At 42.2% G+C, this 57,671-nt stretch carries 50 protein-coding genes (1 of these 50 running past the window's edge); 18 read left to right on the forward strand and 32 right to left on the reverse strand.

What is annotated here, in order from left to right:
- Nucleotides 1–2,134, reverse strand: a 2,134-nt coding sequence (locus ACM0OP_RS05470) for an NACHT domain-containing protein (protein ID WP_414527382.1), incomplete at its 3' end; no start/stop codon positions are given.
- A 166-nt stretch (nucleotides 2,135–2,300) separates the two neighbouring features.
- On the opposite strand from ACM0OP_RS05470, the gene ACM0OP_RS05475 reads away from it, so the two are divergent.
- Nucleotides 2,301–2,549: a hypothetical protein gene (locus tag ACM0OP_RS05475; protein ID WP_414527383.1), complete on the forward strand. Its 249-nt coding sequence runs from the start codon at nucleotides 2,301–2,303 to the stop codon at nucleotides 2,547–2,549.
- A 111-nt stretch (nucleotides 2,550–2,660) separates the two neighbouring features.
- Here ACM0OP_RS05475 and ACM0OP_RS05480 read toward each other — a convergent pair whose 3' ends face one another.
- Together ACM0OP_RS05480 and ACM0OP_RS05485 are read right to left on the reverse strand one after the other, a co-directional pair.
- Complete coding sequence (locus ACM0OP_RS05480) at nucleotides 2,661–2,900, reverse strand: hypothetical protein (RefSeq protein WP_414527384.1); 240 nt, start codon at nucleotides 2,898–2,900, stop codon at nucleotides 2,661–2,663.
- A 274-nt stretch (nucleotides 2,901–3,174) separates the two neighbouring features.
- Nucleotides 3,175–4,038 carry a tetratricopeptide repeat protein gene (locus ACM0OP_RS05485; RefSeq protein WP_414527442.1) on the reverse strand — a complete coding sequence of 288 codons (864 nt, stop codon included), beginning with the start codon at nucleotides 4,036–4,038 and terminating at the stop codon, nucleotides 3,175–3,177.
- A gap of 310 nt (nucleotides 4,039–4,348) precedes the next feature.
- Here ACM0OP_RS05485 and ACM0OP_RS05490 point away from each other — a divergent pair, with 310 nt between their 5' ends.
- From ACM0OP_RS05490 to ACM0OP_RS05500, 3 genes are all read left to right on the forward strand, one after another.
- Entirely contained in the window at nucleotides 4,349–5,590 is a 1,242-nt protein-coding gene (locus ACM0OP_RS05490; protein WP_414527385.1) for a double zinc ribbon domain-containing protein, read from the forward strand.
- Between the two features lie 861 nt (nucleotides 5,591–6,451).
- Complete coding sequence (locus tag ACM0OP_RS05495) at nucleotides 6,452–9,919, forward strand: response regulator (protein ID WP_414527386.1); 3,468 nt, start codon at nucleotides 6,452–6,454, stop codon at nucleotides 9,917–9,919.
- A gap of 29 nt (nucleotides 9,920–9,948) precedes the next feature.
- Nucleotides 9,949–11,214, forward strand: a complete 1,266-nt coding sequence (locus ACM0OP_RS05500) for a hypothetical protein (protein ID WP_414527387.1) — start codon at nucleotides 9,949–9,951, stop codon at nucleotides 11,212–11,214.
- A 35-nt stretch (nucleotides 11,215–11,249) separates the two neighbouring features.
- Here ACM0OP_RS05500 and ACM0OP_RS05505 read toward each other — a convergent pair whose 3' ends face one another.
- From ACM0OP_RS05505 to radC, 3 genes are all read right to left on the reverse strand, one after another.
- A complete protein-coding gene (locus ACM0OP_RS05505) occupies nucleotides 11,250–11,600 on the reverse strand; it encodes a hypothetical protein (RefSeq protein WP_414527388.1) in 351 nt (116 codons plus the stop codon).
- Nucleotides 11,564–11,821 carry a hypothetical protein gene (locus ACM0OP_RS05510; RefSeq protein ID WP_414527389.1) on the reverse strand — a complete coding sequence of 86 codons (258 nt, stop codon included), beginning with the start codon at nucleotides 11,819–11,821 and terminating at the stop codon, nucleotides 11,564–11,566. The genes ACM0OP_RS05505 and ACM0OP_RS05510 overlap by 37 nt, the downstream gene beginning before the upstream one ends.
- A 340-nt stretch (nucleotides 11,822–12,161) precedes the next feature.
- The gene (gene radC / locus ACM0OP_RS05515) at nucleotides 12,162–12,893 is read right to left on the reverse strand and encodes a RadC family protein (protein WP_414527390.1); all 732 of its coding nucleotides are present in this window, start codon (nucleotides 12,891–12,893) and stop codon (nucleotides 12,162–12,164) included.
- 238 nt (nucleotides 12,894–13,131) lie between these two features.
- Here radC and ACM0OP_RS05520 point away from each other — a divergent pair, with 238 nt between their 5' ends.
- Nucleotides 13,132–13,605 carry a hypothetical protein gene (locus ACM0OP_RS05520; RefSeq protein WP_414527391.1) on the forward strand — a complete coding sequence of 158 codons (474 nt, stop codon included), beginning with the start codon at nucleotides 13,132–13,134 and terminating at the stop codon, nucleotides 13,603–13,605.
- 82 nt (nucleotides 13,606–13,687) lie between these two features.
- On the opposite strand, the gene thrC is transcribed toward ACM0OP_RS05520, so the two are convergent.
- On the reverse strand, nucleotides 13,688–14,779 hold the full coding sequence (gene thrC / locus ACM0OP_RS05525; RefSeq protein ID WP_414527392.1) for a threonine synthase: 1,092 nt from the start codon (nucleotides 14,777–14,779) through the stop codon (nucleotides 13,688–13,690).
- A gap of 409 nt (nucleotides 14,780–15,188) precedes the next feature.
- On the opposite strand from thrC, the gene ACM0OP_RS05530 reads away from it, so the two are divergent.
- Nucleotides 15,189–15,374, forward strand: a complete 186-nt coding sequence (locus tag ACM0OP_RS05530; RefSeq protein WP_414527393.1) for a hypothetical protein — start codon at nucleotides 15,189–15,191, stop codon at nucleotides 15,372–15,374.
- A 50-nt stretch (nucleotides 15,375–15,424) separates the two neighbouring features.
- Here ACM0OP_RS05530 and ACM0OP_RS05535 read toward each other — a convergent pair whose 3' ends face one another.
- From ACM0OP_RS05535 to cofH, 4 genes are all read right to left on the reverse strand, one after another.
- On the reverse strand, nucleotides 15,425–17,770 hold the full coding sequence (locus tag ACM0OP_RS05535; protein ID WP_414527394.1) for a hypothetical protein: 2,346 nt from the start codon (nucleotides 17,768–17,770) through the stop codon (nucleotides 15,425–15,427).
- Nucleotides 17,771–18,167: 397 nt separating this feature from the next.
- A complete protein-coding gene (locus ACM0OP_RS05540) occupies nucleotides 18,168–19,667 on the reverse strand; it encodes a family 10 glycosylhydrolase (RefSeq protein ID WP_414527395.1) in 1,500 nt (499 codons plus the stop codon).
- A gap of 388 nt (nucleotides 19,668–20,055) precedes the next feature.
- The gene (gene psb27, locus ACM0OP_RS05545) at nucleotides 20,056–20,451 is read right to left on the reverse strand and encodes a photosystem II protein Psb27 (protein WP_414527396.1); all 396 of its coding nucleotides are present in this window, start codon (nucleotides 20,449–20,451) and stop codon (nucleotides 20,056–20,058) included.
- Nucleotides 20,452–20,571: 120 nt separating this feature from the next.
- The gene (gene cofH / locus ACM0OP_RS05550; RefSeq protein ID WP_414527397.1) at nucleotides 20,572–21,720 is read right to left on the reverse strand and encodes a 7,8-didemethyl-8-hydroxy-5-deazariboflavin synthase subunit CofH; all 1,149 of its coding nucleotides are present in this window, start codon (nucleotides 21,718–21,720) and stop codon (nucleotides 20,572–20,574) included.
- Nucleotides 21,721–21,837: 117 nt separating this feature from the next.
- Between cofH and ACM0OP_RS05555 the strand changes: the two genes are divergently transcribed.
- Entirely contained in the window at nucleotides 21,838–23,067 is a 1,230-nt protein-coding gene (locus ACM0OP_RS05555; RefSeq protein ID WP_414527398.1) for a glycosyltransferase, read from the forward strand.
- A 70-nt stretch (nucleotides 23,068–23,137) separates the two neighbouring features.
- A complete protein-coding gene (locus ACM0OP_RS05560) occupies nucleotides 23,138–24,847 on the forward strand; it encodes a glycosyltransferase family 39 protein (protein WP_414527399.1) in 1,710 nt (569 codons plus the stop codon).
- On the opposite strand, the gene ACM0OP_RS05565 is transcribed toward ACM0OP_RS05560, so the two are convergent.
- Complete coding sequence (locus tag ACM0OP_RS05565) at nucleotides 24,835–25,443, reverse strand: DUF3318 domain-containing protein (RefSeq protein WP_414527400.1); 609 nt, start codon at nucleotides 25,441–25,443, stop codon at nucleotides 24,835–24,837. The two genes, ACM0OP_RS05560 and ACM0OP_RS05565, sit on opposite strands and share 13 nt — an antisense overlap.
- A 116-nt stretch (nucleotides 25,444–25,559) precedes the next feature.
- Between ACM0OP_RS05565 and ACM0OP_RS05570 the strand changes: the two genes are divergently transcribed.
- The gene (locus ACM0OP_RS05570) at nucleotides 25,560–25,793 is read left to right on the forward strand and encodes a hypothetical protein (protein WP_414527401.1); all 234 of its coding nucleotides are present in this window, start codon (nucleotides 25,560–25,562) and stop codon (nucleotides 25,791–25,793) included.
- Nucleotides 25,794–26,112: 319 nt separating this feature from the next.
- Here the strand turns inward: ACM0OP_RS05570 and ACM0OP_RS05575 are convergent, their stop codons facing one another.
- The 7 genes from ACM0OP_RS05575 to ACM0OP_RS05605 form a co-directional block, all read right to left on the reverse strand.
- Entirely contained in the window at nucleotides 26,113–27,684 is a 1,572-nt protein-coding gene (locus ACM0OP_RS05575; protein WP_414527402.1) for an iron uptake porin, read from the reverse strand.
- A gap of 107 nt (nucleotides 27,685–27,791) precedes the next feature.
- Nucleotides 27,792–28,430, reverse strand: a complete 639-nt coding sequence (locus tag ACM0OP_RS05580) for a Crp/Fnr family transcriptional regulator (RefSeq protein ID WP_414527403.1) — start codon at nucleotides 28,428–28,430, stop codon at nucleotides 27,792–27,794.
- A gap of 276 nt (nucleotides 28,431–28,706) precedes the next feature.
- On the reverse strand, nucleotides 28,707–29,381 hold the full coding sequence (gene phoU, locus ACM0OP_RS05585) for a phosphate signaling complex protein PhoU (RefSeq protein WP_414527404.1): 675 nt from the start codon (nucleotides 29,379–29,381) through the stop codon (nucleotides 28,707–28,709).
- A 559-nt stretch (nucleotides 29,382–29,940) separates the two neighbouring features.
- Entirely contained in the window at nucleotides 29,941–31,260 is a 1,320-nt protein-coding gene (locus ACM0OP_RS05590; RefSeq protein ID WP_414527443.1) for a sensor histidine kinase, read from the reverse strand.
- A 58-nt stretch (nucleotides 31,261–31,318) separates the two neighbouring features.
- Nucleotides 31,319–32,071 (reverse strand): response regulator transcription factor, encoded by a 753-nt coding sequence (locus ACM0OP_RS05595; RefSeq protein WP_414527405.1) that lies wholly within the window; start codon nucleotides 32,069–32,071, stop codon nucleotides 31,319–31,321.
- A 426-nt stretch (nucleotides 32,072–32,497) separates the two neighbouring features.
- Nucleotides 32,498–32,953, reverse strand: coding sequence for a DUF4079 domain-containing protein (locus ACM0OP_RS05600; RefSeq protein WP_414527406.1), 456 nt, complete (start codon nucleotides 32,951–32,953; stop codon nucleotides 32,498–32,500).
- A 234-nt stretch (nucleotides 32,954–33,187) separates the two neighbouring features.
- The gene (locus ACM0OP_RS05605; RefSeq protein ID WP_414527407.1) at nucleotides 33,188–33,565 is read right to left on the reverse strand and encodes a DUF1830 domain-containing protein; all 378 of its coding nucleotides are present in this window, start codon (nucleotides 33,563–33,565) and stop codon (nucleotides 33,188–33,190) included.
- Between the two features lie 679 nt (nucleotides 33,566–34,244).
- On the opposite strand from ACM0OP_RS05605, the gene ACM0OP_RS05610 reads away from it, so the two are divergent.
- The 3 genes from ACM0OP_RS05610 to ACM0OP_RS05620 all read left to right on the forward strand — a co-directional run bounded on the left by ACM0OP_RS05610 (nucleotide 34,245) and on the right by ACM0OP_RS05620 (nucleotide 38,094).
- On the forward strand, nucleotides 34,245–35,819 hold the full coding sequence (locus ACM0OP_RS05610) for a photosystem II high light acclimation radical SAM protein (protein ID WP_414527444.1): 1,575 nt from the start codon (nucleotides 34,245–34,247) through the stop codon (nucleotides 35,817–35,819).
- Between the two features lie 113 nt (nucleotides 35,820–35,932).
- Nucleotides 35,933–37,303, forward strand: coding sequence for a DICT sensory domain-containing protein (locus ACM0OP_RS05615; RefSeq protein ID WP_414527408.1), 1,371 nt, complete (start codon nucleotides 35,933–35,935; stop codon nucleotides 37,301–37,303).
- 155 nt (nucleotides 37,304–37,458) lie between these two features.
- On the forward strand, nucleotides 37,459–38,094 hold the full coding sequence (locus tag ACM0OP_RS05620) for a pentapeptide repeat-containing protein (RefSeq protein WP_414527409.1): 636 nt from the start codon (nucleotides 37,459–37,461) through the stop codon (nucleotides 38,092–38,094).
- Here the strand turns inward: ACM0OP_RS05620 and ACM0OP_RS05625 are convergent.
- Both ACM0OP_RS05625 and clpS read right to left on the reverse strand, forming a co-directional pair.
- Complete coding sequence (locus ACM0OP_RS05625) at nucleotides 38,091–38,918, reverse strand: CPBP family intramembrane glutamic endopeptidase (protein ID WP_414527410.1); 828 nt, start codon at nucleotides 38,916–38,918, stop codon at nucleotides 38,091–38,093. The genes ACM0OP_RS05620 and ACM0OP_RS05625 overlap by 4 nt on opposite strands.
- Nucleotides 38,919–39,004: 86 nt before the next feature.
- Nucleotides 39,005–39,286: an ATP-dependent Clp protease adapter ClpS gene (clpS, locus tag ACM0OP_RS05630; protein ID WP_414527411.1), complete on the reverse strand. Its 282-nt coding sequence runs from the start codon at nucleotides 39,284–39,286 to the stop codon at nucleotides 39,005–39,007.
- A gap of 514 nt (nucleotides 39,287–39,800) precedes the next feature.
- On the opposite strand from clpS, the gene ACM0OP_RS05635 reads away from it, so the two are divergent.
- Nucleotides 39,801–40,157, forward strand: coding sequence for a hypothetical protein (locus tag ACM0OP_RS05635; RefSeq protein ID WP_414527412.1), 357 nt, complete (start codon nucleotides 39,801–39,803; stop codon nucleotides 40,155–40,157).
- A 77-nt stretch (nucleotides 40,158–40,234) separates the two neighbouring features.
- Here the strand turns inward: ACM0OP_RS05635 and ACM0OP_RS05640 are convergent, their stop codons facing one another.
- Together ACM0OP_RS05640 and ACM0OP_RS05645 are read right to left on the reverse strand one after the other, a co-directional pair.
- The gene (locus tag ACM0OP_RS05640; RefSeq protein WP_414527413.1) at nucleotides 40,235–41,407 is read right to left on the reverse strand and encodes a pyridoxal phosphate-dependent aminotransferase; all 1,173 of its coding nucleotides are present in this window, start codon (nucleotides 41,405–41,407) and stop codon (nucleotides 40,235–40,237) included.
- A 189-nt stretch (nucleotides 41,408–41,596) separates the two neighbouring features.
- On the reverse strand, nucleotides 41,597–41,797 hold the full coding sequence (locus tag ACM0OP_RS05645; protein WP_414527414.1) for a hypothetical protein: 201 nt from the start codon (nucleotides 41,795–41,797) through the stop codon (nucleotides 41,597–41,599).
- A gap of 594 nt (nucleotides 41,798–42,391) precedes the next feature.
- On the opposite strand from ACM0OP_RS05645, the gene ACM0OP_RS05650 reads away from it, so the two are divergent.
- The 3 genes from ACM0OP_RS05650 (at nucleotide 42,392) to ACM0OP_RS05660 (ending at nucleotide 48,393) form a co-directional block, all read left to right on the forward strand.
- A complete protein-coding gene (locus tag ACM0OP_RS05650; protein WP_414527415.1) occupies nucleotides 42,392–44,962 on the forward strand; it encodes a TIGR03960 family B12-binding radical SAM protein in 2,571 nt (856 codons plus the stop codon).
- A gap of 537 nt (nucleotides 44,963–45,499) precedes the next feature.
- On the forward strand, nucleotides 45,500–47,728 hold the full coding sequence (gene rne, locus ACM0OP_RS05655; protein ID WP_414527416.1) for a ribonuclease E: 2,229 nt from the start codon (nucleotides 45,500–45,502) through the stop codon (nucleotides 47,726–47,728).
- A 41-nt stretch (nucleotides 47,729–47,769) separates the two neighbouring features.
- Nucleotides 47,770–48,393, forward strand: coding sequence for a ribonuclease HII (locus tag ACM0OP_RS05660; protein WP_414527417.1), 624 nt, complete (start codon nucleotides 47,770–47,772; stop codon nucleotides 48,391–48,393).
- A gap of 69 nt (nucleotides 48,394–48,462) precedes the next feature.
- Here ACM0OP_RS05660 and ACM0OP_RS05665 read toward each other — a convergent pair whose 3' ends face one another.
- A complete protein-coding gene (locus tag ACM0OP_RS05665; RefSeq protein ID WP_414527418.1) occupies nucleotides 48,463–49,074 on the reverse strand; it encodes a DUF1997 domain-containing protein in 612 nt (203 codons plus the stop codon).
- A gap of 522 nt (nucleotides 49,075–49,596) precedes the next feature.
- Between ACM0OP_RS05665 and pheA the strand changes: the two genes are divergently transcribed.
- A complete protein-coding gene (pheA, locus tag ACM0OP_RS05670; RefSeq protein ID WP_414527419.1) occupies nucleotides 49,597–50,502 on the forward strand; it encodes a prephenate dehydratase in 906 nt (301 codons plus the stop codon).
- A 68-nt stretch (nucleotides 50,503–50,570) separates the two neighbouring features.
- On the opposite strand, the gene ACM0OP_RS05675 is transcribed toward pheA, so the two are convergent.
- The 7 genes from ACM0OP_RS05675 to ACM0OP_RS05705 form a co-directional block, all read right to left on the reverse strand.
- Entirely contained in the window at nucleotides 50,571–51,218 is a 648-nt protein-coding gene (locus tag ACM0OP_RS05675; RefSeq protein WP_414527420.1) for an LON peptidase substrate-binding domain-containing protein, read from the reverse strand.
- A gap of 260 nt (nucleotides 51,219–51,478) precedes the next feature.
- Entirely contained in the window at nucleotides 51,479–51,796 is a 318-nt protein-coding gene (gene rpsJ / locus ACM0OP_RS05680) for a 30S ribosomal protein S10 (RefSeq protein ID WP_006196404.1), read from the reverse strand.
- Nucleotides 51,797–52,051: 255 nt separating this feature from the next.
- On the reverse strand, nucleotides 52,052–53,281 hold the full coding sequence (tuf, locus tag ACM0OP_RS05685; RefSeq protein WP_414527421.1) for an elongation factor Tu: 1,230 nt from the start codon (nucleotides 53,279–53,281) through the stop codon (nucleotides 52,052–52,054).
- 53 nt (nucleotides 53,282–53,334) lie between these two features.
- Nucleotides 53,335–55,413, reverse strand: a complete 2,079-nt coding sequence (gene fusA / locus ACM0OP_RS05690; protein WP_414527422.1) for an elongation factor G — start codon at nucleotides 55,411–55,413, stop codon at nucleotides 53,335–53,337.
- Between the two features lie 140 nt (nucleotides 55,414–55,553).
- A complete protein-coding gene (gene rpsG, locus ACM0OP_RS05695) occupies nucleotides 55,554–56,024 on the reverse strand; it encodes a 30S ribosomal protein S7 (RefSeq protein WP_414527423.1) in 471 nt (156 codons plus the stop codon).
- Between the two features lie 323 nt (nucleotides 56,025–56,347).
- Entirely contained in the window at nucleotides 56,348–56,731 is a 384-nt protein-coding gene (gene rpsL, locus ACM0OP_RS05700) for a 30S ribosomal protein S12 (RefSeq protein ID WP_414527424.1), read from the reverse strand.
- 99 nt (nucleotides 56,732–56,830) lie between these two features.
- A complete protein-coding gene (locus ACM0OP_RS05705) occupies nucleotides 56,831–57,169 on the reverse strand; it encodes a HesB/IscA family protein (protein ID WP_414527425.1) in 339 nt (112 codons plus the stop codon).
- Here ACM0OP_RS05705 and ACM0OP_RS05710 point away from each other — a divergent pair.
- Nucleotides 57,168–57,332: a hypothetical protein gene (locus ACM0OP_RS05710; protein ID WP_414527426.1), complete on the forward strand. Its 165-nt coding sequence runs from the start codon at nucleotides 57,168–57,170 to the stop codon at nucleotides 57,330–57,332. The two genes, ACM0OP_RS05705 and ACM0OP_RS05710, sit on opposite strands and share 2 nt — an antisense overlap.
- 267 nt (nucleotides 57,333–57,599) lie before the next feature.
- Here ACM0OP_RS05710 and ACM0OP_RS05715 read toward each other — a convergent pair whose 3' ends face one another.
- Nucleotides 57,600–57,671: the final stretch of a phosphomannose isomerase type II C-terminal cupin domain gene (locus ACM0OP_RS05715; protein ID WP_414527427.1), read on the reverse strand. Its footprint extends 348 nt past the window's final position; the window shows 72 of its 420 coding nt (coding positions 349–420); its start codon lies beyond the right edge, outside the window — the gene reads right to left on this strand; it ends in the stop codon at nucleotides 57,600–57,602.

The raw sequence follows: 57,671 nt of genomic DNA on the forward strand, positions 1-57,671 counted from the left end.
AACCACGAATTAGCTCCTCTAAAGCAGTGATAGTAGTGGCATTATTGGGTGCTATTTCCCTTAAAGTATATGCCGCTTGCTTACGGGTAGATTCATCTTGAGAATCACGAATTAACTCCACTAAAGCAGTAATAGCAGTGGCATTATTGGGTGCTATATTTCCTAAAATTGATGCCGCTTGCATACGGGTAGATTCATCTTGAGAATCACGAATTAAGTCCTCTAATGCAATGATTGCTTTTTTGCGATCTGTTTCTAGCAGTACAGCCCTGGCATTCCGTGCTGCAATATTGTAATTACTAAAACCCCGTGTAACAATTTGCTGCACAATTGCATCTGCCAAACCACAATCTTTAAACTCGGCAATTCCGGCTGCGGCTAGAAAATAGGCACGGTATTCATAAAAACCTTTGCAGTTAGGAATTGTACACCCATCCTCAAATTCTATCAACGCCTGAATAAATTCTTCTTTCTGCTGCTTTTTTATATCCTCTCGTCCCAACCACAGCAAAATTACCTCTTTCCACTGTGGTTCAAATATGTGATAGGTTCCTTGTTCTGGGTTCTCAGGAACGTGATTCAGAAAATCATGCCAATCCTTAACAGCTAAGGCTGCAAAATATTCCTCAAAGGTCGCATGGTAGAAGGCATAAACCTTTTCTTGGCTGGGAGATTCAGCCGCAATCCCTACATGATTCAGCCAGCCGAGTTGTAATGCTTTGAAAAACAGGGAAGTTTCATCATCTGGATATCCCAGTTCCTCACTGATAAAACTTTCCCGCAATCGGAACCGCGAACTACCTTCATTGATATCCCGCAGGGCTAAACTTCCTAAAGCTTGGTTTAACTCTCGTTGTTCTTTTTTGCTGGTGGGGAAACGGTTTTGTTTCCAAGTGTAGAACTGCTGCACACACTGAGAATACAGTCCCGCTTTTGTCTCTGGTAAATTCCCCTCCTGACTTTCCCAGATATTACATAACACCGTTAACCGCAGGGGAGTTTGCACCAAGTCTCGCAAGCGCACCCGTTCAGTTGAGTCTAATTCTGTCTTTAACCGTTCTCCTTTTTCAATATCTTCCACAAACCAGTTATCTATAAACTGATGCACTTGTTGGGGATAGTCAAAGTCCAGTAGGCGATAGGTTTCAAAGCTTTCTAGGGCATTACGATCTGCTTGCCAAACATTCAGCCGACAAGTTAACACAACCCGCGATGAACGCCCTACCCATCTAGTTAACTGATCAGAAATTTCTTCTAATGGCTGTTGAGACGCTGAACCTGCGGATATTTCATCCACCCCATCCAACAGCAGCCACACTCGCCCTTGCTGAATTTGGTTTGTCAACTCATCCCGTATTTCTAGAGTTATTTCTGTGGGCAGAATTGCTTGCTGAAGCCAACTTTGATCTATATATGTTTGAATATCCGTAAAATTGCCATTTCGCGCCAAGTCTGCTAGAGAAATCCAGATTGGTAAGCCTAAATCTTTGTCTAATATCCAAAAAGCGATGTTTTGCAGTAGAGTTGTTTTCCCTGCACCGGGTTCTCCAATTACTGCTATCTGCTTACCTTTGGTTTTACCTTCGCCAAGTTCTAGAATTTGACTGAAAAAAGCTTCATGTTCAAATCGCTGCTGGGTTTCATACTCCGGTTCATAAAGACGTGTTCCCGCATCTGCTGAAAAGTCTTCTTTGTGGCGTTTCTCTGTTTTCTTCCTTTCCACCAGTGCTAGGGGAACATAAATCTGCTTTCTTTCTTTTTTGGCAGATTCATTTTGCATCAAAAGGTTGCTGGTTATCCGGCGCTGCGGTTCCAGCATTTTGTCACATACTTCGCGCCAGTTTATGAGAGTCGCTGTAGTTTCAGGTGGCGGAGTCGTCGGTATTTCATCGATTAAGTCTGTTAATTTTAAATCTAGGGCTGTGGCGATCGCACTAGCAGATTCCCAATCAACATATTCTTTACCACCGAAAAAGCGTTTAACCGTCTTTTCACCAATGTTGGCATTTTCCGCAATTTCTAAATAGGTGAAACGCTTACCATCATAATTACGTTTCGCAGCTTTAGCCTCTTGTAGTTTCTCTTTTCCTTTTGCATTGACTCGAACACTATTGCGGTTCCGTGTTTCTCCCATAGTTCATGTATTGGCGCGGTTGAGGATATTTTTACTTTAGGAGATTGATTGATTTTATCAGGGTCAGAAAAGGTCATTTAATCTCTGTCCCTGTCCTGTCCTTAAATGTCCAGCGTAGCACTGTTCACTCAAAGTAATTTGGAGCATAACCACTTGAAACGGAGTTATGACAATGACAATGGTGAATCAGAAGCTACAACCAACCGCACCAGCGAAAATGGAATTAGAGGAACTTAATATGAAGTCTCAGCAAGCTATCTCAGTAATTGGCTCTGGTAATACACCATACCAAGTTGATATTACACCTGTATTGCGGGAACACCCTAATAGTCCTTTTGCGATCGCATTAAGTGTCGCCATTATACTGGGTGCGATCGCCGGATTACTAAAAGAATTAAAATCTAACCAATCTTAACCCGCAGCCAAACTGCAACTCTGGGCTAGATCAAAAATTATAAAAATAGGTTGGGTTAAACATAGCCCAACCCGACGCAGCATCATAAAAGTCCTACTCGTTAACGTTTGCTCACATCTTACCGTGCTGCATTACTTGTTGCAGATGGTGGCGAATTTCTTGGGCTTGCTCAATTTCCGAGTTGCGTAATTTTTGAAATAGTTCTACACAGGGCTGAGAATTGATTTCCTCTGCATCTTTAATGTAACCTTCATAAGCTTTTACAGCTTCAGCTTTATTTTGCAACACGGTGATAAAGTCATACTCTAAGTTGCTAATTGGTTGTGGCGATTGTCCGTTACCTGTAGTCATATATTTATCTTCCTTGAGGTTACTAATTCATTTCTACTCAACCTCAAACAGTTTTTCATCTTTCTTAAAGCCTAGAAAAGTATACGTCTTTGAGAGTATGTTTACGGTATTTTATATCAAGTCCATTTGAATACTTATGCAAACCTTAACTATACCAAACCTTTGATTGATCTCCCCTCCTCGCTTGCGGGGAGGGGTTGGGGGTGGGGTGACATGATTCTGATTAATGGTAACTAATTAACTGGACATGATATTACTCTAAGTTGATCGCACTTCAGCGACGTTGAGAATTTAAATTTTGCGCTTGTTGCCATAATTGTGCAGCATTATTAGCCCATTGCAGATTACCTTCAGCATTGTATAAATCTCTGGCAGATTGTAATACTTGCGTTGCTTGTCCATACTGCTGCTGCTGCATAAACACTAAACCTGCACCGTAATAAGCATGAGCATAATTAGGATTAGCTTCGGCGGATTTTCTAAAAGCAGCTAATGCTTCTGTTAATTTACCTTGATTAAACCAAATTGTCCCTAGTTTATAGTGAGCTTCGGCATAGTTGGGATTAATTTTAATTGCTTGGTTAAAAGAATCTCTAGCTTGATTGATTTTACCTTGTTGGAGGTAACAAATTCCTAAATGATAAGCAGGTTCAGGGGCATTTCTACTATATTGCATCGCTTTTCTCAAAGATGCGATCGCACGATCCCAATCTCGTTGCTGTTGTCGGACTAAACCTAAGTTATAGTGAGCCACACCCAGCCTGGGGTCAAGTTCTAAAGCTCTTTCTAAGTAATCACTGGCTTGCTGGAAATTATTTCCTTCTAACAAGGCTCCACCTAAATTAGCAAAGGCTAGGGCAAATTTTGGATCAGCTTGAGTTGCTTGATAAAAAGCATCAGCCGCCGGCTTTAATTGTCCTGTTTGGCGCAGGGCTAAACCTAAATTATAATGGGCTGGGGCTAAATTAGGATCTAATTGAATTGCTTGTTGAAAAGCGGCGATCGCATCTTCTAACCTTCCCGCCTGAATCGCTTCTAAACCTTGGTTTAACCAACTTGTAGATATTGGTAAACTATATTGTGCCACTAAAGAACTTGGGTAACTGGGTGATGGCAAAATCAGACTTTCACCAATCATTACCAAACTAAATATGGCAAACGTATTATATCTTAACACCGTTTTTACCCTCTGGATTAATTCCTCATACCAGGAAAAAAGCATTTTCCCGTATTTGTGTGAACTTTTTCTACCTAGTTACGTCATCCATGAATAATGCAAGAATTAACTGACTTCTATAGCTTGTTATTCAAGGTGCAGAGCCATACTTGCATAATTATTTTATCAGATTAGGAGATGGGTATTTTCAGCATTTAGTTTCTATTTTATGCTCAAAATATGCCATTCTGGGAATTATACACATTCATTCGTCATCTATTGAAAACCTAATATGTTCAGTAAAATTCGCCGTTTCTGGAATCAATTCTTTAGAAAATCTAGAAAAGTTAATAATGAGCCTCTAAATAAAGCTAGTTTATTCGTGATTATTGTGATTGATATTTTTATATTAATCAATGTTTTCACTGGATTAAATGATATTAGTAGATGGCATATTAGCCCACAACAGGCTTATCCATGTTATTCTGAATGGGACAATTATAGAAAAAGCACAACTGCGGATAAAGACTATGAAATTATCCATAATTCATTGTTTATAGTTGATGCTTTTCGCACTCGGCAAGAATCTTACAAAGAAGTAGAAGATAGACAATTGGGTGAAGTTTCTGAAACTTGTTTACAGTATGCCCAGTATCAAGACCAGATTAACATTCCCCAAAACAGTCAAATTTTACAAAATATTGAGCAGAAAGAAAGGGAAGTTAGTCAGTTTGAACAAAAAAATCAGAGTATTCGCTCTCAATATGATTCCACACTTTTAGACAAAATTGCTGGGCAATCTCCCGGTCAATCAATTAATACAGTTGGTGCGGAAAAAGCTAAACAAGAGTTAGACCAAAATAACCAGAAAATTTCTACCCTGAAACAGGAAATTGCTAATTTAAAAAAGAAATTAGTCGCCACACCAGAAAGTATTAATTTTTTAGATTTTCTACAAGCAGATAGTAACTTTAATCCCCTAGCTGCAAATTATCAAAAAGCATCATTTTGGTATCCTAGTATTCAATTTGCTTTCCAATCCCTGTTTCTTCTCCCCCTGATTCTAATCGCGTTATTTGTACATAACTTTGCCCAACGCCGAGAATATGGACTGGTTTCGCTGATTAGCTGGCATTTGCTGGTGATATTTTGTATACCCCTGCTGCTGAAAGTCTTTGAATTTCTACAATTTGGGGTATTATTTTCGTTTCTGGTTGATATCTTCAATACCCTTCTGGGTGGTTTGCTCTTCCTCATCAGTTACATTTATATCTTGCTGATTCCGGTGCTGGGTTTTGCTATTATTCAGCTGTTTCAAAAAGTAATTTTAAATACTAAAGCTCAAGCTGTGAGGAGAGTGCAAAATTCACGCTGCACTAACTGTGCTAAAAAAATTCGCCCACATGATACATACTGTCCCCATTGTGGTTCTTATCAATACATTGAATGTCCAAGCTGTCATACTCTGACTTATAAGTATTTATCATACTGTCATCACTGTGGTACTGCACAGGATGTGACACCGGACATATAGCAACAGCTAAGGTGGTTAGGACAAAAACGAATATATAGTAATCCGATTTGATTTCTGAATTTATTTGCGTAGGTAGGGAGTAGGGAGTGGGGAGTGGGGAGTGGGGAATAACCTTTTTGTGTTACACCGAGATTGTATGGCTACGCCACGCAAGCTATCAAAAATCAGATAGGAGTCCTATAAAACCTGTAAGGGTGTAAAGAAAGCCTGAGCTTACCTATTTTGTGATTTAATTTTGGTAAGGAATGTGAGATCATGTAAGCTAATTTACATGAAAATATAGTCAAAGCTAGATTGCTGACTATTAAAGTTTAATCATTAACGTTGTATTATTTAACAAACTACAAAATAATCATTTTTCGTAGGATGGTGAATACACAATTAGGCTTTATTGTCAAGGATGTTACTGGTGACAGGGAACTTATTCTGAGTGATCATCTGATCAGGAAACATTGGAGAATAAGAGAGGCAGGGAGGATTTTGATTTCCACACTAGGAGCGATCTCTAGCAGTCCAGCATAAATCAGGTCTGGTAAGTATCAACCCCAATCTAGTAAAAATTCCCATATACTTGTGGGAAATAATGTGTGTCATAGTCTACCTGTCTCCTAAATCTGAATTGTGGTGACATTAGTGGCTGAATCATGCCAAATATAAATAAAGTTTACCTATAAGCGTTATTGCAACTACTGGAATGGGAAAACTTAACTATATGAGTCAATATTTTATTACTCAGCACTCATGTAACCAGCTACTTACCCCTGATAGATTTAGAATCCTCTGCTGTTAACTGCAACAGAAACTCTCCCACTCGATGATATTATTCTTTATCCGACTGCCGTTGCTGCAGGAAAGCAGTGCATGAAATCTCAAATAAACAGTAAGCCTAAAATATTGGTTGTTGACGATGAACCCGACAACCTTGACTTGCTATACCGCACCTTTTACCGTGATTATCAGGTGCTGCGAGCAATATCTGGGCCTGCGGCACTGGAACTGTTAGCGCAAGAAGGAGAGGTGTCAGTGATCATCTCCGATCAACGAATGCCGATCATGAGCGGTACGGAATTTTTGAGCGTCACAGCAACTCAATATCCCGATACAATTCGGATTATTTTAACTGGTTACACTGATGTGGAAGACCTGGTGGAAGCGATTAACGCTGGTAAGGTCTTTAAATATGTCACTAAACCTTGGGAATCAGAAAAACTGAAGGCGGTAGTTCGTCAGGCTTTAGATACTCACAATGTGTTGAAAGCCCGGACTCGTGAACTGACGCGCACTCTCCGCCAGGAATCACTGCTGAACACAGTGACAAATACTATTCGCAGCGCTTTAGACTATCGGCAAATTTTACACACAATTGTTGATAGTGTGGGGCATATGTTGGAGGTGGATGTTTGTCTATTACGTCCCTTTCAAGATGGGGAGTTGATGGATGAAAGATTCATTTATGAAAAAGTTGCAGAATCATCCTCTTCATCGATTTTGGCGGAAACTGTTTGGGAAACTCGTGAAGTTCAAATAATTTATGATGTCGCCGGTGATGAGCGGATTCAGGGAGAAACACCTGAGTTACTTCAACGAGCCAAGGCGTTTACAACAGCAAATATTTATTCTAGTTTAGTTGTGCCTCTGATTTGTCAGCAGGAATTGATGGCAGTTTTGGCGCTACACCAGTGTTCTCAATCCCGGTTGTGGCAAAATGATGAAGTGCAACTAGTATCGATGGTGGTCGATCAAGCAGCTTTAGCTTTATCTCAAGCCTATGCTTATGAGCAGGTACGCGCTCTGGCTAAGAGAGAAGCTTTAATTAATACAATTACTACGGCAATTCGTTCTAGTTTAAACCCTGAAGATATCTTTGCGGCAATTACTCAACAATTGGGACAAGCTCTGCAAGTGGATGGCTGTGTGCTGTCTTTGTGGGGAGAAAACGATCAGTTGGTTCATTGTGTGGGTTTATATGATAGTTCTCAAGGTGAGGAAAATTGCTGTTCTACTTCCAATGGTGATGTGATGGTTGAGTCGGGATCAGCAGAAACAGAACCATTAATTCAAAATATTCCCATCCTGCAAGAAATTTTGCGGACACAGGAACCAGTGATTATTAGTGATATGACTGGTTATACTGCCGCTATTCAGGGGATTGATTTACCGGGGAAAATGCCCGCGCGATCGCTGATGGTGGTTCCTCTCTTAGCTGATGGTAAATGTATTGGTAGTATTACTTTGCGAGAAGGGAATAAAATCCGCCAGTGGTTACAGTCAGAGATTGAACTGGCTCAAGCAGTAGCAGTCCAAGCCGCGATCGCAGTGCAGCAGTCACGCTTGTATCATAAAACTCGTGAGCAAGCCGAGCGCTTGTTACAACTAGACAAACAAAAAACCGAATTTTTCCAAAACATCTCCCATGAATTTCGGACTCCCATCACCTTAATTCAAGGGCCTTTAGAATCTGCGGTAGCTGCTGGGGAAGGATTATCCCATAAACAAAGTGCGATCGCCCTGCGTAACTCCCGCCGCCTATTACGACTAGTCAACCAACTACTAGACTTGCAAAGGTTAGATGCTGGCAGAATGCAGCCCAGTTTCCGTCCCTGTAACTTAGTGGAATTTGTCACCCAAATTGTAGATTCCTTCCGCCCCTACTGCGAAAAGAAACGACTACAACTAGTGACTGAAATGAGTGAATGTCCTCCAGTCTACTTAGACATGGAAAAATTTGACAAAGTGGTTTACAACCTCCTATCAAATGCCATGAAATTCACTCCTGAAGATGGCACAATCAAAGTCACGTTGCAATCCGAAGAGAAGCAGTGTAAATTGCAAGTCCAAGATACGGGAATTGGTATTCTTTCCGCACAAATTCCCCTACTCTTTCAACGCTTCCGCCAAGCTGAAGGGTCAGAAAACCGTTCTCATGAAGGTAGCGGCTTGGGTCTGGCTTTAGTTAAAGAATTAGTAGAAATGCACGGCGGTAAGGTGACAGTAGACTCAGATCATGGACAAGGTACAACCTTTACCCTCTGGCTACTGAATGGCAATTCTCACTTACCCAAAGAACAAGTCATAGAAACCCCAACCGAATTGAATAGAAATCGCGCCAGTGTGGAATTGGCTGATTTAGAAATAGTCGAATTATCTACAGATAATATTGAAAATATTACAGAAAATATATCATCTGATACTGTCACAAACGATTTAGAACTTGTTGGTGCAGACAAAAATAATTATAGTCCTACTCAACACTATATTTTAGTTGTAGATGATAATCCCGATTTACGAACCTATGTATCTGATATACTGCGCCGCAATGGTTATAAAGTACAAACAGCTCGTAACGGTTATGAAGGATTCACTAAAACTCAACAAGTTGCACCGAGCTTAATTATTACTGATTTAATGATGCCGATGGTGACAGGTTTAGAAATGATTGGGATGATCCGCAATGAGGATAATGTCAAAGGCACACCGATCATTTTACTCACAGCCAAAGTAGATGAAGAAACCCGCATTGAAAGTACAGAACATGGTGCAGATGCTTATTTAGCAAAACCATTTAATGACCGGGAACTGTTAGCAGAAGTGAAAAATCTCTTAGCCTTGAAAGCAAATGAACGCCGGGTTGTAGAATTAAATACTTATCTCACAGAATCGGTACTAAAACGATTTTTACCAGCTGTGTTGGTGAAAAAAGCAGCAGCAGGAACTTTAACCTTAGATTTGCGCCCAGAACCCCGTTTGATCACAGTTTTATTTAGTGACATAGTGGGTTTTACTCAACTAGCAAATACCCTCAGATCCCGCAGAGTTGCAGAGTTGCTCAATCAATATTTAGAAAGCATGACCAAGGTTGTGTTTGAGAATGGCGGGACTGTAGATAAATTTATGGGAGATGCCATTTTAGCTTTATACGGAGCGCCGGAAGAACTCACCCCTAATGAGCAAGTACGCCGAGCTATCAGTACAGCTAGAGCAATGCAATCTTCACTAGCTAAATTAAACCAGCAATGGCAAGAGCAGGGCATATTTGAAAATCATGGTTATGGCGGCGTACAGTTTCGCTGTGGTATCCACCAAGGAACGGCGGTGGTGGGGATGTTTGGTAGCGCTGAACGTGCCGACTATACAGCTATTGGCCCCAGTGTGAATATTGCTGCTAGGTTACAGGCTGCGGCGGTTCCCGGTACTATTCTGGTTTCTGCGGCTGTGGCTGATTATTTACAGGATGATGAAATTACTAAGGGTAGTCCATTACAACTGAAGGGAATTGATGAGACAGTTCTTACCTTTGCTGTCAGACCAGAAATCATGGCTAATCGTTAAGATAGGAAGTGGATTTTGCTGCATGACCAATGAGCAAAATTGGCGAATCATCTTTGGCTTTAATTATGACATCATCGGTTACTGACAAAAAGCCCATTCCAGCCAATGAACGCAGACGACATAGTGATACACCTGGGTTATGGGTGGCGATCGCCATAGGTTCATTTTCCTTACATTTACTAGTTTTCTGGTTTATGCGTTCAACTCAGGTCTTTACACCCTGGTTTCCTCAGCAAAACGAAACATTTGTCCCCATTGAATTTATTGAACTTTCTCCCCCAGAAGAGTTAGCAGAAGAATCTAACTCAGAACCAGAAACAGTACCAAAATCTGCAATTCCTCCTCAAGAGTCTGCACCAGATCCTGCACCAGAAAGTTTTATTCCCCCCACTACACCCAGCAATCAGAATACTCAGGCGATAAATTCTCCAGCTAGTATTGTCAGTGAAAGTAGAACAGCAACAAATCAAGTTAATACTCCAGTCCTTCCTGAGAAACAAGTTTCCCCACCAACACCAACACCGACACCGCCACCACCACCCACTTCAACACCAACACCTCCAATGGGTGATCTTCCTTGGAATCGTCGGGAGGAAGTTGTACTAGGACAAGGACAGGCGCTACCCTCAGATATTCCATCTATTCCCCCAGAATTACCCACAGTTCCCGAAAGTGAACAAGGTCAAACTGCAAATTTTGAGGATGAGGAAAATATCCCTACAGGGTCAACTGCAAACACCCCAGATAATCCCATCGCACCTGCACCCACAGGGTCAACTGCAAACACTCTAGATAATCCCACCGCACCTGCACCCACAGGGTCAACTGCAAATACTCCAGATAATCCCATCGCACCTGCACCCACAGAGGAAACTGCAAACACCCCAGCCCAATCAGGTGTAATAGTGACATTTACTCCCATAAATCAACCTGAAATAGATCAACTAATTCAACAGGGGAGATTAAGAAGAGACGGTCTACCTGATGTGATAGCTACACATAAAGGAAGTAATACTAAAACCTTAGAGTTAAGCTATCTTACTGGTAATTCTGTAGTTGAACCTGCCCAGGTATTAGCTAGTTTAATTATTGATAATAATGGCAATTTTGAACAAGCTCAAGTATTAGAAATAGAACCTGCAAGACTCCAAAGTCAAAGAGATTTGTATAATCAGATTATCAATGATGTATTTATTAATGATAGGTTTTTGCCAGGACATAATCACGATGGTACAAAACCAGAGGTGAGTAGTTTGTTTATCCGCATCTCCATTCAGCCTGTGAGCAGCAATTAAAGAAAAGGCGAAGAGTTGAGGGGGCGACAAAGAAGTTAAAGAGGCTGTTGTATAAGCATCATAGCCATCACCCCCTGCTGATAAAATGCCTGCTTATTGCGAACGGCAGCCATCATTTCCAAGACCAAATCCTGACACCCATTCAGGGAAATTATCCAATTGTATCCGTATAAGCCTATCCAGAAAGCACTATGTCTTTTTCTGTTTCTTTTCAAATCACTTGGACGACAGACATAAGATTGTTGTCTAGAAAATTGAGTTTTTTGACCTTGTAACCATGCAGAGGTCATTGCTATAGCAATTAATAAAATCAGACGGACAAGCCTATCAGGAGAAGCTTGAGAACCTTCTAGATTATAGCCACCAGTTTTACAGTCTTTAAACATAGCCTCAATCCCAAAACGTTGACCATATATTTCGATTTGAGAAATCTTTGTAAGTGACGACGACGGCTATTTTGTTGTATTGGTAAAGGTAGAGTAGCAGCCAATCTTTCTATTTTTACTTGTTTCTGACTTTGTAGTAACCATACCAGCATTTTTAGAGTAATTAATTGTGTACTGCTGAGGTACTTGGATAGGATTGGTTGATAGAATGAGGGTAACATTTATTTCTGGTCTTGTTAATTTGACGAGACCATTCTTTTTTACCATCAAACTGTCCCTTTTAATTAGCTGTCTAATAACTACACAGTTCTGTCAATAAGAACCGTTTTTTTTGAGAGGGTCTGTTACTTCAATCCCTCTGGAAGTAATACTTTCACCATTTTTGTCGCCCCCTCAAGGCGAAGAGTGTGGGAGGTGTGGGAAGTGTGGGGAGTGTGGGGAGTGTGGGAAGTGTGGGAAGTGTGGGAAGAAAGATTTTTAATACCCAGTCCCCAATCCCCAGTACCCAGTCCCCAGTCCCCAATCCCCAGTACCCAGTACCCAGTCCCCAGTCCCCAATCCCTAATCCCCTTGGGGGTATTCATCCCAAAGATTTGAAATTTCACGTAAACTTTGGTGATTACCGTTACCTAGAATTAAATGATCTAATAAGGGGATGCTTAATAACTGCGCCCCCGCTAATAATTGACGGGTTAATTCTATATCTTCTGGGCTGGGTTCTACGTTACCGGATGGGTGATTGTGAGCAATAATTGCCCTTGTTGCACCTTGACGAATGATTTCCCGAAAAATGTCACGGGGAGAGGCTAGGGTTTCTGTGGCTGTACCGATGGTAATTATTTTGGTTCCCAATAGGCGATTTTTGACATCTAATAGCAAGACTGCAAACCGTTCTTGTGTTTGCCACATTAAATCTTGACTAAGTGCGGCGGCGGCTACTATGGGGTTATCAATGGGTGTGCTGTCTGAGGGACGAAATTGAAAGGTACGTTTACCTAATTCAATGGCGGCTAAGATGGTTGTGGCTTTAGCGGGGCCAATACCAGGAATTTCCATTAATTCCGCCGGGGTAACTTCTCGCAGCACTGCTAAGGGGTCACGTTGGTGTTTACTCAGTTCTTGTAGTATGTACTGTCCTAAGCCTACAGCCGAAAGTTTCCCAGGGCCTTGACCAGTGCCTAAGAGAATTGCAATTAACTCTGCTGTGGCTAAAATCTTCGGGCCGTGGGTCATTAAACGCTCACGGGGTCGCTCATCTGTGGGAATATCGGCAATTCTGAGACAGTAAGTCATAGAATAACTAACATAATGGTCACTTAGATCGCACTATCTTTAGTTATCCCTTGTTTACTCGGTAATTTATACCCAAATGCAACAATCTTTAATTTTTGACGGTGTGCAGGGGGAAAAGGCCGGGGTGCAGGGTGCAGGGTGCAGGGGGGAAAACTTCCTAGTCCCCAGTCCCCAATCCCCAATCCCCAATCCCCACTCCCTACTCCCTACTCCCCAGCTATAAAAACGCATTAACAGCATGGAAAGTATTGATAAAACCACTGATTTAACCCAACAATGGTTAACTGAAATTCAGTTTCTGAAAGAAAAGATAGCAGAACAGCAAGTTGATCGTGATGCTGCTTGGTCAAGTGCTGAAAAATGGCGTAAACTTTATAACACCGAAGCCGAACAACGGCGCACAGATGCCAATTTAGCTCAACAGGCGATCACATCCCTAAAAGCAGAGATCCATAAACTCAAGGGATTAGATTCTGGTGTCCTTGCAGATGCAGAAGCCAGCACCGTTGCAGAAGCTGAAATTAAACAGATCCAATCCTTAGAAGAATTACAACGTCAACTGATTGCAATTATCAAGGAACGCGATCGCCTCTTGCAAGCCTTAAAAACCGAGCAAGAAAACCACGCCCAAACCCGAAAAAGCCTCACCACCGCCTTGGGTGATGCTATTGATGGCTTGGCACGAGAGCGAGATAGTGCAACTGGCAAGTAGGAAGAAAAATTGAGACTGACTAGGCGATCAAAACTTCAAAAGCTCTTGTACGGGCGTATTGCAATACGCCCCTTCCGCCTTGTTAGAATCCCATTGCTTTGGCTACTGCACCCAATTCAGCATCAATACCTTGTTTAAATTGGCTGTGACTGTGCTTAATAGCTGTATCTGGGTCTTTTAAACCATTCCCTGTGAGGACACATACCACTGTCGCCCCTGTGGGTACTTGGTCTTTAACTTGCAATAATCCGGCTACAGATGCAGCGCTGGCGGGTTCGCAGAAAATCCCTTCTGATGATGCTAAAAGTCGGTAAGCATCGAGAATTTCTTCGTCTGTAACGGCTTTGAAGCTACCTTGACTCGCTGATTGGGCGGCGATCGCTTTATCCCAACTTGCAGGGTTGCCAATGCGAATAGCGGTGGCGATGGTTTCAGGATGGGACACTGGCTGTCCATTCACTAGGGGGGCTGCACCTGCGGCTTGAAATCCCATCATTCGAGGTAGGCGATCGCACTTGCCGGCTTGATGGTATTGACAAAAGCCCATCCAATATGCTGTGATATTTCCGGCATTACCCACGGGGATACATAACCAATCTGGGGCATTACCCAAAGCATCCACAACTTCAAAAGCTCCGGTTTTTTGACCTTCCAAACGGTAAGGATTCACGGAATTAACTAAAGTGATCGGATAGCTTTCTGCCATTTCCCGGACAATTTCCAGCGCCCGGTCAAAATTGCCTTTAATTGCTAAAACTTCTGCACCATATAACAAAGCCTGTGCTAACTTACCCAGGGCTACATAACCATCGGGTATCAACACAAAAGGTTTCATCCCGCCACGTTTAGCATAAGCCGCCGCCGCCGCCGAGGTATTACCTGTACTGGCACAAATTACCGCCTTCGCTCCAGCTTCTTTCGCCTTAGTGATTGCCATAGTCATACCCCGGTCTTTGAAGCTACCAGTAGGGTTAAGACCATCGTATTTGACAAACACCTTTACTTGTCTGCCAATGCGTTCTGCGATCGCCGGCACTGGAATCAAGGGAGTATTTCCCTCTAATAAAGTCACAACAGGCGTTGTTTCGCTCACAGGCAAGTATTCACGATAGGCTTCTATCAGTCCAGGCCAGGGTTGGCGATAAGATTTAGCAACAGACAAACTCACAGTCACAGGCTTTAAAACTTTTTAACTAAGGATTGGGGATGAATTAGCGCTCCGTTGGCAAAGGAAAAAAGTTAATTTCTCCTTTTTAGTTTCTAGTCTCTAGATTTCCCATTCTAGAAGAATATTATCTATCTTTATCACCAATATCTCACTGATGATTTTTCTTTTATCCAGAATATCCCCTCTAATTAATCAAGATTCAGTCATCCAATGCTTGTATACATAGCAGTTTCAGGGACGGACTGAATGAATTTACTCAGGAACAAAGTCTAGACAATTACTATCACTTATGAATAATCAATCAAATTATGAAATTTTATGATATAAAATATACAAGTGTTTAACAAACCTTAAACTTACATTATTATAGTATTTACTGATATGGTGTGAGTCGAGTTGTGGATTTTATTTAACAATGCCTACTTATTCATCAAGTGTTTCTGAACGTCCCACCCAAACCCTCTGGGTTAGTGATGTCACCAAGTCTTATTATCCAGAAGATCAACAGGCAAAACTGCAACACCTGCAAGCAGAGGTAAATTCTCTATTGCAGCAATTACAAAGCCTGAAAGCACAACGGCTATCCGATCAGCCAGAATAATCAGCGAAATTAAGCTGAAAGCGATCGCCTATAGCTGATTATTCAGAATACTACTCAAAGCGTTGATTTTTATCTGACCAACGCTGAATGCTGTAACTATTGGCATTCTCTACTAACAATGCGAGAGATTGACTATGGGACAGTTTGGCGATCGCACTCAATGCTTTGGGCAAATTATTTTCAAAATCTGTATAGATTACCTGACCATTTGGCGAGAAGATCAAAGTCCGAGGACGGGACTGATTATTTTCTAGTTTTCCTGTGTATAAATTTATATCCTGCAAAGCAGCGATCGCATTAGCTGAGATAGTCAGCACAAACTCTGGCTGGGTATCATTTGTCAAATCAATCATTTGTAGCGGCCAATCACCCACCTGTGCTTGAATTTCCTTAAAGCTAGGAACATCACCAAGGGGAAGCTGACCAGTTCGTTGTAAAGACCGCCACATAATCCCCACCATAGTCTCCACAGCTTGCGGATTTTGTTGATACAAGGATCTAATATTAACTGGGTTAGATTGCACCCACTCTAAAGTGGCTGGAGTTAAAGCTAAAGGTAGAGGTTGTAGAAGATTCTGTTGCTGATCAGGAATTTTTGTACCAGCAGCCAATAGCTGCAAAACCCCATTTTGCCACCTGACACCCTTGATAGTAGCCGAAGTAATTTGCTGTTGTCCTTGGGGATTCCAGACAATGATTTGGATAACTGGGTTGACATTAATTCCCAAAGTTGACCAAAAAAACTGCGCCGGGGAAGTCCTGGGAGATTGCAAAGACCTAAAAGGAGAACTCAGCCAGCTTTTACCATCATAAAAAGCACTCACCTCGACCTGATACCACATTTGCTCATCGCCCAGTTTGAGTTCTCGGTTACTATCTGGTTGCAACCATTCCGAAGAGTTAATATTAATCACCGGTTGTACAGCACCGATAATTTGACTGGGATGATTAATTGTTACTGGCGGCTGAATCTTAACTACCTCCCCCGCCAGTTTTGGGAATAAACTTTGCACATAGCTCAGATGAGATAAAGTAATTTCCGGTTGGGATTTTAACCAAGAATTAGCCCGTTGTTCTCCCTGCTGGGCTGCTAAAATTAAAGTCGCCCAAACTTGCACATCTTCTCGATGAGGATTAACTCGTAAAGCCGCCACAGTGCGATTCCACAAACGCCCGTTATCTGCTTTCAGTAGGGTAGCGATTTCTTGGGAATTTTGCGGCGATGCTTCAAATACCTGTAACGCTTTTGCCCAACGACCATCAATTAACTCTGCTAATACTTGTTGATCAGGACTAGCCCAACTGATATCTGCTTGGGTTTGGGTTAGTTGGGAATGTAAACGAATCAGATCCACTTGTGCTTGGGCGGCTGGGGGGAAATTGCCTTGATGCTGTTTCTCTATAAACTGCAACCATTGAAAAGCGGGTGTCCATAATCCGCTACGAGCAATTGATAGAGCATCTTTGTAAGCCGCATCCTCAAATGCTGGTGGTTGTAAGGATATGGGAGCCAGTTGAATTGGGTTGAGATAAAAATTAGTAGCTTCCACTTGGTAAACACTCAACTGCGGTTCTAAACCCACGGTTTGATCAATGACTAACTCTTTTGCGCCACCACCCGTTACCTGCTTCCATTGGGGTAGTTGACCATTAGGACTTTTCCAAGCCAACAGCTGTTGTAAACTTTGGCGTTGGGGATTGTAATAAATAATATAACCGTAGGCGATCGCATTATTTTCTTCTGGACGCTCACCCCATATCGCCAACCATACCCCTGGTGAAACAGAATCAGAACCCAAAGATTTAATAGACCTTAAAGGTAGAGCCGCATTATCATCTCGATGTCTCAATCCTTCATGAATCAAAGATTCATCCGGCGCAGTCACAGACATCTGAGTTTGCAAATAATATAACTGTTCTGAATCTGAGGAAAATTCTCGGTCTTCTGCAAGCTGATAAACTCTCAATTCCACAACTTCTTGACAATCAGACTGACAATTAGCACGCTGCTGAAAAATTGGTAAGAAAAATGAGCTTTCCTCCTCATTTAAAGGAATAACTTCCCCAGCTATTTGTGGTTGACTCAGACTATCTGTAATTTTTTTCAGGCTTTGGGGAGCTTCAATAGTATTTACAGGAAGTTGTATCCATTCCGGTAATAGTTCATTCACCCAGCCTAATTCATCTGGATTAAAGATGAAGACAACACTAAACCAGATAAAAGCAACCATCAATCCCACGCTACTCAACAAAATAGCGATCGCTAAACTAGACCACAGCCAACCCCCAGATTGAGACTTTTGTGGAGATTTTGAGGAGAGGCGTTGATTGGCATTTGCATCAGATAGATTTTTTTGAGAAGATTGTGGCGTTAGCTTGCTCCATTTATTTGACATTTTAGTATTTAAGTTAAACCAAAAAGTAGGTTTTCATAGCATATTTTTCCTTTTATAGCACTACGCATATACGTTAGGACATACACTGAATCATAAAAGTTAGACACCAAAAGGCTTTTACCCCACTTTCCACTCCCTACTCCCTACTCCCCACTCCCCTGCTATAGATTGAACTTTGATCTGTTCCGGGAAAATACTTTTTTAACTGAGAATAATAAAAGAGGCTTGGTTGATTACCAAACCTCTCTATAAATCCAGTGCATAACAACATCCCGAATTAATCTAACTATTTTTTTCCTACTTAGTCATCTTCCTATGGGATGTGTCCAAATGTCATAAAACCTGATATTGCTGAAATTTAGTATATTAAGACACATCCACAGTATTTTATCAAGTTTTATCGCACTCGGCAAAATTTGCGATCGTTATCATCTTCGGGGTATTGCCAAGAATAGGCAAAATGACTCACACCTGCTACCCGCGAACCCAATTGGCGCAGTGCTTGCATTTGGACTTCTAATGAAGGACGATTACCCACTGATTTACCCCAATTACCAGCTAAAGCCGGAATAACTTTTGTTCCCGGTGGTGCAGCATTCAAAACTCTTTGGACTTCCTGGACAATGCAACTAGCATTACCACAAGTAGAATAGGACATGGGATGCCATTCTAAATTACTAGGGAATCTATCCCAAGGTTGTAAGCGGGAATCATAGCCCCTACCGATAGCTTGATTAGCATCAGGAAAAAACACGGCTCCGGCGGGAATGTTTTGTTGTTGGGCGGGATAAGCACCTAAAGCGAGAAAATCTATGACACCTTGCATGGCGTGAGCAACTGCTAATTGCCACAGTTCTATTTGCAGTAGTGGTTGTCTCTGGGTTGCAGAAAGGATTGACTTTGGCTCTGGTTGAACAATTCGCCCTTGCCACATTGGTTCGGTTTCTTGGGGGTGGAGCTGATCAACTTGGCTAATATCTCCAGCTGTGATGTAGCCCCGACTTAAAAAACGCCGAATTAGTTCTCGTCCTTTGTTGTTCTGGGCGCGACGAAATAAAGCCTCTTGGGTGGCTGGACTAAATAGCCATAAATCAAAGACTCTGGTAGCAATGGAATCACTACCGCCTTGTCGCGGATAGCGGATGTAATCCAATAGCAGCCCATCTGGGCGACGGCGGAGTATTTCCTGCACCATTTGATAGTAGTCGCGTTTGGCTTGCACATTGTAGGGGTCGATGAATAGCTCAGAACCAGTATTAGTAACAGCTAGGCTATTTTGACCCTTGCCATTGCGTGCGATCGCCTCAGTCCGATCTGGACGTTGGGCGTAAGTATAGCCGAAATTCTTGCTAAACATCCAGGCGTAAACTTTTAAGCCCCGTTGTCGCCCTTTTTCAATAGCTACAGACAGCAAATCGATGTTTTCTGCTCCCGGAGTCCGAACCACAGAAGGCCACACTGTGGGATTAGCTGAGGCTGGTAATAATACCTGTCCATCCGAGAAGACCTCTACATAAACTTGGTTATACCCACCGTTGACAATCCGATCCATGATCCTGTCAATTGCCCCTGAGTTAATATCACAGGGGTATAAACGTAACCACATTGCTTGGTTATCTGGCCAAGTCTGACTCCGACATTTTTGTAAGTCCTGGGAGTGTTGTTTCAGCAATTCTTGGTAGCGGTTCTGAGCATTGCGATCGCCTTTCATTGCTGACAAACGTAAATCTTCTTTGGCTTTAGCTGCGGCTGGGGATAATTGACAAAATTCTGTTATCTGTGCCTGTGCAGGTGGGCTAGCAAAGTGAGCCATTAATAAACTACTAGTAAAAAGACTACCCAGCAGACAGCGCCAAAATAAAATTTTTCCAGCAAGATTCAAACGAAAGTTAAACATACTTGAAAATAGAACCACAAATCAGTGAGTCAGCCGAATCAGAATAAATTTTAGCTCCAAGTGTCAACTGCTATAGTTGGTCACCAAAACTTGTTTAGTTTACGACTGTTAAAATTCCATTTGTGTTGCCATATTTACTGCCAAAATTTTTCCTAGTAAAAACTAGAGTACAGAATTAGAGCAATCACCCAGGATTTGAAGAGATAACTATAGCAGGGTGCAGGGTTGAAACTGATTAATTGCAAGGGTTTAATGATCTGTTTTTACCCAGACTTTCTTGGCGATCGCCATAATTGCAAAACTCGAAAAGTCAAGAGTCAGCAATCGGGAGTTGAAATAAAGGACTCTAGATATTTGACTCTCAACCATGTAATAAAACAGACAATAGTTAAGCACCACGCCTCAGCGCAATTTCTACCCGTGCTAACTCTTGCTCTAAACGATTTTTCAGTTTTTCGGGTACGGGACGATTGGGATAGGAGCTATAGTGTCCAGCTAGAGAGTTGAGAGCTGTTCTCATGGTTGTAAAAGAGCTAAGACCAGAAACAGCATTATTCCGTTGATAGCGAGCGGAAAAATCGTTGATTTTTTGGCGTGCTTCTGCTTGAATAGCGGCTTTGTTGGGTGAATCTGGTGTTAATTCCAGAGCTTCTTTCATGATATTGACTACAGCCAAGGTGTCTTGACGATAATCACCCGTTAAACTGTCTGGACTGCTGCAACCTGTTAAACCAATGGTGAACACCAAAATTAAGGCAAGTAGACGCGACCAATAGCGTTTCATATTTTTTCTCTGAAATCATAAATAAATCAAGGTCTATCGTATCCTGTATTGGTGTCCTGGGGAAGAATTAGGGGAGTGGGGAGTAGGGAGTGGGGAGTGTGGGAGGTGTGAGGGGAAATACTAATGACTATGAGGAATCAGTCTCTGATAGAGAGTATTCCTTTGCTGATGAGGTCTTCCTAAAGCAGCGATCGCACTTTGCAGATTTGCCACTTCCAGACAAGTACCACCCACAGCACCAGCCATTGTTGTAATATGTTCTTCCATTAATGTCCCGCCGATATCATTGCAACCCCACAATAAGGCTTCTGTTGCACCAGATAACCCCAGTTTTACCCAACTTGGTTGATGGTTGGCTATGTAATTTCCTAAGTAAATCCGCGCTACAGCCATTAATAATAAGGCATCCTTTAATACTGGCTGATTTCGTCCCACACGTCGCCTTAATGATTTAGGTGCTTCTTGTCCCACAAAGGGTAAAGCAATAAATTCTGTAATCTTAGCCGGATATCCCCGATCTATTGCGGTTTTTTGGAGCGATCGCAATTTTTCTAAATGCCCAATTTGTTGCTCTGGTGTTTCAATATGCCCAGATAATATGGTGCTAGTAGTCGGTAAACCTAACCGATGCGCCGTACCCACAATTTCTAGCCAAGTAGCCGTATCAATTTTTTCTGGACACAATATGCGTCGTACTTCGTCATCTAACACCTCTGCTGCTGTTCCTGGCATGGAACCGACACCAGCATCTCTCAAAGCCGCGATGACATCAGCATATTTAATACCATCCACTCTGGCAATAAACTCTATTTCTTGGGGGGAAAATGCGTGTAAATGTATCTGCGGAAATGCTTGTTTAATAGTTTCTACCAATTTCAGGTAATATGCCAAAGATTGACCGTTAATCTGCGCTTGGGGGTTTAATCCTCCCTGCATACAAATTTCTGTTGCACCTCTGGCCACTGCATCGGTAGATTTTGCTAAAATTTCTGCCCAACCTAACCAATAAGCACTAGAATCATCCTCATCCCGACGGAAAGCACAAAAACTACAATGCTGTTCACAAATGTTAGTAAAGTTAATATTACGGTTGATGACATAGGTAACTGTATCGCCTGCTTGAGTGTAGCGAAGTTTATCGGCTGTGGTGCGAATAGCGGCGATCGCCTCTGGGTCAACTTGTTTTAACAACACCACCCCTTCTGCGGGGGACAAATTGTAACCCAAAAGCGCATGATCCAAAATACTATCAACGGTTTTGCAGGGCATCAGTGATCACCGAGTTACTGTTACTATTCTCTCAGAAATTATCATTAATATTCAGAATCTTAATCATTTATCAAATCAGACGAAAAAATTTTTACTATATAATTGCTTCTTCCCAACATGAGTCAAAGAACTAATAAATTTTGGTCACGAACAACCACACCATTAACAATTAACCCATTACCGTCCACCAACTTAGGTACTGATAGTCAACCTATCTTTTTTTCCCTAGTGATTCCCACTTATCAAGAGCGTCACAATATTCACAAGGTTGTCAAAATATTAACTCAACACCTGAATGAATTTATCCCCAGCCAGTATGAATTAATTGTAGTTGATGATAATAGTCCCGATCGCACTTGGGAAGTAGCACAATCCCTGATGGCAGAATATCCCCAATTGCAAGTCATCAGACGGGAACAAGAACGGGGGCTATCTTCAGCAGTAATTCGGGGATGGCAAGTAGCAAAAGGTACTATATTAGGGGTAATTGATGGGGACTTACAGCATCCACCAGAAATATTAACAAAATTATTACAAGCCATTACCCAAGGAGCGGATTTAGCAGTTGCTAGCCGTCATGTAGATGGTGGTGGCGTTAGTAGTTGGAGTATGATCAGGCGTGTTTTATCCCGTGGCGCGCAGATATTAGGATTAATTTTGCTACCAGGAGTATTGGGAAGGGTTTCTGACCCCATGAGTGGTTATTTTATCATCCGCCGCCCTTGTATCGCAGGTGTAACACTCAATCCTGTAGGATACAAAATTCTGCTGGAAGTGATTGCACGAGGAAATATCAGTAAAATTGCGGAAGTTGGCTATGTGTTTTGTGAGCGCCAAGAGGGAGAAAGTAAGGTGACTTGGAAGCAGTATATTGAATATTTACAACACTTAATCCGTCTGCGTCTGACGAAAAAAGTAAATGTACAAATATCTTTTCCTCTTGCTAAATTTCTGCGCTTTGGCTTGGTAGGACTGAGTGGGGTATTTGTCGATATGACTATACTTTATTTACTGAGTGACCCCAATAGTTTGGCTTTACCCCTGATAGGGAGTAAAATCATTGCTGGTGAAATTGCCATTGTCAATAATTTTTTCTGGAATGATGCTTGGACTTTTGCAGATGTTAGTAGCCAGCAGCAGGAATTGCATCAACGTTTAAAGCGATTTTGGAAGTTTAATCTCATTTGTTTAGCCGGATTAGGATTAAATGTCTTAGTCTTAAATTTGGTCTTTAATTGGATTATTCCTAACCGATATATTGCTAATTTGATCGCTATCGCAGTGACGACAATCTGGAATTTTTGGGTGAATTTAAAACTTAGCTGGCGCGTGACTGATGTCAAATAAAAACAAAAATATCTGCGTTTATCTGCGTCCATCTGCGTTTAATTATTACTAATTTGTTACTTGCAAAAAAATGTATTTGTATAATATTGGGCGTTCTACCGTTTCCACTCGCTGGTTTCATCCTTTACTGTTGCTAATTTGGCTGATTATTGGTATCGGCTTACGTTTGCACAACTTGACAGCTAAACCTCCTTGGATTGATGAATTTGCTACTTTGGTGTTTAGTTTGGGGAATAGTTTTTTACCAGTCCCTTTAGATCAAGCGATCGCACCTGATATTTTATTACAACCACTACAACTTAACCCTACAGCAACTATTAAAGATGTAACTCAAATCATCATCACTCAAGATACTCATCCACCACTGTATTTTGTCATGGCTCATTTGTGGATGAAGTTATTTCCTGATTCAGAAAACTTAGTTTCTCTGTGGGCTGGACGTTCTTTACCAGCTTTAATTGGTGCATTATCCATTCCCTGTGCTTATCTTTTAGGGAAATTAGCGTTTCGTTCTCGATTAGTAGGGCAGATATCCGCAGCGATGATCACAGTGTCACCCTACGGCATTTTTATCGCCCAAGAAGCCCGCCATTATAGTTTAGCTATCATCTGGGTGATGGCATCTTTAATCTGTTTGGTAATTGCTACCCGTCATTTGCAGAACCAAAGATTATTACCATTTTGGTTGATTATTGCTTGGGTGGGAGTTAACGCTTTGGGGATTGCAACTCATTACTTTTTTGTTCTAACTTTGGGGGCGGAAGCCTTAGCATTAATTTTTGTAGCTTGGGAACAACATCACCAGGGGCAAAAGTTCTCGTTTCTCTCTCCTCTGTGGTGGCGGATTTATGCAATCGCTGCTGGTACAGGGGTAGCGGCTTTAGTATGGTTGCCTAGTTTTTTGGATAACCGATATCGTAGTAGTTTAACAGAGTGGATTCAAGGGACTCGCTCTGGATTCGATTGGATTAGCCCGATTTTTCAAGCGATCGCCACTTGGTTGACGATGATTTCTCTACTACCAGTGGAAGCAGCAGAGTTACCATTTGTGATTTTGTCGGGATTTGTGATGTTAGTGTTTTTTATCTGGGGTATACCAATTTTGGTGCGTGGGATTAACACCCAATTACAAGCCCAGCCAAATCGGTTAATCATACAAGTAATATCTGGGGTAGTATTAGGGGCGATCGCCTATTTTTTCTTATTTACTTATGTCTTCGGTATTGATTTAACCAGAGGCGCTCGTTATAGTTTTGTTTACTTCCCGGCCGTGATCATTGTTATAGCCGCCAGTCTCGCCGTTTGTTTTGAAAATTCAGATGTTGGTAAATGGGGTATTACAGGTAAAAAAGCTGTAATGATCTTTTGGTTGATGGGATTAATTAGCTCGATCAGTGTTACTTATAATTTGGGTTATCGCAAGTATTACCGTCCTGATTTATTAGTGCCGATAATTGTGGAAAATTCCTCCCAACCAGTTTTGATTAGCACCACCCATAAAAGTTTAATCCAAACTGGAGAAATGATGGGTATTGCGTGGGAATTAAAATTTTCTGGTGCAGAAATTGCGAGTAAATTCCTACTCGCCCATCAAGAACAAGACCCAAAAACTGCTACCCTTTCCTTAGATCAGACATTAAAAGAGTTTCCGCGTCCCTTTGATCTGTGGTTAGTTAATTTTCGCGCTCCTATCGGGGAAGAAGTGCAAAAATGTGATCAAGAACAGCAAGATATGCCAGGTATTAATGGGTACGAATATCAACATTATCATTGTCCCTGATAACTTTTGGGTACACCCACTGCGGATAAACCGGCGATCGCTCTAAGATTTTGACAACGAATTAACTCGTTAAAACTGAGAGGAGAATTTTTGTCCATCACTGCGATCGCCTCAATAGCAGATAATAAATGTTCCGCCGCCTCAGTTTCCCCATAACCCCGGCGTTGGGCGATGCGTATAGCTGTCAAATCAGCATTTAACTCAGAATCAGCAGATTGATTGATCCGCCAAATTCGTCCCAGAGCGATAGTGCTTAATCCCCCAGCCACAACCACCCCTACCACATCTCCCTGTACTGATTCCAGTAATCCCGCCAATAGCCCCAGCAGCACCACACCTTGATAAATCTGGGGTTGAAACCACTTCACCCCCATCAACCAGCTAACCCTCTGCAAAATTAATAAATCCCGTTGTGGTTTAGCCAACCGTAACCAGAAATCAAAATTAATATATATCCGTCGCTCGTGATTCCAAGGTAGAGGAAAAGCCGCATCAATCACCCTTGGCTGTTCCGGCTTACTGACAATATTAATCGTCATCCGACTAGAAGCAGGTATAACATCTAACAAACGGCGAATTTCAAGCCTTGGCTCCATGAGCATAATTCGTAATTATTCATTAGTAGTTATAATACAATGTGACCACTCAGCGTACCTTAGTGCTAACTTAGCGTTACTCTGCGTTTCAAAACACAATAGCAATTTTCCCCAAAATGGATGCATTTGCTCCCATTCCGCCTAAATGGACAGATCAAGCAGTTCACGCTTACGAATTTTGCTGTCCTAGTTGTCATGCTAGTAGCCGCGAAGCTGTAGAAGTTTGGATCAATAGGCGATCGCCCGTCATAACAGCAGACCATCGTCGTAAATGGCAAGAATTTTATAATTGCGAGTGTGGTTATGTTTGGTGGGCTTGGAGTAGCGATCGCGTAGCCGCTCCCTCCTAAGAGGATGTTTTAAAAGTTTTAGGCGAATATAATTCGCTACTACACAGTCCAAGTCCACCTGCGTGGACTAATCAAAAACCAAGGTTTTTAACCCGCGCAGGCGGGTTTAGTTTGTCTAGCCGCGACTTCTAGTCGCCAAGGCTAGTAATAATCGATACTTTACAAACATCCTCTAAGATATTCTCCTAACATAAGGTTTGCTGAATAAAGGAAAAACCTGGATTTATTGATTTTTGCAGGTCTTGTTCCCTGTTCCCTATAGACACAAAAAAACCCGCACCAAGGCGGGTTATATATTTACAGCAATCTAAAACCAGTTTTAGAAAGTGAATCTAGTACGCAATGTACCTACATAGATAGTATCGTTATTGCTGTTATGTTCAGGATTGAAAATTACTAACAAACCAGGAGTAACAGTAATATTGTCAGTGAAGCGCATCCGATACAAACCTTCTAAGTGGTAAGAAGTATCAGACTCGGAACCAATGGAACCACCAGTCACTTTTGGAGGTTGACCAAAAATCAGACCGAAGACATTACCTTGCGCGCCAAAATCTCTAATCCCTAAGCTAGCAGTCCAGTAAAAAATGTCTGCATCACTTTGGCCAACTTCGCTTTTAGCATTGGTATAACCAGCCCAACCACCAAATGTCAAAGCAGAACTAGGTCTGAAAGTAGCTTGTACACCGTAGGTATCCGAAGAAGTTGCAACATTACCAAACGGTCTGTTAGCGATCGCACTTCCTGTACTACCAAACAAGTTGACACCAGCTTGGCTATTTTGATAAGAGCGAGCATAAGCCAAACCAACATTAAAAGCATTGCTGGGTTTGAAAGCTAACTGACCAAAAATGGTATTACTACCATCAAAAATTGCGTTCTTGTCATCAGGATTATTAGCTGTCGGTGCTAAATAAGCTGCACTGAGAGTCAAAGCACCCGCGGGGTTCAATTCCACAGTTAAACCACTACCACCAGCACCTTGGCGATAGATGGGGTTAAAACGTCCGTAACGAGAAATCGCACCACCACCGGAACTAGCAAAGTCAGGGTGGAAATTATTCACGTTTTCATTCAACTCACCACCCGTCGCATCGATTTTAACGCGGACAGCACTGGTTAAATTGAAAGCATAGTTAAGTTTATCGAGATTAACGTTATTGCTGTTGCTACCGTCAAAACCCAAACGGGTCATATTCGTACCTGTAGCAGTACTGTTAGAAAGGATATTGCCTGAATTTAATCTAGTTTCCAGTCTATCTCTACCTGTAAAGCTGGTATTTAAAGTCAGACGTAAGCGATTTGAAAAAGTAGTGTTGTAATCTAAATCACCACCACCCGCTCTGCTATCGCCAAAAACATCAGATACGTTGAAAAGCGCTTCCCCAGAAAGTCTGGTAGTGGTAGAAAATTGATTTCCTTCCAATTCAGAAGTCCGAGCTTCTAAGGAATCAACACGGCCACGCAGAGTTGCCAATTCCGCAGAAAACTCTTCTTGCAAACGCTGTAATGTCGCTAAGTCTTGTCCAGAAAGTATATCGGCGGTTGCTGTAGCGATCAGTTCATTCACTCTGTCTAAGCAAGCATTCAAACCAGCCGCAAATTCGTAACGAGTCAACGCCCGGTTTCCACGGTATGTGCTGTCGGGATAACCTGCGATACAACCGTAACGCTCAACCAAGGACTGCAAAGCTTGAAACGCCCAGTCGGTGGGTTGAACATCAGAAAACTGAGAAACGGATGTTACCTGACCAATGCTATCAGCCTCTTGGGACAACTGAGCTACAGTTGTGACTTGATTAACTTCCACAGCTAAGGCGCTGTTAGCAGTAAAAAATGCTAAGGCGATCGCGGGGCTAAGCTTCAGAGCATTCCAAAGTAGTTTTGTCATATTTTTTATTTCACTCACACCCAATAATTGAAACTATGAAAAAACTTGCAGCTTTTTCAGATGATTCACTTAAACCTTCAGTAAATAATATAGCAAAATTTCCACAATTAGCACAAGTCAATTGTGATTTTTTTATCGTATGTTCGGCTAATTTTATTTCCTGGCAGAAGAATAATTCGCCGCTTATAACGCAACAAAGCTCCTTCTTCTTCAAATTGCTGTAGTAGACGTGTCACCGTCACGCGAGTAGTGTTTAAAACTTCCGATATTTCCTGATGAGTAATATTCAGATCAATTAATTTACCCTGTGGTACATCACGCCCAAATTTTTCGCTTAACCACAGCAAAAACTTCCCTAAACGTAGAGACATGGGTTTGAGATGTACAATGCTTAAAAGCTCTTCTGAATGTTGAATATGAGATAAAAAAGCATCTATGTCTCTGTACCATAGGTTAGGCTCTATGATGCTTGCTTCTACACTTGTTAAACATTCAATCTGATATGGCTGCACCTTGGATAAAGAATAGCCAATCAAATCACCAGCACCCCAGTAACCCAGAGTAATATATACACCCTCTTCGCTCCAAGTTAATGTACGTACTGCTCCCCGCTCAATACGCCAAAGTACACCTTTCTCAAGGGGAATCAGTTCTCTACGTGTAAACAACCTTTGTGGTAATTCTTCACTAGGAATAGATGCATGGGATACATGAGATAAATTTTCCGTGATACTTGTGGAAGACATGATGCAAGCACTGGTAAAAGTGGAACTAAAACTTGGTCTCAGAACTAATTAAGGGAAAAACATCGCTAAAAATCTCACTCTATTTGCCACAAGTTGATATATACACAAAAACCAATTTTTGATTTTAATGTCTTTGTATCTTTTGCTCTAGACAAATAACAGCTTTTATATTCTCTGCATACAACCTATTACAATCAGGTTAAGAAATAGTAATCATTTAGTAAAATGTATGTTAGTTAACAAAGTCTTAATTTTTTTGTTTACTTTTTGCAAGACTTAAAAACGTTGTCCAGTGACGATGTATGCCACTCTCTGACCGATATTAGTAGCATGATCTGCCATGCGTTCCAGACAACGAATTGCTAATGCTAGTAGCAATATTGGCTCTACTACCCCAGCTATATCCCGTTCTTGGGCTAAAGTATCATAAACATGATTGTATGCATTATCGACAGCATCATCTAAGTGCTTTAAAGCTCGGCCGCCAACTTCATCCAAATCAGCTAAAGCCTTTAAGCTAGTTGCTAACATTGCTTGTGCATGATGAGACATCGTTTCAATATCCGGTAGACATTTATGAGGCGGATAAGGAAAAATTTTGACGGCAATATTTGCTAAATCCTCAGCATAATCACCAATGCGTTCTAAGTCTCGCACCAACTGCATAAAAGCACTCAAACAGCGCAAATCTTGAGCTGTAGGTGCTTGCAAAGTCATGATTGCTGTACAGTCTGATTCTATTTGTCTATAAAAACGATCAATTTTTTTATCTAATCTGGGAAGTTCCTCAGCCGCCGTTAAATCACGGAGAAATAACGCTTGATGGCTGAGGCGAAAGGATTGTTCGACCAAAGCTCCCATGCGTAATACATCACGTTCTAAGCGCCTAATGGCTCGTGCTAACTGGGGATTTTTGGGGTTGGAATTGTGATCATACAAGGTAGCTTTCACACTTAGGTCTCAAAGGTGAAGTTATTCTTCATTTTGACATTTTCTGCTCTTGAGAGACAGAGATTGTTGCTTCAACGAGACTACTTTAGATTAGATTCCTGGCGTTATCCAGTCCAGAGGTAAGACTCTCCCCCTCTACCCAGTCATCCCAGTTGATGTAAGTCTGGTGTTAGGTATAGGGCTTTAGCGTTGACTAGTTCAATGGCGGCAATTTTTCTGAAAGTTCAAACAAATGGTTTCAAATTTTTCAGTTGTTTATCTTGTTTTGATCAATCTTTGAGCCATGACACAGGAAAAAAAAGTCAAATTTCAAGGTCAAGCTACCAGTTGCTGTGAGATATTGAGGTTTTTATACAGGTTTATTAATTTGTATGTTGGAGTCATTCTAACATTCAATAACTGAAGCCAGAATCCTCATCTCTTGAGACTGAGAAGTGTTATGGGTGGGGAGTAGGGAGTAGGGAGTAGGGAGTAGGGTAAAAGCCTTTCGGTGTCTAAGTTTTATGATCAGTTTATGTCCTAACGTCCTTGGCGGTTGCTATAATAAGTTTTCTCACGTTTAGATTGTCGAGTCTGTCATGACTTCAGGCAGTTGTAGCTGCATCCAAGCCCCACCAGTTTCGGGATGGTTCATGGCTTTAATAGAACCACCGTGGGCGAGAATAATTTGGCGGACGATCGCTAAACCTAAACCGTTACCGAGAATTGTTCCCAGGGAATTATTTGCTGGTAATGAAGCATGAGTCCGGGCTTTATCTCCCCGGTAAAATCGCTCAAAAATCCGGGGTAAATCTGCTTCTGTAAAACCTAGTCCAGAATCAATCAGATTAATTTCTAATATATTGTCTAGGCGATCGCCACTATGATTATTCGGTATAGATAATATATTGGCTTGAATTTGAATACTAGTACCAGGAGGACTATATTTAATGCTGTTATCTAGTAAATTGAGAAAAACTTGATAAATCTTGCCCGGATCTGCTTTAATCCGCAGATGTTCAGGGCCAGAATAGGACATAGACAGATGTTGCTTTTGGGTTAATGGTTCTAAAGTTTCCCAAACCGATGTAATCAGCGATCGCAACTCCAAAACTTCCAAATGCAACTGCATCGTTGGGTTTACCTCCATTTGCGTCAGTTCCAACCAGCTTTGCACCAAATTAATTAACCGATCAACCTCCTGCATCAGCCGATTTACCCAGCGATCTAAGGGCGGATCTAAACGGCTTTGTAAAGTTTCCGCCACCAAACGAATAGAAGTCAGTGGCGTTCTCAATTCGTGAGCTAAATCAGAAAACGAGCGATCGCGTTCTTGATTCATATCCAACAAAGGTTGGCGATTTTCCAGAAACACCCCCACCTGTCCATTCGGTAATGGTAAACTAGATGCTCTTAAACACAGTGATTTGATCTTTGGCATCTGTACAGCATCATCACAAGACGGGTGGAATACCCAATCCTTTTTCTGTGGTTGTTGCCAATCACGAGTTTGTTCAATCAAATGGTCAAGTTCATAAGACCTCACCAACTCCAGCAACAAGCGCACCTGTCCCGCTTGCCATCTTTGCAAATATAATATTTCTCGTGCCTGTTGATTGCACCACAGCAATTGATTTTCCTCATCAACTTGCAAATATCCCAGTGGCGCAAAATCCAGCAACTCTTCATAAGTTTGTAATGACTGCTGCAAATCTTCTCGCTGCTGCTTCACCGTCGCTATTTCGCGCTGCAAACGAGGTATTAGCAACAGCACCAGTTTAGAAGAACCAGAGCTTAACGGTTGCAGTACCCGCCCTAAATAGTGCCTTAATTGCACCTGTTGCCAAATCCAAATTCCAATACCTACCGCCAAACCCAGAAAAAATCCCAATAAGAGCATGAGGATGTCAGTTGTTAGTTGCATTGTGATTAATAAAAACTAACAACTATTCCAGAGATTATCCAAACCTATAGCCAAAACCTCTCACAGTCACAATATATTCTGGATGACTGGGGTCTTCTTCTAGTTTTTCCCGCAACCAACGAATATGAACATCCACAGTCTTACTGTCACCTACAAACTCTGGTCCCCAAACCTGATCTAACAATTGCTCACGAGACCACACACGGCGAGCATAACTCATAAACAGTTCCAGCAAACGGAACTCCTTCGGAGACAGATTCACCTCTTCCCCACGCACCAGCACACGGCACTCTTGGGGATTTAAAGTCACATTTTTATGTTTGAGAACTTGTAGTTGTGGCAAACTACTTAACCGTTGGCGACGGAGTAACGCCCGACAGCGCGCCACTAACTCCCTCATACTGAAAGGTTTCGTCAGATAATCATCCGCTCCCACTTCCAAACCCAAAACCCGATCAGTCTCACTACCCTTAGCACTCAGAATTAAAATCGGTACTGGGTTTCCTTGATGACGTAGCAAGCGGCAGATATCTAGCCCATTAATATGAGGTAGCATCAAATCCAAAATTATTAAGTCAAAGGGCAGTTCCCCAGAATTAGGTTCGTAACTTTTGAGATATTCTACAGCCGAACGTCCGTCCCCGGCCGTTATCACCCCAAAACCCTCTTCTTCCAAGGCTACAGCCAGCATCTCTTGGATTAACTCCTCGTCTTCTACTACTAAAATACGGCTCGTTTGTCCAATTTCCGCTCTAGTAGAGTATTTGATTGATTCACTGGTATACATTGATATCAGAACAATCTCTGTTTGTAGTTGTATTAATTAACATTTTGGAATTAATTATGTAACTTCAGTAGCTTGATTTTCTACTGTAGCAATTCTCTTACCAAAAGTAACATACATAACAATACATGATCAATACCTGCCATTGCAAGCCAGCAACAGTATTTTTAACAACTTCCGCTAGAAAATTTCAGAGGTATAGCTGGGGAGTAGGGAGTGGGGAGTAGGGAGTAGGGTAAAAGCCTTTCGGTGTATAACTAACTTTTATGATCAATTTATGTCCTAACGTCCTTGGCGGTTGCTATATCCCAGGGAACAGGCTGGAAACGGGCTAATTTTGGATATAGCATTGCCTAGACCCATAAACTACAAGATTATCTACGTTTATCTGCGTCCATCTGCATTTAATTATTAACGTAAAAAGCTGCACTACGGCAGATACTTTTGAACCACAAGCCAACCAGTGAGACTGACCCAGGTAAAACCGCCAAAGAGAATTATATTTACGCCAATATGTGCAGGTCTAGCCCAAGAACTTCCGGTATTAATTTGTATAGCGCTGACAGCAGATAACGACACTAAACCCACAACTATTAACCCAGCCATCAAGTGTGAAGAGTGTCCTAAACTCCCAAAGTGTCCTAAAGTCCCCACAATACCAACAGCCAGCAGTAGTAACACTAAACTCACCATTGTAATGCCAATTATATAGTGGAGCGATCGCACGTTCCTACGTCCACCCATAAACCACGGAAAACTACTTGTCCCAGTCCTCTCCCGAAACATCCAAACACCAGTCACAGCCAACAGTAGATATGCGAATAGCGACAACCCCATAGACCAAGCGGCTATTTTCCACAACCAAATAAAATCAGGCAAATTCATAACATAGATTATAGTATCAAATGCATTTGCATACTTATGAAACCCATAACCCTACTAAACCTTTGATCTATCTCCCCTCCTCGCTTGCGGTCTGGGGTTGGGGGTGGGGTGAAATGATATAAACCCCAACAGCAAGATACAGAAATAATACCCATGAATAATCACTCAATAAAAAAGGTTGCTAAATTTCGCAACCCCAAAATTATCTCAAATTGTTTTTTTATCAATGGATTATCAGCCAGCAATTGTTAAGGGTTTTGTTGTATTTTGAATATTTGTATTAATTGACTGCACCATTGGCTTTGTACTGATAGTGTCGCTTTCTGTAGAGTCTGTACGAAACTCACCACTACTAGGCTCATTCATCGCCAAGCGATCGCACGGAATCGTATCCGACAAAATTGAACTAGCCATCATACCAGTATGAATCTCCATCTGAGCTTCTAGCGGTGCTTCAAACACCAGGCGTTGTCCTGGAAACACAACTCTTTCAAAGTACCAATTAGAAATATTGCAGATGCGAGCTATTTGGATTTTGCTCGTAACATTAACGTAGCAACAAAGGACAGTTTTTAATTGTTCTGGTGGTAGAGGATCTAATATTTGAGCCATAACTGCGGAGGAGCTTTACGCCACAATTTTACATTACACAACTCAAACTAACATTTGCTGATCCCAAGATGCTGTAACTCCGACTACCAACTGAAATTTTCTACGATATATCTATCTAAATATATATTAAATATATGTTCAAGTTATGAAATTTTAACTCAAAACTGAAAATTAGTGAAAATAATATACTACGCTAAAGGAATTTGAGCTTTTTTTACAGAATAAAAGTGTCCGATATCACACCATAAGTGTGACATCTAGCAGAGAGCTACTGAAATTTTCTCTATCTACTTTAAGCAACCGTTGATTTGTTGCATCTATCCTCAGAGTTACAGGGGATTCATCGCGGAATCGCCAAAGTCAATGTTATGGTAATAAAATTTCTTGAAAATTCGGGTTAAAAACCCCATTTTGCGTAGGGTTTAGACGGCGACAAAACTTGGGAAAACACTAAAAATCCATTTCCGTCGTAACCCACCTTTTCCAAACCCCGGTGAGGGCGGATTTATTGATATGCTCTTCGACATAAGAATCATATTTGTTAAACCCCCCCACAAAAATGCCTTTCCCTCCTCACCCACTTTTAAGGCTGACCAATGAAAGGAACTGTAAATATTGGTAAATTAAGATTAAGCCCACAAATCCCCTGGAAATTGGCAAGATGGAAATTCAACAATCCATGACGGAAAATCGCATCCTTTACGTTCGCCTTCCCTGTAACCCCATCTTTCCCATTGGGGTAGTATATCTTTCCGATCACGTCCACAAACAATTTCCCAGCATCGAACAACGGATCTTTGACTTAGGAACCGTACCACCTTTAGACTACGCCACCGCCCTAGATACCTGTATCGATGAATTTAAACCCACACTCCTAGTATTTTCTTGGCGTGATATTCAAATTTATGCCCCAGTAGGCGGACGTGGTGGAAACCCACTGCAAAACGCCTTTGAATTTTATTACGCCAAAAATCCCCTAATTAAATTACGAGGTGCGTTCGGTGGATTGCGAATTTTTATTGCTTACTATGTAGAATTGTGGCGCAATCAAGGATTAATTAAACGTGGCTTAAACCGCGCCCAAAAATATCATACTCAAGCCCGTGCCATAGTGGGTGGTGGAGCAGTCAGCGTATTTTACAAACAATTAGGTAAAACTTTACCTCAAGGCACAATTATTTCCATAGGTGAAGGGGAAACACTCCTAGAAAAACTTTTACATGGTAGAGAAATTCAAGATGAACGTTGCTACATCGTCGGAGAAACTCAACCACGAGAAAGATTGATTCATGAACAACCAACCCCCCTAGAAAAAACCGCCTGTAACTATGACTATATAGAAACTATCTGGCCAGAATTTAACTTTTACCTGCAAGAACAAGACTTTTATATCGGCGTACAAACCAAACGCGGTTGTCCTCACAACTGTTGTTATTGCGTCTACACCGTTGTTGAAGGTAAACAAGTACGCATCAACCCAGCAGATGAAGTAGTTGCTGAGATTCGCCAATTATACGATCGCGGCATTCGCAACTTCTGGTTTACCGATGCTCAATTTATCCCCGCCCGGAAATTTATCGACGATGCTATAGAACTCCTGCAAAAAATCGTCGATTCTGGAATGACAGATATTAAATGGGCTGCATACATCAGAGCCGATAACCTCACCCCGGAATTGTGTGATTTAATGGCTAAAACCGGGATGAACTACTTTGAAATCGGCATTACCAGTGGTTCTCAGGAACTCGTCCGGAAAATGCGCATGGGTTACAACCTCAGAACAGTCTTACAAAACTGTCGTGACTTAAAAGCAGCCGGTTTTAACGACTTAGTTTCCGTCAACTACTCCTTTAACGTCATTGACGAACGTCCCGAAACCATTCGCCAAACCATCGCCTATCACCGCGAACTAGAAAAGATTTTTGGCGCTGATAAAGTTGAACCTGCCATCTTCTTTATTGGACTGCAACCCCACACCCATTTAGAAGAATATGCCTTTAAAGAAGGTATCCTCAAACCAGGGTATAATCCCATGAGCTTAATGCCGTGGACAGCTAAAAAACTGCTCTGGAATCCTGAACCCTTGGGGTCTTTCTTTGGGGAAGTCTGCTTGCAAGCTTGGCAACAAAACCCCAATGACTTCGGAAGAGAAGTGATGAAAATCTTAGAAGAAAAATTGGGTTGTGCCGATTTAGAAGCCGCTCTTTCTGCACCTATGGAAAATAAAGAAAAACAATTAGCAGGTATTTCGTAAGTGATTGGGGACTGGGGATTGGGGACTGGGGACTGGGGACTGATAAATTACATTGCCGTAGTCATAAGAAATATTACGAATTACGAATTACGAATTACGAACTACAAAAGTCTATGTTAAAAGGTTCAATATTACAACAACTAGAAACAGCACACCGCGATACTACTAGACCTATTCGATTTGGGGTGTATTACAAAAATACTTTAGTTGCTCTATGCCATGCTTTAGAAGACCATATTTTAACAGAAGATAGTACACCCCTAGTAATCACAGCTTTTCAGCAGGGTAAATGGTATCTGCAAGAAGCAGAAAGATACGCCAATATTGCTCACTGTAGCCGAGAAATTATGATTATGGCGGCACCGGATACTGGTTTTGCTGAACATCCCACAAGCCAACTTCCTAATGTGGATTTAGTGGCATTAAATTCAGATGACCCAGTAGCCCAGGAGTGGCACTTAATTATTTTATCACCAGAATACACAGCAATGGTACTTTGTCAAGAGTTATCAGAGGCTGATTATGGTGGCGGAGGGATACCAGCGTCCGATATCGAGCGGAAATTCTATGGTTTATGGACATTTGAACCAGAGTTAGTACAAGAAACCGCAAAATTGGCGATCGCCCACATCAAAAAATACAATCCAGAACTAGCAGAAAAACTCACACACCATCAAAATTCCATAAAATCAAACGTCGCAACACCGAAACATTTAAGTGCAGTGGTTTCCCGCGTCGTCGATTATCTCCAGTCAGGACAGAACAACCTATCCATCACCACAGCCCTCGGTCAACAAGCATTAGATCGCAACTTAGTTTCTAACGAAATCCAGGCATTTTTGCGGATGGCCCAACTAATGGATATGGCAGATGTCAACAATCCCTTAGCCGCAACCGAAGTAGTAGCACTGGCTGAAACAATGGGGCAGCTTTTACAACTACCCGCATGGCAAATTAAACGATTGCGACTAGCAGGTTTTTTACATCGTATAGACCCACTGCAAAAAACCGAAAGCCTCCTCACTGAACCGGAACAAGCCCCCCATTGTCCCTTAACTTGTCCCCTAGTACCAGGAGCGCAGGTATTGCGAACCATGCCCAGACTGAGCGCAATTGCCCAAATTATCACCCACCAAAGCGAATGGTGGAACGGTACAGGGGAACCAGCAGGTTTAGCAGCAGATGAAATTCCTTTAGAATCGAGAATTTTAGCTCTATTGGCTGATTTTCAATGGCGAGTCAACAACATGAAATCATCCCCAAAAACTCCCAGCGAAATATTTGCTCAAGCCTTAGAAGAATGCAGACAACAACAATCTACCCGCTTTGATCCTAAACTCTTAGATGCTCTAGCTTTATTAGTCATAGGTTTACAGCAAGGGCTAGACATACCTCTGATGTCACCCAAAGTCAGCACCGGACTTTGGCTACTTGATTCTCAATGGGATAGCTACAGCAAAACAAGTACAAGTCCGCTTAAATAAAGCAACTTTTGAAAAAAAAATATAGCATTTCTCGGTAAAGGGAGATGAAAGTTCTCACTTTCTTAATTACGAATTACGTTAGCGAAGCTCCTCTGTTCGCGTAGCGTTCCGCAGGAAAAGAGGCACTACGAACTACTAACTACGAATTACCCCAAATGAATATTGAAGCCATTAAATCAGGACAACTCAAACAACTTCCCGGCGCAAACTTAGAAGATGAAGAACTCTCTCAACTAGATTTAAGCCGCATCAATTTTGCAGGTGCTAACCTTGTCGGGACTAATTTCAAGGGTTCCCAACTTGAAGGCGCGCATTTCGAGGGAGCGAACTTGATGGGTGCAAACCTGCAAAAAACAGACCTCCGGGCGAACCTCATGGGAGCGAACTTAATGCAAGCCGACTTAACAAGTGCTGACTTGCGCGGTAGTAATTTGCGTGGCGCTAACTTAATGGGTGCGAGACTCAGTGATGTATCTTTAGCTGGTGCTTTTTTAAGTGGTGCAAACTTAATGAACGTCAACTTACAAGGCGTTGACTTGCGCGGTGCTGACTTACGCGGTACCAACCTCACAGGGGCAAATCTCAAAGGTGCTGACATGACTCGCGCCGATTTACAAGGGGCTTTATTAAGTGAAGCCAATTTAGAAGAAGCCGACTTACGCGGAGCAAATCTAGCCGGGGCGAACTTCACAGGCGCAAATCTACTCTGTGCAGAGTTAGAAGGCGCAAATTTAAGCGGTGTAAATTTAGATAAAGCTTGCTTGGTGGGTACAGTAATTGCAAAACTTTAGGCCACTATTCGACACCGCCACCGCATAAATACAGCCAATATACCCATAAACACCACCCCCATAACTCCTTGTAGAGGATTCTGATTTACACCAGTTATCCAATCAGGAACTTGACCCGAATATTCAATTAATCCCCCAACATTAATGATGTAATAACCCCAAACTAAACCACCATGCAAACCAATTGGTAAACCCAAACGTCCCCTACGCCAGCGCTTTCCCCATACCTGCGTTAACCCCAGCAGCACTAAAGCCGGAAACTGCGGAAGTGTTTCAATAATTGCCTCTAAAGGCTTAATAAAGTGCAAGACCGCAAAGGCTACAGCATTTATCCCAAGTGCCACACTTAAACTATAGTCCCGTTGCAACTCATCAAGTAACCAACCTCTAAATAACAATTCTTCAGCAAATCCAACACCCAAAGATACTAGCAAACCCTCTAAAATTATTCTTAGTAAGAAAGCCTGCGGTTGTTGCCAAATCAGCCAACCCAAAGAACCTTGTAAACCAAATACTATAACAATACTAATTATTCCTATGGCTAGACCACCCAGCAAATCCACCGCATTGATCCGCGTGAGTTCTAAGCCATAATGCTTGAGTATCTGGGGTTGCTGATAGACATTTTTTCCCCATAGCTGCAAGAGAAAAATAAATTCTGTATATAGTATTACCATTGTCAAGATACTAACTAAGTTAGAATCACTGACTAATAAGTAAATCGGTATAGCGAAGGGCAGCCATAGCAGCAATAGAACTGCAACAAAGTAACCCAATCTGATGGGGAAAGGGCGGTTAGCTAAACGAATTAGGTTTATTTTCATGAAATATTTAGGAAGAGGACACAATTAAAGTCACAAGTTAGAAGCAATTTATTGTCCTCTCTTCCTTTACCAGACAATATTTTCACCTATTCTTCAGGTTCAATCGTGCTGCTTAAACCATGACCTTTTAACGTTTCGCAATAAAACTCAGCGTGTTCTTGCTCACAAGTAATGACTAAAGCTAGGCCATTTGTATGGGCTTCCATCATAATACTCACAGCTTGGGGTTGGGTAAGGCTCGGTACTGTGGTTAAGAGTGCCTGGACGACGTATTCCATAGAATTATAGTCGTCATTATGGATTAAAACTCGATACCGAGGCGCAAGCTTACGGGACGTGGAACGCTTCTCAATAGTTTCGACTGACACGGCTATTGGCTCTTTATTAGATAATTTACTACGACGGATTGATTATTTCGCATTTACCTTATTGGGTTTTTATACAGGTTTATTACCCTACCTGCTCCAATGATTTTAACATCAAACTACCTTAAAGCGGGCAGACAGCTTTTGTATAGCTGGGGAGTGGGGAGTGGGGAGTTACTTCGACTACCCTCAGTAACCGGGGGAGTAGGGTAAAAGCCTTTCGGTGTCTAACTTTTATGATCAGTTGATGCCCTAACGTCCTTGGCGGTTGCTGTACCTGCTTGAATACCAAAAGCTGACAGTATATCAATACAGTTCAGTTAAACATTTCTTCCTTCTCATTCTTCACTTGGTGTCCTTGGCGTTCTTGGCGGTTCGTTAAAAAAATGACCTAAACGAAGAGTTTGAATCTTTACTGAACCGTATTGGACAGTATATTTAGATTTTGGCATTTTGGCTTCTAAAATAAAAGAAGTCGAAAAAAATCTTTCCTTGCCACCGTCCCAACTCTGTGAACATGAGCCTAGACTTTCAAGCAGGACAAATTGTGTCTTTAGACCATAGTGATAGGAATCTGTTTGGAGAAGTCATTCAAGTAGTGGTTTCCCGTCAGTTGTGCTGGGTACGTCCTTTGCTCTTAGTTAGCTTTACCCAGGAATCACCACTAGTGACTGATATGCGAGATGCATCTGATTTGCTGTGGCCAATAAATTTATTTCGACCAGCTTTAGATACGGAAGTAATTACCTTCTTGAGCCAAGTTTTGGTGAAGGAACCAAAAAATGAACCTGATTCCGCTACTAAACTGGAATTTCATCAATTTATTCACCAAATTTGGCAAGCGTATCAGCAGGGAGTGGGGAGTGGGGAGTAGGGAGTATGGTGTGGGGAGTGTGGGGAGTGTGGGAGGTGTGGGGAGTTAGTCCTCAAAATTTTATTCGCAATGATCAATTAAGCGTAGCGAATACCAGCATCTTTGAGGCGTTGAATGGCTTCATGCATTCGCTCTTCGGGAATGGTGAGAGCTATACGGAAAAAACCTTCCCCACTTGCGCCATAACCGTTGCCTGGAGGAACCATAATGCCACATTTGTCAAGTAATAAATCAACAAATTCTGTGGATGAGTATCCTGGTGGTACGGGAACCCAGACGTAAAGTGTCGCTTTTGGCGGTTGAATGGGCCAGCCTAATGATTGTAATCCTTGGACAATAATGTCACGGCGCTTTTGGTATACTGAGATTAGATTTTGCAATTCTGCTTCACTGGTAGAATAAGCTGCGATCGCCGCTTTTTGAATTGCCTTAAATATTCCGGAATCAACGTTAGTTTTTACCTGTCTCAAGCCTTGAATCCCAATGGCGTTACCAACTACAAAGCCAATACGCCAGCCTGTCATATTATAGGATTTAGACAAACTGTGAAACTCAATAGCCACATCTTTGCCACCAGGAACTTGCAGCACACTCGGCGGTTTATAGCCATCATAAGCCATTTCTGAGTAAGCATGGTCATGACACAGCAAAATATTATACTGCTTACAAAAATCTACCAATTCTGCAAAAAATTCTAAACTGGCTAAGGCTCCTGTGGGATTATTAGGATAATTAATCCATAATAATTTTGCCTGACGAGCAATTTCTTCAGGAATCGTAGTTAAATCAGGTAAAAAATTGTTTTCTGCCTTCAAAGGCATGGTATAAGGTTCACCACCAGCAAAAATCGTCGCCGTTTGATACACTGGATAACCAGGATCTGGGATGAGGGTATAGTCTCCAGGTTCTACAAAAGCCAAAAATGTGTTGTGTATTGCTTCCTTAGAACCAATGGAAGAGATAATTTCTGTTTCTGGATTTAACCCTGTCACCCCAAACCGACGTTCCATCCAATTAACCGCAGCTTCCCGAAATTCTCTAGTCCCCTGATAAGGCGGGTAGTTATGGTTGGTAGGATCATCTATTGCTGCGTGCATGGCTTGCAGAATGTGAGCCGGAGTTTGTTTATCTGGATCGCCCAATGCCAGATTAATGATATCAACTCCCTGAGCCACAAGTTGTTCCCGTTTACGGTTAATTTCAGCAAACAAATAGGGAGGAATTTTTTCTAAACGTTTTGCGGGCTGCATGGCGGTTTACTATTACTGCAAATTGTGGATGCTCGTTAGCACAGTTTACGCCAGAGTGGGGAAATAAATACTAAAGCTCACGGAAAAATCTGATCTTGTAATTTTGATGATGTATTTTCGTCTTGATTTCCGGAATTTATCCACAAAATTCGTTTAAAATTACAATTAAATTGCAATGCCCAGCCTAAATTAATATCCCCAACTAGGTACTAACTTGATTCGGCCAGCATCCATTTCTGCCATTAATAACTCTAAGGCTTCATAATCGACATCGGAAATGTGACCCATTTGAGTCAGTTCGCAGTTGATTTCGTTTTCGATTTCAGGGGTTAATTTTTTAATGTCAAGTGCTTTTTCTACCAATTGACGAATAACGTACTTAGTTCTCATAACCAATAAACCAAATTATATATGATAGTAATTATCTAGGATCACCCTTGGTATAAAATGTGATTTGAACTGTGATAAAAGTGTGATCCATATCACTAGAAAAGGGAATAAATAATTGGTCATGCACCCTGTTATGCAACGCTAATCAAGATAGAAATCTCAATTTGAAATTTGTCTAATTTATCTCAATTGATTGCCAAAGCAAGCTTACCAGCAAAGTAATGGTTAATTTCTTGGCTCTAGGCTTGTCTATGTAGATTGTTTGGCAACTGGATGGGTAAAAAAGTATATATAGATACATTTTCACCTGTATTTATGACAATCTTTAAACAGACATATCAAAGTGATAAAGATTCAGCAAAGATGCCGGAATTTTTGAGTCAAGCTCAGGAGATAAAGTTTATTATATTCCCAGGATTCTGGACTGTATATCTGGTCAGAGTTAGTCTCATAGCACATAATGTGCAGCAACAGTTGAAAAGTAAATTTGTGTAAAAGAGTTATGAGTTGCCAGGGTGAATTGTACTGAAAACCGGAAATCAATGCTAAGTTATAGTTGGTAAGCTGTAATTAAGGTAGCTAGAAGATAGCATAGTGGCTGTTGCAGTTGAAAAATTAATCACGTCGGATATTTTAAAACCAGCTCGTTACTTGGGTAACGAACACCTGGCCGTACATAAACCTTGGGATGCTGCCACAATACGTTGGGCGTTAACATACCCAGAAGTATATGAAGTCGGTTCATCTAATTTGGGGCATATCATTCTGTATAACATTTTGAATGCCCAGCCTCGACAGTTGTGCGATCGCTCCTATTTACCAGGTGCTGACTTGGCAGCTAAACTGCGGAGTACCAATACACCATTGTTTGCTGTAGAATCCCAGCGATCGCTCTCGGAATTTGACATTTTAGGCTTTAGTCTCAGTTATGAACTGGGCGCAACTAACATCCTGGAAATGTTGGATTTGGCGAAAATTCCCCTTACATGGCAAGAACGAGCGGCTGGTAATCACCCGTTAATTTTTGCTGGGGGACAAACGGCAACCTCCAACCCAGAACCTTATGCCGATTTCTTTGACTTTTTTGCCCTGGGAGATGGGGAAGAACTGTTACCAGAAATTGGTTTGGTACTAGAAGCAGGTAAAGAAGCTCACTTAGATCGGCAAAGTTTACTCCTGGATTTGGCGCAGATTCCCGGTGTATATGTGCCTCAGTTTTATCAAATGACTGATGCTGTTTACCCCATCCGGCCAGATGTACCAGAACGCATTGTCCGTCGGGTAGCAACGCCCATCCCCGCCTATTCCATTGGCTTAGTGCCTTATGTGGAAACAGTCCACGATCGCCTAAGTCTAGAAATTCGCCGGGGTTGCACCCGTGGGTGTCGTTTTTGTCAACCAGGAATGTTAACCCGTCCAGCTAGGGATGTGGAACCAGAAGCAGTGGTGGATGCGATCGCCCAAGGAATGCAAGCCACTGGCTACAACGAGTTCTCCCTGTTATCCCTCAGTTGTTCCGATTATTTAGCCTTGCCTGCTGTAGGCATGGAAATCAAAAATCAGCTCAAAAATCAGAATATTTCCCTGACACTTCCCAGCCAAAGGGTAGATAGATTTGATGAAAATATTGCCAACATCCTGGGTGGAACTCGCCAAGGAGGGCTGACTTTTGCCCCAGAAGCGGGAACCCAAAGAATGCGGGATATTGTCAATAAAGGTTTAACCAATGAGGAGTTATTAAGAGGTGTAAAAACAGCCTGGGAACAAGGTTGGGATAAAATAAAGTTATATTTCATGATCGGTCTACCCGGTGAAACAGATGCCGATGTGGTGGGGATTGCCGAAACTGTAACTTGGTTACAAAGAGAATGTCGCGGTAGAGGTAGAAAACCTTTAAACTTTAACCTGACAATCTCCAACTTTACACCCAAGCCCCATACCCCTTTTCAGTGGCATTCAGTTTCTACCACCGAGTTCCAACGCAAACAACATCTACTTAGGCAAGAGTTTCGCCGCATCAGAGGGGTTAAAGTTAATTTCACTGATGTTCGTATTTCCGCAATGGAAGACTTTGTGGGTAGGGGCGATCGCTCTTTAGGAAAAGTAGTCCGCCGTGCCTGGGAACTAGGTGCTGGCATGGATTCCTGGTATGAAAACTTAGATGCGGCTTTTGGTGCTTGGGAACAGGCGATCGCCGAAGCTGGTTTAACAGGGAAATATCGCCTACTAGAAGCAGCCGGAGGAGAAAGTAGGGAAGACTTATTAAATTTCCCCCTACCTTGGGACCACATTGACACCGGGATTGATAAAAAATGGCTGCAAGAAGACTTTAAGCGAGCTTTAGAGGCGGCTGTCGTACCTGACTGTTCCTTTGCAGATTGTTCTCATTGCGGTGTCTGCGGCACCGAATTTGGACATAATATCGTGATTCCACCCCCAGCTATCCCCGACTTTGCCGGTAACTTTGTCCCCAACACAAACAGAACCCAAAGGCTGCGGATGTGGTTTGGCAAACAAGGTAGCATGGCTTTAGTTGGTCACTTAGATTTAATGCGTCTATTTGACCGAGTGATTCGCCGCGCCGGTTTACCAATTGCTTTTACCGGTGGATTTCATCCTAGTCCCCGGATTGCGATCGCCAGCGCTTTAACACTAGGAGCCACCAGTAGTGGAGAAATAGTAGACTTTGAGTTAACCGAGCCAGTAGAACCTGAGTTTTTCCAACAACAGTTAGTCAGAGAACTACCTACAGATATCCCCATATATCATGTTGCTGCCGTAGATTTAAAGAGTCCAGCTGCCAACCAACTCATGGAAACAGCAGAATATTTAATTACCGTAGCCACAGAAAAGTTAGTGGATAATTCACAATGGCAACACTGGTTAGACCAAATCAAAGCCAAACCAGAACTGTGGTGGGAGAAAACAACCAAATCCGGCAAAACCCAACAGATAAATCTGCGCGATCGCTTGTTTCAACTAGAGCTAGTAGAAAGTTATCCAAATCTAGCAGAATCCACCGTAAAATTACGTTACGTGGGTAGCTGTCGCCATGATGGAACAGTCTTGCGTCCAGAACAAATTCTGTCTATGCTGAAAATAGTGGCAGGAGAAAATTTTCAACTTCTGCACATTCACCGTAATCAGCTAATTTTGGGGTTATAATCCGGTAAAGGCGACTTGCTAGTAGTTGTCCTCACATCGCAAAGTATGAAATTTGATTTCGACTAAGTTGAGTTAGAATCAGGTAAAGAAAATTTTTTGGCTTGGCATTAAATAAACTAGTTCACTTTCTTGGTAAATCAGAAAGCCAAAGTGGAGATATGAGCATGAGATTTCTAAGATTGAATCTCAAAGCAAGTGAAGTAGATTAAAAAATTCACTCGTTATTCTTGCCATTTTGTGAACCAGTAATTAAAAAAAATAGACTGCTGCGGCCTTTTTTCTTACCCGGTTTTTAAGCAATTTGTTGAATGGTTCATCCCTGGGGATTAACCAGATGGTTGATTGATTAGCTACAAGTTTTTGGTAGCTCCTGGGGAAGAATCCGGCGTGTAAAAGCTGTGGTTTAGTGAATAAAGCTCGTTGATTTTGAGCCAAAAAGTGACAATTTTTATAATCAGCAGCACCTTTTGGACTAGCCAAAGGTATAAGAACTTCCAGAAGCTTCTGGTTGGTGCTGCTAAATTTTGAGGAAGTTGAATGCCAAAGCAAATTATCATAGCAGAGCAGCATCAAATTGCGGCTGTATTTTCTGAAGATCAAATACAAGAACTAGTCGTAGCCACAGGTCATCACCAAATTGGCGATGTTTACTTAGGAGTGGTAGAAAACGTATTACCTGGTATAGATGCCGCCTTTGTCAACATTGGCGACCCAGAGCGCAATGGTTTTATTCATGTCACTGACTTAGGGCCATTAAAGCTCAAGCGCACAGCCGCAGCCATTACCGAATTATTAGCACCACAGCAAAAGGTGTTAGTGCAGGTAATGAAAGAGCCAACGGGAACTAAAGGGCCAAGATTAACCGGTAACATTACTTCCCCAGGGCGCTATGTAGTATTAATGCCCTATGGTAGGGGTGTAAATTTATCCCGAAGGATTAAGAGCGAGAGCGAGCGAAACCGTTTGCGGGCCTTAGCTATTTTAATTAAACCCGCCGGAATGGGTTTGCTGGTGCGGACAGAAGCAGAAGGTAAACCAGAGGAAGCAATCATCGAAGATTTGGAACTGTTGCAAAAGCAATGGGAAGCCATTCAGCAAGAAGCCAATTCTACCCGTGCGCCAGCCTTATTAAATCGGGATGATGATTTCATCCAGCGTGTGTTACGGGATATGTATGGTGCGGATGTTAACCGCATTGTGGTGGATTCTAGTTCCGGTTTAAAACGTGTTAAGCAATATCTCCAAAACTGGAGTGGCGGTCAAACACCCCAGGGAGTCTTATTCGACCATCACCGCGATCGCTCACCCATACTAGAATACTTCCGGATTAGTGCCGCCATTAAAGAAGCACTGAAACCCAGAGTAGATTTACCCTCCGGCGGATATATTATTATTGAACCCACCGAAGCCCTGACCGTAGTGGATGTAAACTCCGGTTCCTTTACCCGTTCCGCCACAGCTAGAGAAACGGTTTTATGGACAAATTGTGAAGCTGCTACAGAAATTGCCCGACAACTACGTCTGCGAAATATCGCTGGGGTAATTGTAGTTGACTTTATTGATATGGAATCACGGCGTGACCAATTGCAGGTTCTGGAACACTTTAACAAAGCTCTCAAAGCCGATAAAGCCCGTCCTCAAATTGCTCAGTTAACGGAATTGGGCTTGGTAGAATTAACCCGCAAGCGCCAAGGTCAAAACATTTATGAGTTATTTGGTGAAACCTGCCCAGCTTGCGGTGGTTTGGGACATATCATGCACTTACCTGGAGAAAAGGATAGCAGGACTAGGGGGGATATCTCTACTAGCCCTGGAGTATTACCAAAAACTAACGACGTACCAGATCGCTTTGACATCGGTTACTCACCTTCTAAAGTATCCTTAGTTCCTAAAGAGCCACGGTTGCCTGTAACTAGGATTACTGAGCCACGGGAAAATTATGATGCCTTTGGGGATGTGTTTGACGGGGATTCTGATTTAGGCAATTTTGATTCTATTAATCATCCCAGCTATCAAGAGCCGCGCGATTCCAAGCGCCGTGTTCGCAAGAGTAGCCATAACCGAGTTGGGATTAATGGTGTGACTCGCAAAGATGAAACTGGGGTGAACATATCGCCACTAGATTTTGACAATGATCCAGACTTGGAGGACGATGTATCACCACTTCGACAAAGCTCTGTGTCCACAGATTTGGAAAGAGGGACGGAAGATATAGTTGGTTCTGGGTTGGGTAAATTGGGTTGGAATGAAAGGGGAGAGCGCAGTGGTAGCTTTGACTCGGAACAGTTTAATCCAACTTTGACTCGCACCCCTAAAGTCACAAAAGTCGAACCTATTAAGCCAGTGGTGGAACCACCAGAGGTGAAAACTGTGGAAATGACTTTAGAGGAACAAGACGTGTTCGCATTGATGGGGGTTTCTCCTTTGGTGAAGTTAGACCAGGAGGTAAAGGCTTCTAAATCTGTAATTATTAATATTGTTGGTCCTGGCCATTTGGGGACTAAGGAGCCTGACCTTTTTAGTGACAGGGATGAAGTTGAGGAATCAACAGATGAACCAAAGACTCCAACCACCAGCACTGTTGAGCTAAGTTTAGAGAATTTCTCCCAGGAAAATACATTACAGGTGGAATCCGACGAAAAACCTGTATTGAAAAATACAACTGAGGATGCTGGTTTGGAGGTGAAGAAAGAGATTAGCAATCGACGACGGCGACGGCGTTCTTCTGCTGTAGAGTCCGACTTTGCTGGAGAAGACGATAGTTAATTTGGTTGATAGAAAAGGGAGTGGGGAGCTAGTTCCGGCCTATGTGGTGGGAGTTGTCTGAGAGTTCTCAGCAGTTATCTGATTTAGTTGCGGGTGTCGATGAAGTGGGGAGAGGGGCGCTGTTTGGCCCAGTAGTGGCGGCGGCGGTAATCTTGCCAGCTTCGGCCTGGCCAATTTTGATAGCAGCTGAGATTAAAGACAGCAAAAAACTCTCTAGCGATCGCAGAGTTAAACTAGGGTTGCAAATTTGTGAATTGGCGACAGCTTGGAGTATCGGCTTGGCTTCTGCGGCTGAGATTGACAAGTTAAACATTTTGCAAGCAACCCTGTTAGCTATGAAGCGAGCTGTAGTGAAGTTGCAGGTATTGCCTAGCCTCTGTTTGGTTGATGGTAATCAGTCTATTAAGGATTTGGGGATACAGCAACAAACTATTGTCAAAGGGGATGAGCGATCGCTCAACATAGCAGCTGCGAGCATAATTGCCAAGGTATGGCGCGATCAGCTAGTAACAGATTTGGCATCACAGTACCCTGCATACAATCTAGAGCAGAATAAAGGTTACGGTAGCCAAAAACATTTAATAGCACTGCGACAACAGGGACCATCCCCACTGCATCGTCAATCATTTCGACCTTGTAAACCAGAAAAAATCGCCCCTGAGTGAATGGGAAAAGAGCCAAGGGGCGGGATGATAACTTACTAATACCTCGTCCCTACTTTTTTGTTTTTTGAGTCACTCTGGATTGAAAAGCGGTAATTCGCTATTGTAGTTATCTAGTGTGTTTTCTTCTATTTGTGATTTTACCCAAGAGTGATAATCTGCTAAAAGTTGATGTAGCAAGCGTTGTTTGACTGTCATTAGTACACTTTTTAATAAACCATTGCCGGCGGCTTCTAAAATTGGTCGAGGTGTGAAGCAAAGGGGTGGTGGTATATCTACCTGAACTTCTAAATCGGCTCTTCCTTGCAGGCTAGTAATACCGTTACTTTCGTGTAATGACAAATGTCCTTGCAAATTTAATGTAAAGCGCTGGTTAATATATTCAAAGCCCAGTATTTCACAACCAAGCGATCGCAATTTAATAGTGCCATTAGATTCAGCCCAGACTTTCATATCTACCGTCGGCTGAATTTTCAAAGACAGAAAGCTGAGGGGCTGCATTTTTAAGCGAAATACTTGCTCCGAAAGCTGGCTCACTCGCCGGCTATCAGTCAAAGCATTAACTAAACGTTGAGGCTGACGCAAGTAGTGTTCAATGGGGATAGGTTGGGATAAGACATTAATTTTTGCGGTTTGGGAGGCACTGAATTGAGTAGCCCCTGAGTTTAGTGGAAGAGTGGACATGAATTAAATCACTCTCATTAATATTCATATTAATTAGCATACCGCGCTCTCACCAGAAGAAACGGGGAAAACACCAAATTATATTGGGGATTGGGGATTAGTGAATCTATTCCTCAGCGCAGACTTACAGGTGCGGAATATGGTCAAAAATCCTTAGACGCTTTGTTGGAGTCGAAAATTAAGAGCAGTATACACCCCCAGTGCAGGTTCTCCCATGAGAAAACGAGAAACTTTAGCTCAGTATTTTGATTAATTTAATTATTTGTGTGTACACTGTAGCTTTAAAGTGAATAGATAGTAAGGGTTAGTAGCTAGGCTGATATGGGTTTTTATGAATTGAGGAGGCAGTTAGAATATAAAACCCAATTCTATTGTTAGCTTTTTTGAATCGGTTAAAACCATTAATTCAGAACTAAAGTCTCGACTCTTCCACTGATGCCTCCGGATGCCGCAGGCTGTACGTTAGTCGCTCATGGGGGAGAACCCCAAAACTGCGCTGAATAACTTAAATACTTTTAACCTATGAACGCTCTTAAAAATATATCTATTGCTCATTTAGGGCCACCGGGGACTTATGCAGAACAAGCTGCGGCTTTTTATGTCAACTGGTTAGCTGAAAAAATCGGAATTATTGCTACTTTATACCCTTGTCCAAGTATTGCGAAGTCTCTGCAAGCCGTTGTGGATGGACAAACTCACCTAGCTGTTGTGCCGATAGAAAATTCCATTGAAGGAAGTGTAACTATGACAATGGATACACTCTGGCAACTAGATAGCTTAGAAATTCAATTGGCTTTGGTTATGCCTATTGCCCATAATTTAGTTTCTCGTGCCGTTAGTTTAGATAGTATTCAAACTGTTTATTCTCACCCACAAGCATTAGCACAATGTCAAGGATGGTTGGGAAAATTTCTGCCCAATGTGCAGCTAATACCCAGTAATTCTACAACTGAAGGACTGAAGATACTAAATCAGGATTTGACAGCAGCTACCATTTCATCTCATCGGGCTGCTCAACTTTATAATCTGCCGATATTAGCTAGTAATATTAACGACTATGCAGAAAACTGTACTCGCTTTTGGGTGGTGAGTCGAAGTCAAGATACTGGGGCTGTTAACACTGTTAAGGATCTGATTAATACATCACAAAATGCTACTCATACCTCTTTAGCTTTCAGTGTACCTGCCAATTTACCAGGAGCGCTGCTGAAAACTTTACGAGTATTTGCTGAATTAGGAATTAATCTTAGCAGAATTGAATCTCGTCCAACAAAGCGATCGCTAGGGGAGTATTTATTTTTCATTGACTTGGAAGCAGGTAAAAACGAAGCACAGATGCAATCAGCTTTAACACAATTAACAATGCACACAGAGGTGATCAAAATTTTTGGCAGCTATCATGTTCTACCAATTAATTTTGAACGGTAATTATTATTGATCAATTACGGATTGCTAAAGGGTAGTCATAGAAAATATTACGAATTAAGAATTACTAATTACGAATTATTAAAAGTGTCTTTCAGAACAGCACGCGCTGCTAAATGATTGCGAGTAGAGGTCAAAATTTCTGCTTCTCTTTCTAAGCGCAGGACAGTATCTTGTGTTTCTAGCAATGCCTGTTGCTCTGAGGCTACACCATAGAGGTTACTTGCAACCCAATAAGAAAGTTCAGTGGGTAGATCAGGTAATTCGTCCGGTAATTCCATATCTTGTTCGGTCAGCTTGGCCGAAAGACGAACTACATCTCGTAACAGTTGTTCAACTTCAGTCGCCAAAGGACGTAAATCTTTACTTGGTGGCTGGTCTTCTAACCACTCCACTAAGCCCACACGGTAAGGCTTTTCACGAATGTACTCTAGAACACGAAACCTTTGTTGTCCTAAAGTTAACATTTTCATCCGGTCATCTGGCATACGTTGGTAATGAATGATTTCTGCACAGCAACCAACATTAGCAATTGTACCGTCAACAGGATCAACCATTAGTACCCCGAATCGGCGATCGCTTTCCAAGATCGTGTTCATCATGATTCGGTAGCGAAATTCAAATATTTGTAAGGGTAATGGTCTAGTGGGGAATAGAACTACTTCCGGTAACGGGAACAGAGGTAGTTCACGAACTGCGATTTTAGAAGAAGATGTCATTCTTGCCTTGGTATAAATTTAATTTTAAAATTTATTATTTTCTGCTTTTCCCGTACTTTGCTTATATTCTATCATTTGTTTTCCCAGCAATAAAAAGCCCTGAGATAAATTTCTTCAGGGCTGAGTAAATATAACGCTATGAAATATAACGCTATGAATTTAATGCATTCCTTAGTAATGAAAATATCACTACTGTACTGGAATGAGCGAGTCATTCTACATCAGTGTTAATGACTGAGTACTAATCATCAGTGACTAGATTATAGTTTTACTTCAATGTCCACACCAGAGGGTAAATCTAGTTTCATCAGGGCATCAATAGTTTTAGAAGAAGGCTGATAAATGTCAATAATCCGGCGATGGGTGCGGGTTTCAAAGTGTTCCCGTGCATCCTTATCTACGTGAGGCGATCGCAGCACACAGTAGATTTTGCGTTTGGTGGGTAAGGGGATTGGACCTATGGCTGTAGCGTTAGTTCTGTTAGCTGTATCTACAATCTTCTCGCAAGATGTGTCTAATAAGCGACGGTCAAAAGCCTGTAAACGAATTCTAATTTTTTGCTGCTGTAGAGTTGCCATCTTTAATTTTCCAGGTTCTGATTAGTGGGGGAGTAGTGAGTAGTGAGTGGGGAGTGGGGAATAGTGAGTAGTCAATTCAGGGGGACGAAAACATATAATTCAACCCTGACAATTAGGGAGTTTTTCGCCTGTTGCCTATTTCCTACTAGACCTTACTCTCTATTCTGTATGCCCCACTCCTCTTCATAGATGGAAGAGAAAGGAGCAGAGACGAATTTTACCATCTCTGCTCCTATGTTATGGAACGAAAAAGTGTTACTTCACAATTTTAGAGACGACACCAGCACCAATTGTGCGGCCACCTTCACGAATAGCGAAGCGCATTCCTTGCTCAATAGCGATCGCGTTGATCAGTTCCACTGTCATTTTGATGCGATCGCCTGGCATCACCATTTCTGCTTCACTACCATCATCGGAAGTAAAAGCTGTGATTGTTCCAGTTACATCAGTTGTCCGCACGTAAAACTGAGGACGGTAGCCAGAGAAAAATGGAGTTTTGCGGCCGCCTTCTTTTTCTGTCAGTACGTACACTTCACCTTCAAATTGAGTGTGAGGAGTAATAGAACCGGGCTTGGCGATTACCATACCGCGTTCAATATCAGCCTTTTGGATACCGCGTAGCAGTACACCAGCGTTATCTCCAGCCATACCTTGATCAAGACTCTTCTTGAACATCTCAATTCCGGTGACAGTGGTGTTGCGAGTGTCTCTGATACCCACCAATTCGACGTTGTCGCCCACTTTCACTACACCACGTTCAATCCGACCGGTAGCAACAGTACCACGACCTGTAATAGAGAACACGTCTTCCACAGCCATCAAGAAGGGCTTATCTACAGCCCGGTCAGGAGTAGGAATGTAGGAATCTACTGCGTCCATCAGAGCGTAGATTTTGTCTACCCAAGGATTTTCACCCTTTTGAGTTTTAGGGTTAGCAGTCATTGCTTCCAGTGCTTTCAGACCAGAACCTGTAACGATAGGAATGTCATCACCAGGAAAATCGTAGCTAGATAATAGCTCCCGGACTTCCAATTCCACCAATTCTAGTAATTCTGCGTCATCTACCATATCTTCTTTGTTCAAGAAGACAACTAGACTGGGAACACCAACTTGCTTTGCCAGCAGGATATGTTCACGGGTTTGGGGCATGGGGCCATCAGCAGCAGAAACTACGAGGATACCACCATCCATTTGTGCCGCACCAGTGATCATGTTTTTCACATAATCAGCGTGTCCTGGACAATCTACGTGAGCATAGTGCCGATCGCCGGTTTCATACTCAACGTGAGCCGTATTAATGGTAATACCCCGTGCTTTTTCTTCGGGAGCATTATCAATTTGGTCATAGCCTTTACCTGTAGCCTGACCCATAGCAGCCAGAGTCATAGTAATAGCTGCTGTTAAAGTAGTTTTGCCATGATCAACGTGGCCAACTGTACCGATATTAACGTGTGGTTTAGTCCTTTCAAACTTTGCGCGTGCCATGAATGCTCGTTTCCTTTTTTTTTATGAGACCTCGCCCTTAAGGGCGGGGTTTATTAAGCGTTCCCTTTGCTTTTCGCTATGATTGCTTCAGCCACGTTCCGAGGTACTTCTTCATAGTGGCTAAATTCCATTGAGAAGATACCTCGTCCTTGGGTCTTGGAGCGGATATCAGTAGCGTAGCCAAACATTTCTGCCAATGGGACTTTAGCAGTTACTTTGGCAAGACCATCATCAGATCCCATACCTTCAATTTGCCCACGACGGGAGTTCAGGTCGCCCATTACATCCCCAAGGTAGTTTTCGGGAACTTCCACCTCAACTTTCATCATAGGTTCTAAAAGTACAGGTGAAGCTTTCAACACTGCCTCTTTCATTGCCATTGAGCCAGCAATTTTGAAAGCCATTTCTGAAGAGTCTACATCGTGGTATGACCCATCAATTAAAGTTGCTTTCACATCAATCAGTGGATACCCAGCGAGTACTCCTGATTCGCAGCTTTCTTTCATTCCTTGTTCTGCGGGGCTAATGTACTCTTTAGGTACAGTACCACCGACAATCTTAGAAACAAATTCAAAGCCCGTACCGGGTTCGCCTGGTTCCAAATTGATCACAACGTGACCATATTGACCTTTACCACCACTTTGGCGAATGAATTTCCCTTCAATTTTGGAGACTTGTTTACGAATTGTTTCACGGTAAGCTACTTGCGGCGCACCAACGTTCGCTTCTACTTTGAATTCTCGTAACATCCGGTCTACCAGAATTTCTAGGTGTAGCTCTCCCATGCCGGCAATCACGGTTTGATTCGTTTCCGGATCAACGTGAACGCGGAAGGTGGGGTCTTCTTCGGAAAGAGATTGCAGAGCTTTGGAGAGCTTGTCCATGTCATTCTTGGTTTTGGGTTCAACCGCTACCGAAATAACAGGTTCAGGAATGAATAGAGATTCCAGAATTACTGGTGATCCTTCATCAGTGATAGTATCACCTGTTAAGGTATCTTTTAACCCCAATGCTGCTCCTAAATCGCCAGCCCGCATTTCGTCCACGTCCATGCGTTCATCTGCTTTCAAAATGACCAGACGGGAAATGCGTTCTTTTTTGTTCTTGGTAGCATTAAGAACGTAGCTACCTTTCTTTAGAACACCAGAATAAACACGAACAAAGGTGAGACGACCATAAGGGTCGGCCATAATCTTGAACGCCAGAGCTGATAAAGGTTCTTCATCATCAGCTCTGCGCTCCACCGTTTCCCCATTGGGTAATGTACCTTGAATTGCTGGTACTTCAGTTGGTGCTGGCAGATAATCTACCACTGCATCCAGCATCAACTGCACGCCTTTGTTTTTAAATGCCGAGCCGCAAAGTACCGGCACAATCTTACCCGCAATTGTACCTTTACGCAGGGCTGTACGAATTTCTGCTTCTGTAAGTTCTTCTCCCTCGAAGTACTTATTCATCAGAACGTCGCTGGTTTCTGCCACAGCTTCTATCAACTTGGTACGGTATTCGGCTGCCTTCTCTTGCATTTCGGCGGGGATATCTGTTTCTTCGATATCTGTGCCTTCGTCGTTGTTATAAATATAGGCACGTTGCCGTACCAGATCAACGATGCCGCTAAATTCAGTTTCGCTACCAATTGGCAGTTGAATGGCAATGGCATTAGCCCGCAGGCGATCGCGCATCTGCTCGTGAACTCTATAGAAGTTGGCCCCTGTACGATCCATTTTGTTAATGAAGGCGATACGGGGTACTTTATAGCGGTCTGCTTGTCGCCACACTGTTTCCGACTGTGGTTGCACACCACCTACGGAACAAAATACTGCGATTACGCCATCTAACACGCGCATGGAACGTTCTACTTCAATTGTGAAGTCAACGTGTCCTGGAGTATCGATAATGTTAATTTGATGATCTTTCCAACTGGTACTGATTGCAGCAGCAGTGATGGTAATTCCCCGTTCACGCTCCTGAGCCATCCAGTCGGTGACGGCAGTTCCTTCATGAACTTCGCCAATTTTATGAATTATGCCAGAGTAAAAAAGTATTCTCTCGGTTGTTGTTGTCTTGCCCGCATCTATATGCGCCGCAATACCGATATTGCGTACTTTCTCTAGCGGGATGGTACGTGCCACAGTAGCCTCCTATTATAGTTTTTGCATCATGATATCTTGTATATTACTCTTTGTTAAGATTCTATACTTCTACGGAAAACCGTATTTGTTGTTTTTAGTGGGCGATATACCGCTTTTTCGGCGATATACCCCTATGTTTCTTAGTAACGATAGTGTGCAAAAGCTTTGTTAGCTTCTGCCATCCGGTGTGTTTCTTCCCGTTTCCGAATTGCATTCCCGGTTTCGTTGGCAGCATCCATTAACTCATTCGCTAATTTACTTGCCATTGTGCGGCCGGGTCTAGACCGAGAAAATTTTACTAGCCAGCGCAAAGCTAGGGTTGTACCCCTGTCTGAGCGGACTTCCATCGGTACTTGATAGGTGGCTCCACCTACTCGACGCGCTTTTACTTCTACTAAAGGTGTGGCGTTTCGCACTGCTCTTTCAAAGGTTTCTAAAGGAGCAGCGCCAGTGCGTTCTTCAATAGTTTTCATGGCATCATAAACCAGCCTAGCGGCTAGTGATTTCTTTCCATGACGCATCACTCGCCGGATTATCATGCTTACCAGGCGACTGTTATATACGGAATCAGGCGGAACTGGACGCCTTTGAATAACACCACGACGAGACATACTTCACCTTTAATTCTGATTTGGCAACGAACTTATATGCTATCAGACACTGGATATCTGGATATATGGCCGATTAAAGCCACCATTTAATTTTGTCTTTTTCTCTCTACTGTTGTAGTCAGACTCACTGGTTAATTTGCCCACTACAACTAGAGAAGGCGACAACATCATAAACTTTTATATTTAGATGCAAACCCTTGGCTGGATAATGCTTAGAATGAGCTAGTTTCCCGCTTTATTCAGGATTTAGCACTTTTTTGTCACAGCAAGCGCTTTCTGGAAATCGGCTTAGTCGCCACTCCAGAGCATTAACGGCTTATTTGCTATTTGGTTGCTGCTTTTGGACGCTTGGTTCCGTACTTGGAACGCCCTTGCTTACGGTCTTTGACTCCAGCCGTGTCTAAGGTTCCACGAATAATGTGGTATCTCACACCTGGTAAATCTTTTACCCGACCGCCACGAATCATTACTACTGAATGTTCTTGCAGGTTATGACCGATACCTGGAATATAAGCTGTTACTTCAAAACCAGATGTCAACCTTACCCTTGCTACTTTACGTAGGGCTGAGTTCGGTTTTTTCGGTGTGGTTGTGTATACTCTAGTACAAACACCCCGACGTTGTGGGCATTGTTTTAGAGCTGGAGATTTGGTTTTCTGACGCGCTTGTTCGCGCTCATTACGTATAAGTTGCTGTATTGTTGGCATGAGTTACAGCGCGTAAAGCTGCTTATGGTTCTAACTTTTAACAAATCCTGATTATATCTTTTTTTTAGCTTTTATGTCAAACTTATAGATTTTTTTTAGCTATACGGAGTTGGACTGAGCAATGGAGAATGAATTACCACAGCCACAGATGGCGATCGCTTGAGGGTTATTGAACCGAAATCCCCCACCCATCAAATCTTCTGAATAATCTAATCCCAACTCCTGTACGTAACTATAGCTGTGACTATCGATCACAACCTGCATCTCGTTCACATCAAAAACATGATCATTAACTTTTACAGTTTGATCAAAAGACATATCATAAAACTGACCAGAACAGCCACCTAGCTTAATGGTGATTCTCAATAAACTATTTGGCTGCTGCTTTAACTGTAATCGCTTAATTTCATTTATGGCTGCTTGACTCAAATGAATCATGGAATTAACTTTGGCAATTAACAAAAGCCCCACTGCTGCTGGGGATGAAAATACTCATTCTGGCTATGAGAGATTCTTTGTGATTCTCATTGCTGAGATTTTGTTGCTGATTTACTCATCAATAAATCAACCATCACCCTCTATCTTAGCCTTAATTTTTTGACTGAGATTTAATTTGGTAATTTAGTTATTTTAACAGATATTGTTAACTCTTGTATGGCACTACGCATACACGTTAGGACGTAAACTGATCATAAAAGTTAAACACCGAAAGGCTTTAACCCTACTCCCTACTCCCTACTCGCCACTCCCCAAGCCATAACTAAAAATTTGCTCAAACATCCCAAAATTTACTGAATAAAAAACCCCCGCGTTCAAGACACGGGGAATACTCCACTGGATATACAGATGGAGATTGCCGTTGATTGGGTTAATCTTCAGTACGAGCATAATCATCTTGGTAGCGAATAATATCATCTTCGCCCAAGTATTCGCCATTCTG

It is taken from the genome of Nodularia chucula CCY0103, assembly GCF_963923915.1.
Taxonomy (GTDB): Bacteria; Cyanobacteriota; Cyanobacteriia; order Cyanobacteriales; family Nostocaceae; genus Nodularia; species Nodularia chucula.

Bases quoted from the DNA above. Each gene is read 5' to 3' on its own strand.
- ACM0OP_RS05580 (WP_414527403.1), bottom strand. From the start codon at position 28,430: ATGTCTTCCACAAGTATCACGGAAAATTTATCTCATGTATCCCATGCA.
- ACM0OP_RS05490 (WP_414527385.1), top strand. From the start codon at position 4,349: ATGTTCAGTAAAATTCGCCGTTTCTGGAATCAATTCTTTAGAAAATCT.
- ACM0OP_RS05530 (WP_414527393.1), top strand. From the start codon at position 15,189: ATGCCTACTTATTCATCAAGTGTTTCTGAACGTCCCACCCAAACCCTC.
- ACM0OP_RS05505 (WP_414527388.1), bottom strand. From the start codon at position 11,600: ATGTTTAAAGACTGTAAAACTGGTGGCTATAATCTAGAAGGTTCTCAA.
- ACM0OP_RS05645 (WP_414527414.1), bottom strand. From the start codon at position 41,797: ATGAGAACTAAGTACGTTATTCGTCAATTGGTAGAAAAAGCACTTGAC.
- ACM0OP_RS05485 (WP_414527442.1), bottom strand. From the start codon at position 4,038: ATGATTGGTGAAAGTCTGATTTTGCCATCACCCAGTTACCCAAGTTCT.
- ACM0OP_RS05565 (WP_414527400.1), bottom strand. From the start codon at position 25,443: ATGGAGCCAAGGCTTGAAATTCGCCGTTTGTTAGATGTTATACCTGCT.
- ACM0OP_RS05635 (WP_414527412.1), top strand. From the start codon at position 39,801: ATGAGCCTAGACTTTCAAGCAGGACAAATTGTGTCTTTAGACCATAGT.
- ACM0OP_RS05500 (WP_414527387.1), top strand. From the start codon at position 9,949: ATGAGCAAAATTGGCGAATCATCTTTGGCTTTAATTATGACATCATCG.
- ACM0OP_RS05520 (WP_414527391.1), top strand. From the start codon at position 13,132: ATGGAAAGTATTGATAAAACCACTGATTTAACCCAACAATGGTTAACT.
- ACM0OP_RS05535 (WP_414527394.1), bottom strand. From the start codon at position 17,770: ATGTCAAATAAATGGAGCAAGCTAACGCCACAATCTTCTCAAAAAAAT.
- ACM0OP_RS05610 (WP_414527444.1), top strand. From the start codon at position 34,245: ATGACGGAAAATCGCATCCTTTACGTTCGCCTTCCCTGTAACCCCATC.
- ACM0OP_RS05605 (WP_414527407.1), bottom strand. From the start codon at position 33,565: ATGGCTCAAATATTAGATCCTCTACCACCAGAACAATTAAAAACTGTC.
- cofH (WP_414527397.1), bottom strand. From the start codon at position 21,720: ATGCCCTGCAAAACCGTTGATAGTATTTTGGATCATGCGCTTTTGGGT.
- ACM0OP_RS05640 (WP_414527413.1), bottom strand. From the start codon at position 41,407: ATGCAGCCCGCAAAACGTTTAGAAAAAATTCCTCCCTATTTGTTTGCT.
- ACM0OP_RS05495 (WP_414527386.1), top strand. From the start codon at position 6,452: ATGAAATCTCAAATAAACAGTAAGCCTAAAATATTGGTTGTTGACGAT.
- ACM0OP_RS05555 (WP_414527398.1), top strand. From the start codon at position 21,838: ATGAGTCAAAGAACTAATAAATTTTGGTCACGAACAACCACACCATTA.
- ACM0OP_RS05510 (WP_414527389.1), bottom strand. From the start codon at position 11,821: ATGTTACCCTCATTCTATCAACCAATCCTATCCAAGTACCTCAGCAGT.
- ACM0OP_RS05560 (WP_414527399.1), top strand. From the start codon at position 23,138: ATGTATTTGTATAATATTGGGCGTTCTACCGTTTCCACTCGCTGGTTT.
- ACM0OP_RS05665 (WP_414527418.1), bottom strand. From the start codon at position 49,074: ATGTCCACTCTTCCACTAAACTCAGGGGCTACTCAATTCAGTGCCTCC.
- radC (WP_414527390.1), bottom strand. From the start codon at position 12,893: ATGACTTACTGTCTCAGAATTGCCGATATTCCCACAGATGAGCGACCC.
- ACM0OP_RS05595 (WP_414527405.1), bottom strand. From the start codon at position 32,071: ATGTATACCAGTGAATCAATCAAATACTCTACTAGAGCGGAAATTGGA.
- ACM0OP_RS05540 (WP_414527395.1), bottom strand. From the start codon at position 19,667: ATGTTTAACTTTCGTTTGAATCTTGCTGGAAAAATTTTATTTTGGCGC.
- ACM0OP_RS05625 (WP_414527410.1), bottom strand. From the start codon at position 38,918: ATGAAAATAAACCTAATTCGTTTAGCTAACCGCCCTTTCCCCATCAGA.
- ACM0OP_RS05675 (WP_414527420.1), bottom strand. From the start codon at position 51,218: ATGACATCTTCTTCTAAAATCGCAGTTCGTGAACTACCTCTGTTCCCG.
- pheA (WP_414527419.1), top strand. From the start codon at position 49,597: ATGAACGCTCTTAAAAATATATCTATTGCTCATTTAGGGCCACCGGGG.
- ACM0OP_RS05600 (WP_414527406.1), bottom strand. From the start codon at position 32,953: ATGAATTTGCCTGATTTTATTTGGTTGTGGAAAATAGCCGCTTGGTCT.
- ACM0OP_RS05660 (WP_414527417.1), top strand. From the start codon at position 47,770: ATGTGGTGGGAGTTGTCTGAGAGTTCTCAGCAGTTATCTGATTTAGTT.
- ACM0OP_RS05705 (WP_414527425.1), bottom strand. From the start codon at position 57,169: ATGATTCATTTGAGTCAAGCAGCCATAAATGAAATTAAGCGATTACAG.
- psb27 (WP_414527396.1), bottom strand. From the start codon at position 20,451: ATGAAACGCTATTGGTCGCGTCTACTTGCCTTAATTTTGGTGTTCACC.
- ACM0OP_RS05620 (WP_414527409.1), top strand. From the start codon at position 37,459: ATGAATATTGAAGCCATTAAATCAGGACAACTCAAACAACTTCCCGGC.
- rpsL (WP_414527424.1), bottom strand. From the start codon at position 56,731: ATGCCAACAATACAGCAACTTATACGTAATGAGCGCGAACAAGCGCGT.
- rne (WP_414527416.1), top strand. From the start codon at position 45,500: ATGCCAAAGCAAATTATCATAGCAGAGCAGCATCAAATTGCGGCTGTA.
- ACM0OP_RS05710 (WP_414527426.1), top strand. From the start codon at position 57,168: ATGGAATTAACTTTGGCAATTAACAAAAGCCCCACTGCTGCTGGGGAT.
- rpsJ (WP_006196404.1), bottom strand. From the start codon at position 51,796: ATGGCAACTCTACAGCAGCAAAAAATTAGAATTCGTTTACAGGCTTTT.
- ACM0OP_RS05615 (WP_414527408.1), top strand. From the start codon at position 35,933: ATGTTAAAAGGTTCAATATTACAACAACTAGAAACAGCACACCGCGAT.
- ACM0OP_RS05475 (WP_414527383.1), top strand. From the start codon at position 2,301: ATGACAATGACAATGGTGAATCAGAAGCTACAACCAACCGCACCAGCG.
- ACM0OP_RS05575 (WP_414527402.1), bottom strand. From the start codon at position 27,684: ATGACAAAACTACTTTGGAATGCTCTGAAGCTTAGCCCCGCGATCGCC.
- ACM0OP_RS05480 (WP_414527384.1), bottom strand. From the start codon at position 2,900: ATGACTACAGGTAACGGACAATCGCCACAACCAATTAGCAACTTAGAG.
- tuf (WP_414527421.1), bottom strand. From the start codon at position 53,281: ATGGCACGCGCAAAGTTTGAAAGGACTAAACCACACGTTAATATCGGT.
- ACM0OP_RS05590 (WP_414527443.1), bottom strand. From the start codon at position 31,260: ATGCTCTTATTGGGATTTTTTCTGGGTTTGGCGGTAGGTATTGGAATT.
- rpsG (WP_414527423.1), bottom strand. From the start codon at position 56,024: ATGTCTCGTCGTGGTGTTATTCAAAGGCGTCCAGTTCCGCCTGATTCC.
- ACM0OP_RS05570 (WP_414527401.1), top strand. From the start codon at position 25,560: ATGGATGCATTTGCTCCCATTCCGCCTAAATGGACAGATCAAGCAGTT.